This window comes from Patescibacteria group bacterium (assembly GCA_028710985.1).
Lineage (GTDB): Bacteria > Patescibacteriota > Patescibacteriia > JAHJFT01 > JAHJFT01 > JAQTTB01.
Genome location: JAQTTB010000002.1, coordinates 1 through 57,207 on the forward strand (window position 1 = coordinate 1; position 57,207 = coordinate 57,207).

61 protein-coding genes (1 of these 61 only partly in view) are annotated in these 57,207 nt (G+C 45.7%); 27 read left to right on the forward strand and 34 right to left on the reverse strand.

Going from position 1 to position 57,207, the window contains the following annotated elements; genetic code table 11:
* From PHW53_03690 to PHW53_03710, 5 genes are all read right to left on the reverse strand, one after another.
* A partial coding sequence (locus PHW53_03690) for a hypothetical protein (protein ID MDD4995537.1) occupies positions 1-1,624 on the reverse strand: 1,624 nt, incomplete at its 3' end.
* Between the two features lie 10 nt (positions 1,625-1,634).
* A complete protein-coding gene (gene raiA, locus PHW53_03695; GenBank protein ID MDD4995538.1) occupies positions 1,635-1,997 on the reverse strand; it encodes a ribosome-associated translation inhibitor RaiA in 363 nt (120 codons plus the stop codon).
* A gap of 33 nt (positions 1,998-2,030) precedes the next feature.
* Complete coding sequence (gene murB / locus PHW53_03700) at positions 2,031-2,984, reverse strand: UDP-N-acetylmuramate dehydrogenase (protein ID MDD4995539.1); 954 nt, start codon at positions 2,982-2,984, stop codon at positions 2,031-2,033.
* 5 nt (positions 2,985-2,989) lie between these two features.
* Entirely contained in the window at positions 2,990-4,375 is a 1,386-nt protein-coding gene (murC, locus tag PHW53_03705) for a UDP-N-acetylmuramate--L-alanine ligase (GenBank protein MDD4995540.1), read from the reverse strand.
* Positions 4,376-4,459: 84 nt separating this feature from the next.
* Entirely contained in the window at positions 4,460-5,167 is a 708-nt protein-coding gene (locus tag PHW53_03710; GenBank protein ID MDD4995541.1) for a class I SAM-dependent methyltransferase, read from the reverse strand.
* A 175-nt stretch (positions 5,168-5,342) separates the two neighbouring features.
* Here PHW53_03710 and PHW53_03715 point away from each other — a divergent pair, with 175 nt between their 5' ends.
* The 3 genes from PHW53_03715 (at position 5,343) to PHW53_03725 (ending at position 8,744) form a co-directional block, all read left to right on the forward strand.
* The gene (locus PHW53_03715) at positions 5,343-5,639 is read left to right on the forward strand and encodes a GIY-YIG nuclease family protein (protein MDD4995542.1); all 297 of its coding nucleotides are present in this window, start codon (positions 5,343-5,345) and stop codon (positions 5,637-5,639) included.
* A gap of 75 nt (positions 5,640-5,714) precedes the next feature.
* On the forward strand, positions 5,715-7,322 hold the full coding sequence (locus tag PHW53_03720) for a tRNA uridine(34) 5-carboxymethylaminomethyl modification radical SAM/GNAT enzyme Elp3 (protein ID MDD4995543.1): 1,608 nt from the start codon (positions 5,715-5,717) through the stop codon (positions 7,320-7,322).
* A gap of 192 nt (positions 7,323-7,514) precedes the next feature.
* A complete protein-coding gene (locus PHW53_03725; protein MDD4995544.1) occupies positions 7,515-8,744 on the forward strand; it encodes a serine hydroxymethyltransferase in 1,230 nt (409 codons plus the stop codon).
* A 58-nt stretch (positions 8,745-8,802) separates the two neighbouring features.
* Here PHW53_03725 and PHW53_03730 read toward each other — a convergent pair whose 3' ends face one another.
* Together PHW53_03730 and PHW53_03735 are read right to left on the reverse strand one after the other, a co-directional pair.
* Positions 8,803-9,186, reverse strand: coding sequence for a hypothetical protein (locus PHW53_03730; protein ID MDD4995545.1), 384 nt, complete (start codon positions 9,184-9,186; stop codon positions 8,803-8,805).
* A 68-nt stretch (positions 9,187-9,254) separates the two neighbouring features.
* Positions 9,255-10,067, reverse strand: a complete 813-nt coding sequence (locus PHW53_03735) for a tyrosine-type recombinase/integrase (GenBank protein ID MDD4995546.1) — start codon at positions 10,065-10,067, stop codon at positions 9,255-9,257.
* Between the two features lie 293 nt (positions 10,068-10,360).
* On the opposite strand from PHW53_03735, the gene PHW53_03740 reads away from it, so the two are divergent.
* From PHW53_03740 to PHW53_03750, 3 genes are read left to right on the forward strand one after another with little or no spacing between them, the layout of a single operon-like run.
* Positions 10,361-11,419, forward strand: a complete 1,059-nt coding sequence (locus PHW53_03740; protein MDD4995547.1) for a DNA adenine methylase — start codon at positions 10,361-10,363, stop codon at positions 11,417-11,419.
* 6 nt (positions 11,420-11,425) lie between these two features.
* Positions 11,426-12,517, forward strand: a complete 1,092-nt coding sequence (locus PHW53_03745) for a hypothetical protein (protein ID MDD4995548.1) — start codon at positions 11,426-11,428, stop codon at positions 12,515-12,517.
* Between the two features lie 5 nt (positions 12,518-12,522).
* Positions 12,523-13,338 (forward strand): hypothetical protein, encoded by an 816-nt coding sequence (locus PHW53_03750; protein ID MDD4995549.1) that lies wholly within the window; start codon positions 12,523-12,525, stop codon positions 13,336-13,338.
* Between the two features lie 21 nt (positions 13,339-13,359).
* Here PHW53_03750 and PHW53_03755 read toward each other — a convergent pair whose 3' ends face one another.
* Entirely contained in the window at positions 13,360-13,515 is a 156-nt protein-coding gene (locus PHW53_03755) for a hypothetical protein (GenBank protein ID MDD4995550.1), read from the reverse strand.
* 254 nt (positions 13,516-13,769) lie between these two features.
* The gene (locus PHW53_03760; protein MDD4995551.1) at positions 13,770-14,051 is read right to left on the reverse strand and encodes a hypothetical protein; all 282 of its coding nucleotides are present in this window, start codon (positions 14,049-14,051) and stop codon (positions 13,770-13,772) included.
* A gap of 342 nt (positions 14,052-14,393) precedes the next feature.
* On the opposite strand from PHW53_03760, the gene PHW53_03765 reads away from it, so the two are divergent.
* From PHW53_03765 to PHW53_03815, 11 genes are all read left to right on the forward strand, one after another.
* Complete coding sequence (locus tag PHW53_03765) at positions 14,394-15,230, forward strand: MBL fold metallo-hydrolase (GenBank protein ID MDD4995552.1); 837 nt, start codon at positions 14,394-14,396, stop codon at positions 15,228-15,230.
* 221 nt (positions 15,231-15,451) lie between these two features.
* Positions 15,452-15,841 (forward strand): hypothetical protein, encoded by a 390-nt coding sequence (locus PHW53_03770; protein ID MDD4995553.1) that lies wholly within the window; start codon positions 15,452-15,454, stop codon positions 15,839-15,841.
* 82 nt (positions 15,842-15,923) lie between these two features.
* Entirely contained in the window at positions 15,924-16,265 is a 342-nt protein-coding gene (locus PHW53_03775; GenBank protein ID MDD4995554.1) for a hypothetical protein, read from the forward strand.
* Positions 16,266-16,386: 121 nt separating this feature from the next.
* The gene (locus PHW53_03780; GenBank protein MDD4995555.1) at positions 16,387-16,608 is read left to right on the forward strand and encodes a hypothetical protein; all 222 of its coding nucleotides are present in this window, start codon (positions 16,387-16,389) and stop codon (positions 16,606-16,608) included.
* A gap of 134 nt (positions 16,609-16,742) precedes the next feature.
* On the forward strand, positions 16,743-17,132 hold the full coding sequence (locus PHW53_03785; GenBank protein MDD4995556.1) for a hypothetical protein: 390 nt from the start codon (positions 16,743-16,745) through the stop codon (positions 17,130-17,132).
* Between the two features lie 11 nt (positions 17,133-17,143).
* Positions 17,144-17,623, forward strand: a complete 480-nt coding sequence (locus PHW53_03790) for a DUF333 domain-containing protein (GenBank protein MDD4995557.1) — start codon at positions 17,144-17,146, stop codon at positions 17,621-17,623.
* A gap of 10 nt (positions 17,624-17,633) precedes the next feature.
* Positions 17,634-18,089, forward strand: a complete 456-nt coding sequence (locus tag PHW53_03795) for a hypothetical protein (GenBank protein MDD4995558.1) — start codon at positions 17,634-17,636, stop codon at positions 18,087-18,089.
* A 4-nt stretch (positions 18,090-18,093) separates the two neighbouring features.
* A complete protein-coding gene (locus PHW53_03800) occupies positions 18,094-18,579 on the forward strand; it encodes an NUDIX domain-containing protein (protein ID MDD4995559.1) in 486 nt (161 codons plus the stop codon).
* On the forward strand, positions 18,576-19,244 hold the full coding sequence (locus PHW53_03805; GenBank protein ID MDD4995560.1) for a hypothetical protein: 669 nt from the start codon (positions 18,576-18,578) through the stop codon (positions 19,242-19,244). The genes PHW53_03800 and PHW53_03805 overlap by 4 nt, the downstream gene beginning before the upstream one ends.
* Positions 19,245-19,247: 3 nt before the next feature.
* Complete coding sequence (locus PHW53_03810) at positions 19,248-20,183, forward strand: NAD-dependent epimerase/dehydratase family protein (GenBank protein MDD4995561.1); 936 nt, start codon at positions 19,248-19,250, stop codon at positions 20,181-20,183.
* 2 nt (positions 20,184-20,185) lie between these two features.
* Positions 20,186-21,010, forward strand: coding sequence for a bifunctional 5,10-methylenetetrahydrofolate dehydrogenase/5,10-methenyltetrahydrofolate cyclohydrolase (locus tag PHW53_03815; protein ID MDD4995562.1), 825 nt, complete (start codon positions 20,186-20,188; stop codon positions 21,008-21,010).
* On the opposite strand, the gene PHW53_03820 is transcribed toward PHW53_03815, so the two are convergent.
* Positions 20,996-22,132: an aromatic amino acid transport family protein gene (locus PHW53_03820; GenBank protein ID MDD4995563.1), complete on the reverse strand. Its 1,137-nt coding sequence runs from the start codon at positions 22,130-22,132 to the stop codon at positions 20,996-20,998. The two genes, PHW53_03815 and PHW53_03820, sit on opposite strands and share 15 nt — an antisense overlap.
* Before the next feature lie 106 nt (positions 22,133-22,238).
* Here PHW53_03820 and dnaB point away from each other — a divergent pair, with 106 nt between their 5' ends.
* A complete protein-coding gene (gene dnaB, locus PHW53_03825; protein MDD4995564.1) occupies positions 22,239-23,705 on the forward strand; it encodes a replicative DNA helicase in 1,467 nt (488 codons plus the stop codon).
* Between the two features lie 3 nt (positions 23,706-23,708).
* The gene (gene recR, locus PHW53_03830; protein ID MDD4995565.1) at positions 23,709-24,311 is read left to right on the forward strand and encodes a recombination mediator RecR; all 603 of its coding nucleotides are present in this window, start codon (positions 23,709-23,711) and stop codon (positions 24,309-24,311) included.
* A gap of 33 nt (positions 24,312-24,344) precedes the next feature.
* Here recR and rplU read toward each other — a convergent pair whose 3' ends face one another.
* From rplU to PHW53_03850, 4 genes are read right to left on the reverse strand one after another with little or no spacing between them, the layout of a single operon-like run.
* The gene (rplU, locus tag PHW53_03835; GenBank protein ID MDD4995566.1) at positions 24,345-24,659 is read right to left on the reverse strand and encodes a 50S ribosomal protein L21; all 315 of its coding nucleotides are present in this window, start codon (positions 24,657-24,659) and stop codon (positions 24,345-24,347) included.
* Positions 24,660-24,712: 53 nt separating this feature from the next.
* Positions 24,713-25,774 (reverse strand): MraY family glycosyltransferase, encoded by a 1,062-nt coding sequence (locus PHW53_03840; GenBank protein MDD4995567.1) that lies wholly within the window; start codon positions 25,772-25,774, stop codon positions 24,713-24,715.
* The gene (locus PHW53_03845) at positions 25,771-28,512 is read right to left on the reverse strand and encodes an ATP-dependent Clp protease ATP-binding subunit (GenBank protein ID MDD4995568.1); all 2,742 of its coding nucleotides are present in this window, start codon (positions 28,510-28,512) and stop codon (positions 25,771-25,773) included. The genes PHW53_03840 and PHW53_03845 overlap by 4 nt, the downstream gene beginning before the upstream one ends.
* 1 nt (position 28,513) lies before the next feature.
* The gene (locus tag PHW53_03850; GenBank protein ID MDD4995569.1) at positions 28,514-29,002 is read right to left on the reverse strand and encodes a hypothetical protein; all 489 of its coding nucleotides are present in this window, start codon (positions 29,000-29,002) and stop codon (positions 28,514-28,516) included.
* On the opposite strand from PHW53_03850, the gene PHW53_03855 reads away from it, so the two are divergent.
* On the forward strand, positions 29,001-29,828 hold the full coding sequence (locus PHW53_03855) for an alpha/beta hydrolase (protein MDD4995570.1): 828 nt from the start codon (positions 29,001-29,003) through the stop codon (positions 29,826-29,828). The genes PHW53_03850 and PHW53_03855 overlap by 2 nt on opposite strands.
* A 338-nt stretch (positions 29,829-30,166) precedes the next feature.
* Here PHW53_03855 and tgt read toward each other — a convergent pair whose 3' ends face one another.
* From tgt to PHW53_03895, 8 genes are all read right to left on the reverse strand, one after another.
* The gene (gene tgt, locus PHW53_03860; GenBank protein ID MDD4995571.1) at positions 30,167-31,270 is read right to left on the reverse strand and encodes a tRNA guanosine(34) transglycosylase Tgt; all 1,104 of its coding nucleotides are present in this window, start codon (positions 31,268-31,270) and stop codon (positions 30,167-30,169) included.
* 61 nt (positions 31,271-31,331) lie between these two features.
* A complete protein-coding gene (locus PHW53_03865; protein MDD4995572.1) occupies positions 31,332-31,682 on the reverse strand; it encodes a hypothetical protein in 351 nt (116 codons plus the stop codon).
* Between the two features lie 3 nt (positions 31,683-31,685).
* On the reverse strand, positions 31,686-32,585 hold the full coding sequence (gene rsmH, locus PHW53_03870; GenBank protein MDD4995573.1) for a 16S rRNA (cytosine(1402)-N(4))-methyltransferase RsmH: 900 nt from the start codon (positions 32,583-32,585) through the stop codon (positions 31,686-31,688).
* A gap of 43 nt (positions 32,586-32,628) precedes the next feature.
* A complete protein-coding gene (locus PHW53_03875; protein ID MDD4995574.1) occupies positions 32,629-32,817 on the reverse strand; it encodes a hypothetical protein in 189 nt (62 codons plus the stop codon).
* A 165-nt stretch (positions 32,818-32,982) separates the two neighbouring features.
* Positions 32,983-33,414 (reverse strand): division/cell wall cluster transcriptional repressor MraZ, encoded by a 432-nt coding sequence (gene mraZ / locus PHW53_03880; protein ID MDD4995575.1) that lies wholly within the window; start codon positions 33,412-33,414, stop codon positions 32,983-32,985.
* A 247-nt stretch (positions 33,415-33,661) separates the two neighbouring features.
* Positions 33,662-34,771, reverse strand: a complete 1,110-nt coding sequence (locus PHW53_03885) for a hypothetical protein (GenBank protein ID MDD4995576.1) — start codon at positions 34,769-34,771, stop codon at positions 33,662-33,664.
* Positions 34,772-34,866: 95 nt separating this feature from the next.
* On the reverse strand, positions 34,867-35,163 hold the full coding sequence (locus tag PHW53_03890) for a GIY-YIG nuclease family protein (GenBank protein ID MDD4995577.1): 297 nt from the start codon (positions 35,161-35,163) through the stop codon (positions 34,867-34,869).
* A gap of 147 nt (positions 35,164-35,310) precedes the next feature.
* Positions 35,311-36,558 carry an excinuclease ABC subunit UvrC gene (locus PHW53_03895; protein MDD4995578.1) on the reverse strand — a complete coding sequence of 416 codons (1,248 nt, stop codon included), beginning with the start codon at positions 36,556-36,558 and terminating at the stop codon, positions 35,311-35,313.
* A 52-nt stretch (positions 36,559-36,610) separates the two neighbouring features.
* Between PHW53_03895 and PHW53_03900 the strand changes: the two genes are divergently transcribed.
* A complete protein-coding gene (locus PHW53_03900) occupies positions 36,611-37,039 on the forward strand; it encodes a hypothetical protein (protein MDD4995579.1) in 429 nt (142 codons plus the stop codon).
* A 35-nt stretch (positions 37,040-37,074) separates the two neighbouring features.
* On the opposite strand, the gene uvrA is transcribed toward PHW53_03900, so the two are convergent.
* The 7 genes from uvrA to PHW53_03935 form a co-directional block, all read right to left on the reverse strand.
* On the reverse strand, positions 37,075-39,636 hold the full coding sequence (gene uvrA, locus PHW53_03905; GenBank protein MDD4995580.1) for an excinuclease ABC subunit UvrA: 2,562 nt from the start codon (positions 39,634-39,636) through the stop codon (positions 37,075-37,077).
* A 128-nt stretch (positions 39,637-39,764) separates the two neighbouring features.
* Positions 39,765-40,376: an ElyC/SanA/YdcF family protein gene (locus PHW53_03910; GenBank protein ID MDD4995581.1), complete on the reverse strand. Its 612-nt coding sequence runs from the start codon at positions 40,374-40,376 to the stop codon at positions 39,765-39,767.
* On the reverse strand, positions 40,373-42,358 hold the full coding sequence (gene uvrB, locus PHW53_03915; GenBank protein MDD4995582.1) for an excinuclease ABC subunit UvrB: 1,986 nt from the start codon (positions 42,356-42,358) through the stop codon (positions 40,373-40,375). Before uvrB ends, PHW53_03910 begins: the two co-directional genes overlap by 4 nt.
* A gap of 141 nt (positions 42,359-42,499) precedes the next feature.
* Positions 42,500-43,849: an MBL fold metallo-hydrolase gene (locus PHW53_03920; protein MDD4995583.1), complete on the reverse strand. Its 1,350-nt coding sequence runs from the start codon at positions 43,847-43,849 to the stop codon at positions 42,500-42,502.
* Between the two features lie 6 nt (positions 43,850-43,855).
* A complete protein-coding gene (locus PHW53_03925; GenBank protein MDD4995584.1) occupies positions 43,856-44,581 on the reverse strand; it encodes an SH3 domain-containing protein in 726 nt (241 codons plus the stop codon).
* Between the two features lie 68 nt (positions 44,582-44,649).
* The gene (gene typA, locus PHW53_03930) at positions 44,650-46,452 is read right to left on the reverse strand and encodes a translational GTPase TypA (protein MDD4995585.1); all 1,803 of its coding nucleotides are present in this window, start codon (positions 46,450-46,452) and stop codon (positions 44,650-44,652) included.
* A 233-nt stretch (positions 46,453-46,685) separates the two neighbouring features.
* Positions 46,686-46,883, reverse strand: coding sequence for a cold shock domain-containing protein (locus PHW53_03935; GenBank protein ID MDD4995586.1), 198 nt, complete (start codon positions 46,881-46,883; stop codon positions 46,686-46,688).
* 136 nt (positions 46,884-47,019) lie between these two features.
* On the opposite strand from PHW53_03935, the gene PHW53_03940 reads away from it, so the two are divergent.
* On the forward strand, positions 47,020-47,151 hold the full coding sequence (locus PHW53_03940) for a hypothetical protein (GenBank protein MDD4995587.1): 132 nt from the start codon (positions 47,020-47,022) through the stop codon (positions 47,149-47,151).
* On the opposite strand, the gene PHW53_03945 is transcribed toward PHW53_03940, so the two are convergent.
* The 5 genes from PHW53_03945 to PHW53_03965 form a co-directional block, all read right to left on the reverse strand.
* Entirely contained in the window at positions 47,148-50,423 is a 3,276-nt protein-coding gene (locus tag PHW53_03945) for a P-loop NTPase fold protein (GenBank protein ID MDD4995588.1), read from the reverse strand. The genes PHW53_03940 and PHW53_03945 overlap by 4 nt on opposite strands.
* Before the next feature lie 67 nt (positions 50,424-50,490).
* Positions 50,491-51,660, reverse strand: a complete 1,170-nt coding sequence (locus PHW53_03950; protein MDD4995589.1) for a DUF262 domain-containing protein — start codon at positions 51,658-51,660, stop codon at positions 50,491-50,493.
* Positions 51,657-52,853 (reverse strand): adenine-specific methyltransferase EcoRI family protein, encoded by a 1,197-nt coding sequence (locus PHW53_03955; GenBank protein ID MDD4995590.1) that lies wholly within the window; start codon positions 52,851-52,853, stop codon positions 51,657-51,659. The genes PHW53_03950 and PHW53_03955 overlap by 4 nt, the downstream gene beginning before the upstream one ends.
* Before the next feature lie 4 nt (positions 52,854-52,857).
* On the reverse strand, positions 52,858-53,562 hold the full coding sequence (locus PHW53_03960) for a nucleotidyl transferase AbiEii/AbiGii toxin family protein (protein ID MDD4995591.1): 705 nt from the start codon (positions 53,560-53,562) through the stop codon (positions 52,858-52,860).
* Positions 53,563-53,567: 5 nt separating this feature from the next.
* The gene (locus PHW53_03965; GenBank protein ID MDD4995592.1) at positions 53,568-54,155 is read right to left on the reverse strand and encodes a hypothetical protein; all 588 of its coding nucleotides are present in this window, start codon (positions 54,153-54,155) and stop codon (positions 53,568-53,570) included.
* Between the two features lie 185 nt (positions 54,156-54,340).
* On the opposite strand from PHW53_03965, the gene PHW53_03970 reads away from it, so the two are divergent.
* The 5 genes from PHW53_03970 to PHW53_03990 all read left to right on the forward strand — a co-directional run.
* Positions 54,341-55,285, forward strand: a complete 945-nt coding sequence (locus PHW53_03970; protein ID MDD4995593.1) for a hypothetical protein — start codon at positions 54,341-54,343, stop codon at positions 55,283-55,285.
* Between the two features lie 323 nt (positions 55,286-55,608).
* Entirely contained in the window at positions 55,609-55,809 is a 201-nt protein-coding gene (locus PHW53_03975) for a hypothetical protein (GenBank protein MDD4995594.1), read from the forward strand.
* Positions 55,784-56,095, forward strand: a complete 312-nt coding sequence (locus PHW53_03980; GenBank protein MDD4995595.1) for a hypothetical protein — start codon at positions 55,784-55,786, stop codon at positions 56,093-56,095. Before PHW53_03975 ends, PHW53_03980 begins: the two co-directional genes overlap by 26 nt.
* On the forward strand, positions 56,061-56,495 hold the full coding sequence (locus tag PHW53_03985) for a hypothetical protein (GenBank protein MDD4995596.1): 435 nt from the start codon (positions 56,061-56,063) through the stop codon (positions 56,493-56,495). The genes PHW53_03980 and PHW53_03985 overlap by 35 nt, the downstream gene beginning before the upstream one ends.
* A gap of 523 nt (positions 56,496-57,018) precedes the next feature.
* On the forward strand, positions 57,019-57,207 hold the beginning of the coding sequence (locus PHW53_03990) for a hypothetical protein (GenBank protein MDD4995597.1). 675 nt of this gene lie beyond the right edge of the window; only the first 189 of its 864 coding nucleotides appear in the window; it begins with the start codon at positions 57,019-57,021; its stop codon lies beyond the right edge, outside the window.

Below are 57,207 nucleotides of genomic sequence, written 5' to 3' on the forward strand. Positions count from 1 at the left end.
CACGAAGATCAAGGCTACCACTCACGGTTTCCGGCAGTTTGAGGCCTTCAGCTGATATAAGACCACCAAGCCCAATGGTGTCGCCCACGGTTTCCGGCAGTTTGAGGCCTTCAGCGGATATAAGACCACCAAGCCAAATGTTGCCGCCCACAGTTTCCGGCAGTTTGAGGCTTTCAGCGGATATAAGACCACCAAGGTCAAGATTACCACTCACGGTTTCGGGCAGTTTGAGGCCTTCAGCGGATTTAAGACCACCAAGGTCAAGATTACCACTCACGGTTTCGGGCAGTTTGAGGCCTTCAGCGGATTCGAAGTCGAAAAGGAAAATATCACCATAATGAAATTTGAAACCACCCCGCAACCCCTCCTCATTATTCACGCTAATTTGCTCCTTGACATAACCGGTTAACAAGGAAATATCGGCTTTTTTGTCCCTGTTTTCTAAAATCTCATCAATCCGCGGATCCCTCTCGTAGCCAAATCCTTCAATATTTGATTTAAATTCATATAAAAAGCCGAGGTCGTCTTTCCCAAGCTCTTTACCGTCTTTGTGCCGCTTTTCTATTTCGGTCAGGCGCTTCATGTCTGATGTCTTTTTCTTGTATTCCTCGCCGTCCGGAAATTCTTTCAGCTTTTTGTCCACCACCTCGCCGATATAGGGATCAAGATTTTGATCCGGGGCCACGCCGCGGACTTCGGCAATATTATTTTCTTGCATGCGAATGGCGACGCGCGGAATAGTTGGTTTGCCGGATTTGTCGTAGGAATAATAGACATAAAAATCGCCGCCCTGAAGCTGGTCCTGGGCGGTTGATTCACCGGCCGTGCACCAGCCGGTGCCGTGGCCCTGAAGTGACTGCACAAGCGGCATGTGATCCGAACCTTGTTCGTATCTTACCCATTCGCCCACGGTTTTTAAAAATTCATTTTTATCATCAGGCGTGACTTTCTCGATTGCATAAGCATACAACTTGCCGAAATTCTCACCTTTGAGCAAGGCTTGAAGCTCGGGATTATCGGCCGCGCCCGAAATATCCTGCTTTTGAATCTTTTTATCAATCGCGTCAACTACATAGGCCAGGGCTTCGCGGTTCAGGTCCGGAAACGGCGCGACCGTGTCCTTGCGGCGCTTGGCAAAGGCTTTCTTTTCTTTGTCATAGCTTGAAAGCCTGAGCATACTGCGGAACGCCCAATATCGCACCCACATCGGGTAGGCATCGGCGTCGGGTGAAGAAAGATAATCCACCCAGTTGTCCAGGGTTGATTCCTGGTCCGCGATAATCACCTCGGTGAGTTGTTCTTTCATCTCGTCGGTTATTTCAATATCGCCATGGCCCTGTTCGCGCGCCAGGCGTTTTTGCAGCTCAAAATAGCTTTCCGGAACATCCTCGGGCGCGATAACATATTCTTTGTGGTAACCTTTTTTAATGCGCTCTAGCACCCGCGGGTCTTCATGATGGCCGTGGGTTTTTTTGATAACTTCAAGAAAATCGGCGATTTTCTCGGCCGGTTTGACCGATACTTCTTCGCCTTTTCGTTTTTTTCTTTCCTGCTCGCGCTCCACCGGTTCGGTGGTGTGCAATTCAGAAAATTTTTGATGTAAAAATTGTTCGCCGCGTTCCATATTATTAAAATTACAATTCAGTCTCCTCGTTCATCATTTCTTTCGCCTGTATTGAGCCCTTGCGCTTGAGCGTCGCTCTCCGGCCCTGCTTTTCCTCAATCATCTCGCGAAGATGATCCTTTACCTTGTCAATTGCTTTATAAAGATCCTTTTCGGTTTTCTCAACGCGTAAAACATCGCCCGGCACGCGCATATTCACCTCGCACCGGTAAATCTCGCCGCTTTGATGGTGCATGCTGTCCAGGCCGACTTCAACATCCGCATCGATTATTTTATCCCAAAACTTTTCCAAGCCGCCGATTTTATCAATTATATAATCCTTAATATTGTCCGTGAGCTCCATGTTGGTGCCCTTGATGCGCGTAATATTCATAATTTTATTTTAATATTTAGATTATTAATATTATTAAAATCCGGCGAAAATAATCTCTTCCTGAATTTGTATGCCCAGTTCGTCGCGCACCAGCATCTTGAGTTTACTCGTAAGCATCATAAACTGATCCGCGGTTCCCTTTCCGTTATTGACAATGAAGTTCGCGTGCTTATCCGATACCGCGAGCCCGCCCATCTCCATGCCGCGCGCGCCGACCTGATCCAGAAGCCAGCCGGCCGGAATCAGCTTTTTTGAAAGAAAATCGGCCGGAATATCCTTAACCTTGCTCTTGAGAATCGCGATGTCCGCTTCATTATTATATCTGAAATTTTTGAACGTGCAGCCCGCCGATGACCCGGCCGGCTGTGTTTCCGCGCGCTTCTTGATATACTCGTCAATTTTTTTAAGGCTCTCGGCTTTGTTTCCCGGTTTGAGTATAAGTTCGGCCGACAATATCAGGGGGTTTGTTTTTTTAAAAATACTGTCGCGGTACATGAACTGGCAGTCCTTTTTGAGGAGGCGCGTCTTTTCGCCGTGGCTGTAAACATCAACTTTGCTGATTAAATCTTTCATTGAGCCGCCAAAGCAGCCGGCATTTCCGTAAATCGCGCCGCCGATTGTGCCCGGAATCGTGGCGAGCCATTCCAGCCCGGTCAGCCCGGCGTTCACGGTTTCGCGCACCACCTGGGCGTTCATGGCCCCAGATTCAACATATAATTTTTCCGCCTGGGTGCGCAAATTTTTATTCATGGCATGGATCACCAGCCCGTCAAAACCCGCGTCCGAAAACAGGATATTGCTGCCGCCGCCCAGAACAAAATATTTCGCCCCGACTTCATAAGCCGCTTCCACGGCGTGAATCAGATCCTCGGAAGAATTTGCTTCATAAAAATATTTCGCCGGCCCTCCGATACGCAGGGTCGTGTGCTGTGACAATGGTTCATCCGTCAGAACCCGGACCAATCGGTCGGTTAGCGCTGAATGCATAAAAATTATTTATTGATTAATTCTCTTGCCGCGTCATCTATATTGCCGGCGCCCTGAAAAACCACCACGTCGCCCGGTTTGATAATATCCTGCGCCATCTTTTGGGTGTTTTGTAAATCTCCGGAGTAATGGACTTCCACGTTCGGACTGACCCCGCTGATTTGTCCGGCCAAGATTTTGGAATTAATATCCTGGTCTTCGACTTGTTCGCGGCCCGCCACGTCAAAAATGTCGGCCACGAGCAGTATATCGGTTCCGTCGAATGATTTTACGAACTGATTAAAAAGTTTCTTGGTCCGGCTGTGCTGATGCGGCTGAAAAACCCAGACCAGCCGCCGCCCGGGATAAAAGTCGCGCATTGCCTGAATGGTTGCCGCGATTTCGGTCGGATGATGGCCGTAATCGGAGATAATAATCGCGCCGTTGTTTTCGCCAACTACCTCCTGCCGGCGCCAAAGCCCGGGAAATTCAGAGAGCGACCCGGCAATTTTTTCAATATCCGCGCCGACCGAGTCTGACGCGGCGATTGCGGCCAGAGCATTTGAGATATTAAATTTTCCCGGCACGCGAAGGCTAAATTCCGAATTCAACGGTTCGCCGTCTTCTAGCGCTTTGAATATCTGCTCTCCGGGGCGCGATTCAATGTCAATCGCCTGAAACGTTGCCGTATCGCCGAACCCGAAGCTCGCGCTCGCGACGCGCGGTTCAATCAGCTCCACACTCGCCCGGTCCTCGCCGTTGTAAATCAATAATCCGTCTTCAGGCAGTTTATCAACCAGGCGCTGGAAAGCCGCGGCCACATCTTCCAGATCCCGATAATAATCAAGGTGATCTTCTTCAATATTGGTAATCACCAGAATATTGGGATTAAGATGCAGAAAATTTGCCAGATGCTCGCACGCCTCAACTACCAGATACTTGCTTTTGCCCGGCCGGAAGTTTCCGTACTCAAATGTTTTGAGTTTTGAGCCAACGATAACGGTCGGATCAAAGCCCGCGTCGGCCAAAATCTTTCCGAGCATTGCCGTAACCGTGCTCTTGCCGTGCGTGCCGCTTATTGCGATTGTAAATTTTTCGCGGCTGTATTCGCCCAAAAATTCAAAATAACTCATCTCAACCGCGCCGATTTCTCGCGCGCGCACGCGCTCGGAATTATCTTCCGCAACCGCGGAACTATAAACAACTAGTTGAACATCCGGCCCAACGTTGTCGGCACTATGCCTGATATATAATTTGATCCCCAGGGCTTCAAGCTCCCGGGTTGTCTCGGTTGGCGCGAGATCCGAACCGCTCACTTGCTTTCCGAGGAGTTTCGCCATCTTCGCGACGGCTGAAACCCCGATTCCGCCAACTCCAATAAAATGGATTTTACTGATTTTTGATAAATCCATAATTACTAATATTTTAGCTTAAAACCAATAATTTGGCAAGCAAAAAGGGGCCGTCTCGCCCCGGATTTTCGCTTAATTACGCGGTTATTTTTTCCAGATGCTGAAAATATTGTCGCTTTTGAGCCAATTTCCCGGCTCTGCCGAACGGAGGGTGTAAAAATTGCTTATTTCGCTGAATCCGGCGTCCCTTCCCGCGGATTTAAGCTCATTAAGCGTGAATGCGTGAAAATAACGAGAATGTCCGGATCCGCTCCATTCGCGCAAAATATCGCCGGGATCCAGATCCTGTTTACCGGCCAGCCGCCGCAATGTATACTTAATGTGATATTTCCAGAACATTGGCTGCCAAAGATTCCAGTTCGCCATCAAAAGCCGGCCTCCGGGCCTAAGAACCGACCAGATATTTTTTAGAACTTTCCGCCGCAGCTCATTGGACGGTATGTGGTGCAGAACCGCGGACAGTATTACCGCATCAAAATCTTTTTCTCCGATCGCGAGATCCAGCGCGTCGGCCACGCTAAAGCGCCGCTCCGGCAAATTATGGCGCGCGATTTTGACAAGATTCTCGCTCGAGTCCACGCCCAGATAGTCAATTCTCTTATCGCCGAAAATCCGCACGATCCGGCCGTTGCCGCAGCCCACATCCAGAACGCGGTCCCCTTCCTTGATATAATCGTTTAATTTATATAATGCCGGATAAACAAATTCACGCGTATTAGAAAACTCGGACGCCACGTTGTCATACGTCTCGGCATTCATCTTCAATAAATCTTGCGCAGTTTCATCTCGCATAAGATTCATTAGTATTGTCATTCCCGCCACCGCCTTCGCGAGGGTAAACTCCGGCGGGAATCCATGCCCATGGTAATTTATTTAGTTGCAACGGATAAAAATAAACCGCACATCCGTCATTCCCGCGAAGGCGGGAATCCACAACCAATTAATCTCGGGATTGCTTATTTATATTATGCCCGACTATCGACAATTCTATATCTATATTCTCGCGAGCGACAGAAATGGCACCCTCTATACCGGTGTAACGAATAATCTTAAGCGCCGAGTTCTTGAGCATAAGCAAGGAGAAGATAGCATATTCACGGCTCAATACGGCGTACATAAGCTTGTCTATTATGAAATATTCGATAATATTGAGGAGGCCATATTACGGGAAAAACAATTAAAAAAGTGGAATCGTAATTGGAAAATTAGAACAATTGAAGATTTTAATCCTCTCTGGAGCGATTTGTACGATAATATCCAATAGGATTCCCCCGGTACATTGAACCTGGATTCCCGCCTTCGCGGGAATGACATGAGTACGGCCGAATAACTAATAACTATGAAAAAAGATTTAGAATCACTTATCATCCAGAAAGCCATCAAGGAACGGATATATTCTGCAAAAGATTTTGACCGTCTCAAGCGCCGCGTTGCGTCCGGTTTAAAGTTGCCCAAACCGTCGACTGCGTCGTTGAACATAGCATATCATAAATTGATAAAATCCCGAAAAATCAAGCCGTCTCCGGAATTGGAGCGGATCATGGTCCGCCGGGCCGTGCGCACGCTCTCCGGAATCGCGCCGATCACGGTTCTCACCAAACCCTTCCCCTGTCCGGGCCGGTGCGTCTACTGCCCGACCGAGGCAACCATGCCCAAAAGCTATTTATCTAACGAGCCGGCCGCCATGCGCGCCCTGTATCTTAATTTCAATCCCTTCGCCCAGGTGGCCAAGCGCCTTCAGGCAATGCGCGACAATGGCCATCCGGTTGATAAACTGGAACTCATTGTAAAAGGCGGCACCTGGTCGGCTTACCCTGAAAAGTACAAACACTGGTTTATTAAGCGCTGCTTTGACGCGGCCAACAGCTTTGGCCGGAAAAACCGCAGCGCGAAAAATCTTCAAGCCGCGCAGAAAATAAATCAGACCGCCGCGAGCCGCGTCATCGGCCTCACGCTCGAAACCCGTCCCGACTGGGTGACGCCCAAAGAAATCGCCGGCATGCGCGCACTCGGCGCGACGCGCGTTGAACTCGGCGTGCAGTCGCTTGACGATGATATCCTGGAAATCGTAAAACGCGGCCACTTAACCGACTGGACAATCTATGCCACGCATCTCCTCAAGGACGCTGGGTTCAAAGTTGATTACCACATGATGCCCGGCTTGCCGGGATCAACGCCCGCTAAAGACGTGGCAATCTTTAAAAAACTTTTTGACGATCCCCGATTCCGGCCGGACATGATAAAAATTTATCCATGCGTGCTTTTGCCCAACTCCGAATTATTCAACTGGTGGAAGCGCGGCAAATTCGTTCCGGTCTCGGAGAAAAATCTTGTCACCGCGCTTGTAAAAATAAAATCATTTGTGCCGCGCTATGTACGCATCTCCCGGCTGGTGCGCGACTTCCCCGCTCCCGCGGTCTCCGCCGGCGCCATGGCCACCAACCTGCGCCAGGTTATCCAGGAGCGCATGAAAACGCTCGGCATCAAATGCCAGTGCCTGCGCTGCCGCGAGATCGGCCACAACCCCGGGATTGATGCCGCGAAAATTAAACCAAAATTATTTACTGATAAATATTCCGCCTCCGGCGGAACCGAATATTTTTTAAGTTTTGAAGACGCCCGGCGCCGCGTTGTCTTGGGATTTCTGCGCCTGCGCCTGCCTTCAAGCTCGAATCAGGCGGTTCTCTCGACCCTGCCCGAACTCGAGGGTGCGGCCCTGATCCGCGAGCTTCATGTCTACGGCCAGCAGATTGAACTGGGCAAATCAGCCAAAACCGCGTCCCAGCACAAAGGTCTCGGCCGGATTCTCATGAATCAGGCTGAATCAATCGCCAAAAAGAACGGTTTTTCCAAAATCGCGGTTATTGCCGGCATCGGCGTGCGTGAGTATTACAAATGCCTCGGATACGCGCAAACCGGCTCATTTATGATTAAAAAACCGCGTTAATCAACATCTTTTCCACAGTCAATCAACATCTTTACGCACTTTTAGGGGTTGACGCGATGTTTTAGCCACTGTACACTGGCTAAGCTGGCTTCATTGCCAACAAATTGAAGAACCGACTAGTTAATAATTGGTAAACCCCCTCGGGTCACTGATTTTGACCAGCCGGTTTTTTCTATATATAATAGTAGGACTATGAAACACGACATTGATGACAATCAGGTGGATACAATAATTGAACACGAACTCCGGCGCCAGCAGGATGTTCTGGAAATGATTCCGTCGGAAAACTATGTTTCTCCGGCCGTGCTCAATGCCCTTGGATCCGTCCTGACCAACAAGTACGCCGAAGGCTATCCCGGCAGACGCTACTACGGCGGCTGCGAAAATATTGATGAGATTGAAACACTGGCAATTGAACGCGCAAAAAAATTGTTCAGCGCCAACTTTGTTAATGTTCAGCCCCACTCCGGCGCGCCGGCCAACATGGCGGTTTATTTCGGCCTGCTTGAACCCGGGGACATCATTCTGGGCATGGACTTATCGCACGGCGGCCACCTGACCCACGGCCATCCGGTGACATACACGTCAAAAATTTTCAACTTCATCAGATACAAGACCGCGAGCGACGGCCTGCTTGATTATGAAAACATTCATGAACTTGCCGTCAAACATCATCCAAAAATGATTCTTGTGGGCTACAGCGCGTATTCGCGGGACATTAATTTCCAAAAAATCCACGAGATCGCCGAGGAGATTGAAGCCTACACCATGGCCGACATTGCCCACATCGCCGGCATCATCGCGGCCGGAGAAATGGCCAATCCGGTTCCCCTCTTCGATGTTGTCACCACCACGACGCACAAGACTCTCCGCGGTCCGCGCGGCGGCATGATTATGTCCAAGGACGCTGACGTGGCCAAACGCATTGATAAAGCCGTGTTCCCGGGCCTGCAGGGCGGTCCGCACGAAAACAATATCGCCGCCAAAGCCGTGGCTTTTCACGAAGCCCTTCAGCCGGAATTTAAAACCTATATCAAGCAAGTGCTTGCCAATGCCAAAGTTCTTGAACAGGAATTCAAAAAAAGCGGCATCAAAATCTGCTTTGGCCAGACCGACAATCATCTGCTCCTCCTGGATGTCACACCGCTCGGCCTCACCGGCAAGCAGGCTGAAACCGCTTTGGACGCCGCCGGCATTACGGTCAACAAAAACATGATTCCCGATGATCCCCGCTCGCCCATGGATCCCTCTGGCATCCGGCTCGGAACGCCGGCCATCACCACCCGCGGCATGAAAGAGCCGGAAATGAAACAAATCGCCGAGTGGATTATCCAAGCTCTGAAAAACCATACAAACGAATCGGAGCTTGCCAAGATTAAATCTCAAGTCAAAAAATTAACTTCAAAATTCCCCATATATTAAAAAAATATCAATAACAAAAACCGTCCCTACTTTATCCAGGGGCGGTTTTATGATTATATTAATTTAGCCGCGGAAAGGCGCTCATATCCAATATCTCCTTCTCTTCGTCACGCGAAATCACATCTTTATCTGCCAGATTAACAACCAGGGCGGAATCCTTTGTATCCACTTTTTTAATAATCGGAATCCATTCAGCCCTAAAGTCAGCCAGCTTATCGTCAAGATAATCCTTGGTTACCATTAATGCCTCTATTCGATTAAAGCGTTTATCAACTTGCTCAAACCTCTCGTCAATCTTATTAAATCGCTGTTCAATGCTCATGAATCGCTGGTCAACGCCATTGAATCTTTGATCAACTTTATTAAAGCGATCGTCAACACTATCGGCAAAAATATGCAGGGCATCCAATATTTCGTCAATTTTTGTCTCTAATTTATTCATATATATCGTTTATTAATTATAACAACTACAGTGCGCTCAATCAACGATCTGTCAAGCCCGGACAAACGTTAAAGCGGGCTTCGGATATTTTTAAGCCCGGGATTGGTCACGTGCGTGTATAATTGCGTAGTCCGGATATTCTGATGGCCAAGCAGGGCTTGCACATAGCGCACGTCAGTGCCATTTTCCAGCAAATGCGTGGCAAAACTGTGCCGAAGCGCGTGGAATCCGGCGGGCTTGTTAATCCCAGCGCGCTTCACGCAGTCAGAAAATACTCTTTGCGCCGTCCGGGTCGTAAGCCGGCCGCCGCGTTCGCTCAAAAACAGGTATTCATCCCCTGTTTTTCCGGCCGCTAAATTCAGCAGTTCGGCCTTAATTCGCTCCGGTATAACCGAAACCCGATCCTTACCGCCTTTTGCCTCGCGAATATTCAGCATAAGCTCATCAAAATCCACATCGCGTACGCGCAGTCCGACAACCTCACTCACCCTCAACCCCGCGCCATACGCCAGGGCAATGAGAAGCCGGTGCTTAGCATTACGGCAGACATTCAGAATCCGCCCAATCTCATCGCGCGTCAGAACCACCGGCAATTTTTGCGACCTCTTCACCGCCCTCACTTCAAGCAACCCGTGGCTTTTTACCACTTGCCGGTAAAAAAATTTAATCGCATTCAGCCATAAATTAATGGTTTGCGGCGATAATCCCCTATCCCGCGCGTACAATATAAAATCCCGCACATTTTCCGAATCGGCAACCGCAAAATTATGCTTTTTGAATAAAAAATACTCCTTAATCGCCCGCCGATAACTATCAATTGTCTTGGGACTATAATTACGCACTTTAAGCTCTTTTTCCGTCTGTTCTAAATATTCTTGCATATATCAATGAATTATTGCTAAAATACCCTTATGCCCTTATATTCATTATCCCCCAACCACCACCCAACACACAACTTTTGGGTGTTGTCATCTTTTTTCAACATATAAGAACGAGTTAGCTGAAATATTCCTTTTCTTTTTTGGGCTATCGCCCAATTGTTTTAAGAAATTTTCAAATTTCTTTTTCATTAATTATAGAGGGGAATATGGAGTTTTCTTCGCTCCGCTACGAAAACGATTTATTTATAAGGGGAAAACTAGTACAATACATTTGCATTACTTGAATATAAATTATGATGTCTCAAACAACGCTGTTCGGCGAAAAGTACAAAATACACCAATTTCCAAGAACTCAATATTTGGGAAGCAAGGAGAAGCTTATCAAGTGGATTCTTGAAATTGCCCCAAAAGATATTGGAACTGTTTTTGATGCTTTTAGTGGCACATCTGTTGTTGGTTATTATTTTAAAGATGGAGGCTATAAGGTTTATAGTAATGACTTTTTAAAATGTAACTCTTTAATTTCTAAAGCTTTAATTGAAAATCAAAATATCACTCTTGATAAAAATGATATAGATATTTTGTTAGACGAAACTACAAAAGCTGATAATCTAATCGAAAAGATTTTTACTGGAGTTTTTTTTGAAAAAGACCAAGCAAAATTTTTAGATATATTTAGAGCCAATGTTGAAAAACTAGACAACGAGTATAAAAAAGCATTGGCTTTAGCTTTAATGAATAGATCTCTGACAAGAAAAATTACATTAGGTCATTTTGCTCACTTAAAAGCAATTGAATACAGTAAAAATCCAGATAGAATTAAAAGAAATGCAAGTTTAGCAAAACACCTAAAAGATATTTTTCAAAGTCTTGTTCATTCATATAATCATGCAATTTTTGATAATAAAAAAAGGAACAAAGTTTTTTGCGAAGATACAATTTCTTTGCTTCCAAAACTTCAAGATGTCGATTTGGCTTATTTTGATCCACCTTATGTTGGCTGTCACCCAGACTACCAAGCATTTTATCATTTTTTAGAAACTTTTGTTCAGTACTGGAAAAATAAAGAATTTGTAAATGGCACAAAGTCATATTTTCCCAAAAAAGAAAGTGGATTTGTTCAAAAAACGGATATTGAAAAATCTTTTGAAAAACTTTTTGAAAACAGCAAACATATTCCTTATTGGTTAGTTTCTTACAATAGCAAGAGTTATCCAGAGAAAGAAAGAATGATCGAACTTATCAAAAAGCACAAAAAGGTAAAAGTGTACGAAAACGAATACTCAAATCATTATGGCGGGAAAGGAAGCCGTAAAGGAACAGTTGAATATTTATTTTATTGCTATAACTAAAACATTATGAATCATAAAATCTACCAACAACTCAAAAAACTATACGACGCAAACGACTTTGAAAAATTACTCAAAGATTCAAATAGTTTGCTTTTTCTGAAAATTCGTTCAATCACAAGAAAAGCCTTGCTTGTTGAATTTGCAGAAAAAATTGACATCGATCCCAATCAGGGTACCAACGATTTAATTGAACAAATCGTAAATAACCCAAAAACTGAAAAAGCTATTGATAAATTTATCAATGACAAATTCCAAAATGAAAGAAAGGAAAGAAAAATCTATGAAGATAAACTCATTTCGGAATTATATAAACTGAAAATTTTCGATTGGGGTGGTCTGTATCAAAACAATCTTGAACGAACGATAGTTGATAACTACATCAAAAAAATTAAAAACTTTGATGTTTTAATGGACAAAATTGATAACGAAATACACGAAAGTTTAAAGGGATATGTTTTGTGTTCTTGGTTTAATCACTGGACTTCAATTTTGATCGAAGATATTTTTAAGGAACACAAGAGAGTGTTACCAACGATTGGGTTAATCAAAAAAGTTGATTTTTTTGTCGATCAAATACCTTTCGACCTTAAAGTAACTTATTTTCCGGACGGATTCATGGCTTTAAAACGAAAAGAAAAAGGACTAAAACCGGAACTTACTGAACTCAAACAAATCGCCAAAGCAAATAAAATCAAATTTGACTCAACACAAAAAAATAAATCTCTCCTTTCTGAACTGTTAATCAGACTATCCGAGAGTCATCTTGAACCAGCTAAAAAAGCGATAACAGAATTTCACAAAACGAGATGGAAAATAATTGAAGAAGCAATGGAAAATAAAAAAGGGCTCATTAAATGGCTTTATGAGGAACAAGGCGAAAGGCGTTTTGATTCTGCTAATCGTTTATTTTTAGTATTGATAGAAAAAAATAATCTTGAGGAAAGCTGGAAACTCAAACGCAATATTGATTTTCTAAAAGAAAGTGTCGGGTCTTATCTTGATAAGTTTAAAATCAACGATAATTTAGAGATCAATTTTGACTGGAAAGATGAAAAATACACATCTGTTTCAGATGCCTTGTTTATAGTGAAAGAATAAAGATTATGGAAGAATTTATAACTAAATGGCAAACATTGATTGGCTCCGCACTTGGTCCTTTTCTTGCGGTTATTCTTTCAGCTATAGGTTTTTGGATAAAATCAATCATAGAAGGTAAGAAAGAGCGAAAAGAATTTTTGCGACGAATAGAAATTGGAATTACTCGAAGTCTTGATGATACATTCAAAACTCGAATAAAACTCCAATATTTTGTATCAAGATTGAGAACACTAATTACAGACATCAGAAAAATAACAGACATTAAACATTTTTCTCTTGAAACCATAAACTACCCAACCATACGCGATATTTATAAAGACGTCGATTTAGCAAATTTCAAGGTTAAAAGCTACTATCTACACAACATGCTTTTATGGGCTGACGCAGGAATCAAAGAAACAAATGAAACAGTAATCAGTCTAAAAAATGACTTTGCTGAATTGCAGAGAAAAAACGAACTACATATTATCTTAATGAGACAAAACCAAACACCAAATCCCGCCCAACAAAGAGCAGAATACGCCGACAATCTTGAATCATTTGCAAACGCCATAGATGAATTTATAACAAAATTCATGAAACAGGGCGTCGAGATATTGACTCAAATTAAAATTTATAACGAACATTTACGGAAAAAACATGGTTATTGGTTTTTATGGAAATGTGAAGGAACTAAATTTAAGTATTTTCGCAATAAAACCGAACAGAAAAATTTCTCAAGAAATCTTGACTCAATGGAAAGAATTGACAAAATTATCCAGAAAGAAGTTGGTGATGCTATCAAAGACGCAGAAGCCAGAGCCTCGAAACTACAACAATAAGATGTTTTCGGTCGGGGCAATTCACCCCTTTAATTCCCCTCTTGCCACTCCCTCAAACGAAAAAGAAATATTGTGTTTTGGATTTTGGGCATTCACCCCTAACCCCTCTGCCCAAAATCCAAAACGGAAAAAGAAATTTGAAAATTTTTTAAAACAAGTTTTCTTATCAGAAAACAAAAGAAAAGGAATACATCAGCTAACAGCGTATATCTGGTTCGCGCTTGCCTAACGGCAAATGCTCACCCATATTGCTCCCTGCGGTCGCAACATCAGATATACGCGAACGTTGTGCGGCATTGGCTTTCCATTTTTACTTCTTGAACATTCAATTATTTGGGCAGTTTTTTGAAAAATAAAATGACCCGTCAGCAGTTTGCCAAACGGGTCGTACAGATGAGGGGCGGCGGGGCGCGTTATTGCTCAGCAAGACTTCATCCTTCCAGTCTCGAAGTCACCTCCCTGAAGTGTTTACCGAGTTCCGGAAATGCAGAACCGCCGCGGATCTCATGAACTCGTCTGCAGATGGTCTTACGTTGCCGTTCTGGAAAAACAGATTCCTTGAGAACTTCCAGCAACGTAATAGCCTTCTGTCTCCGCGCGTTGTCTTCTGCGTCCATGGTAGCGTCGCGATATCCGGAAGGATTGTACCTTGGCTTCACGGCTTCCTCAATCTTGTCGAGGAGTACTTGTGCCACTGATCTTTTTTCGCTCATGTCGCACCTCCTTTTATTACGCTAGCGACTCTTTCTTTTACCACAACCGCGCCCCGCCTGTCAAGAGATGGCAACTGCCCAAATAATTGAATAAAATGGAAAGTCAACATCGTATAACAAAGTATATTTGGCTCTGCTCCTCTCCCGCCGTTGGCGGGTTCGTCGCTCCGCCCAAATTGGCTTCCGTTCCGGCGGTGTGCTTTCGCACAATTAAACCGCCTCCACTCCAGCCAACTTCATATATACTTAAACGTTAAATCCAATAGCGATTGTAATTGATAATCCCATCCCAAAGGCAGTGCTTAACGATAACTTAATAAATGTCTAAAATTTTATAAAATTATGAAGATAAAAATTTTAGGTTCGGGTGCATGGGAAGGAATTCCAGTTCCATTCTGTAAATGTAAAATTTGCGAATCAGCAAAGAAACCTAATTCAAAAGATAACAGAACAAGACCGCAAATTTCAATTGAATCGGATGAAGGGCAATTTTTGATAGAAATAAGTCCTGACATTCGCATTCAATCCACAAAATTTAATTTACCAAATATTAGCAATTTCCTAATAAGTCACTGGCATTTTGACCACATGTATGGCTTATTAGAACTTCATGCATGGATAGAATTTGTTTTAGGACAAAAATCAAAATTATTTTGCTCTCAAAAGACAAAAGAATGGCTCGACCAGAGTTTTGGACATATACCAAAAGAAATAATTGTAGTCAAGCCATTTGAAAAATTTGATTTATTTGGCACAAAAATTACTCCGATACCTCTTTATCACATGAGTGGGCGAGATAATAATACAAAAGAAAACGAATTAGATAATGCGTATGGTTTTCTTTTAGAAAAAAATGGTAAAAAGGCAATTTATCTCGCCGATTACTATAAATTGCCAAATAAATCTTTAGAACTTGTAAAAGATTCCGATATTATTATTGCTGATGGAACTTATCTTTTTGAAGAATCTTTTCCAGACAAACCAGAGCAAAATAATTTAAAAACTGACCCAGACCATTTGCATGGAAAACAAATTCTTGATTTTGTTAGCGGATTGAATGCTAAGAAAGTGATTTTTCATAGTATTTCACATTTAACAGAAAAATCACATGAGGAACTTCAAAAATTGCTCCCAAAAAATATGTTTATTTCTTATGATGGAATGGAACTGGAATTATAAACGCACTGCCTTTTCCCACCCTTAAAATAGCAATCGCTACTCCTTCGCTCCATTTCATTCCGCTCGGGCACGTTGCACTCTCCTCACTTCGTTCGTCGGCGGATTTAACAGGGCTTAAAGGGTTCGCTCGTTACACTTCGCTCTCCCAAATTTTTTGTGTGCGACAAAAAACTTCCCTTAAGCCCGATGTTATGTGAAATTTTTGTCCTATTTTTATCTATATGAACATAAAAAAAACTATTTTTAAAACCATTCTTATAAATATTCTACTAGTTACAATTACAGCTATTATCTTAAGTTCGGTGTATTTACTTTCAGCACAAAAGACCGATCCAAAAAATTACTTACATATGGAATATTTAGATGACGAATTGCAGAATGGTCATTACATATGTCCGCATTTATGGGACAGATACTCCTATGCATGTGGCACAGGGGACTTAATTTATACTTTTGTTGTAGGTACTGTTGGTATAATTTTCCTTGCGTACATTCCACTTGGTCCAACTGCAGAATATGCGATTTTGAATTATGCAATTCTTTTGATAATTTTTATCACTGTTTATATTGTGTCCAAAAATAGTACAAAAACATCACATAACAGCGTATAGCAGACTACGCTTCGCTCCGTCCAAATTGCTATGCAACTTCTGCTATACGTAAACGTTAGGCGAAATAACAAAAATTACCAATATGATATATATAATCTGGTTAGTCTTACTTAGCCTCTTTGTTTTTTCTTTCCTTGTTCCCAAATTTCCTATCTGGATTCCTGTTTTAGCCTATTTATTGGTAGTTGGCGTGAGAGTTAAAGAAAAATATGGGAATTACTTAGATTGGATTGAAAAAAACCACCGCGATGAAGAGCGAGCGATTGATGCAAATTTGCATGATTTCGAAATTAAAGGGTTGGCCACAAGCGGAATGCGACTAAAGCAGGAAAATCATATTAAAAAAGACTTCGAGTATGAACGAAAAAAACAAAAAAGACAAAGAGACACAGAGCTAATCGATTGCTTATTCATAAAAAAGTAATTTTTGTTACATCGCCTAACACGGCATATCTGACTTCGCTTAAAAAACAGATAATTTTATTTACTAATATGCTACAATTATGTACGTACCCGCATGGATTTTCTTCGTCATTATGATAGCTATGGCAGCTGCAACTATAGTAATTGATGATCACATAAAAAAGCAGAATAACAAACTAGAAGATCGAATTGATGATATCGAAAAAAGAATTAATGGTATTGAGGATTTTGTTGGTTTAGACGAAACGGCCCTAAAAGTACATAAGGAGTTGAAGATGGAGCAAGAGATGGATGAAATAACAAGGAATTCTTTTAATAAACAAGCTGGAAGGAATGTAAAATGAACATAGGATTATCTATTTTTTTAGCTCCGCCCATATTCCGCGCACACATTTTAATTAATAAATTGGGAGTGCGCGAAACATCGGATATGCCGAAACGTTATGTGAAGTAATAATAATTCACTATTGCCCTTAAAATGGAAAAAAAGATTAACAAATTCATCTATTGGACGCCGAGAATATTATCAATAATGTTCATTTTATTCTTGATGCTGTTTTCTTTGGACATCTTTGACATGGATTTGAATTTTTGTGAAACTCTCGTTGGTCTGTTTATGCATAATATCCCCGCATTATTCCTGTTGATCATTTTAATAATTTCCTGGAAATATGAAATTGTCGGAGGAATCGCCTTTATTCTCGCGGGGCTACTCTATATCCTGTTGCTGGCAATGAATCCCGTATTTGGATGGTATATGCTGTCATGGCCGGTAACAATTTCCGGTCCGGCATTTTTAATAGGAACATTATTTTTGGTTGGCTGGTTTTTAAAAAGAAAATCCAATAAAAATATTACTAAAATTTAACTAAAAAAATTATGAAAAAAACATTTTTTATGTTTGCCGCATGCCTGGGATTTATCATAATTTTATCCGGCTGCCAAACTTATTCTCCGGATATATCAACCGAATCACCCGGCATAGAAGACGCCCTTCAGCCGGTCGGCCTGGCAAATCCGGCATCGGAAAATTGCGTACAAAAAGGCGGCACCTTGGAAATGCGAACGAACAAAAACGGCGAATACGGAGTTTGCCTTTTTGAAGACAACCGCCAATGCGAAGAATGGGCGCTTTTCCGCGGCAATTGTCCGGTTGGCGGTTTAAAAATCACGGGCTATGACAACGACGCCGAGATATATTGCGCCATCACCGGCGGACAGGTTGAAGGCGTGGGAACCGAAACTCCGATGTGCAAAAGAATCGACGGTACATATTGCAACGCCCAATCCAACCTGGATGGCGAATGCCCGGACCCGAATGATCCGAATCCCAACGCCGGAAATGTGGAAGCGCCGTAAAAAGATATAAATGAAAAAACCAAAACTGATAAGAATTGATCTGGACAAGCCGATTACCCGGCTTGTGGGCAAGAGTGATCACAAAACACTGGGAATCTGGGCGGCTGACTGCGCCGAGCGGGTATTGCACTATTTTGAAGAAAAATATCCAAAAGATAATCGTCCCCAAAAAGCAATCAAGGCGCTCCGAACGTGGGTTAAGACCGGGGTGTTTAAAATGGCGGATATACGCGGATATTCGCTTGCGGCTCACGCGGCCGCCCGCGAAGTGAAGGAAGATGACGACGCGGCCCGGTCCGCCGCCCGCGCCGCCGGCCAGGCGGTGGCGACCGCGCATGTTCAGACTCACGCGATCGGCGCCGCAATCTATGCCGCCACCGCGGTCCGCGACGCGACCGGCTCAATTGATGCCGCGGCCAAGGAACGCGACTGGCAATACCGCCGCCTGCTCAAAATGATAAAATAAATTTATGGAATTTCTTGACATCGTTGACCAAAACGACAATGTCATCGGCACGGCTTCCCGGAACGAAGTCTACGAAAAATCGCTGTGCCACCGCATCGCGCATGTTTTAATATTCAACGAAGAAGGAAAAATTGTTTTACAAAAAAGAAGCGATAAAGTATGCTTTTGCCCGGGCCACTGGTCAACCGCGGTCGGCGGTCATGTGCAAACCGGCGAAACCTATGAGCAAGCCGCTCTGCGCGAATATCAGGAAGAACTAGGGGCGAAAAGCATACTGGAGTTTGTCGGGAAAGACTTATATAATGTTCCCCATACTCCCAATAAATTTCTAACCACCTTCAGAACACAGTTCAATGGTCCATTCGATCCGGACGCTGAAGAGGTTTCCGAAGTCGGAATGTTCGATATCCAGGAAATACAAACAATGCTCGAGCGCGGAGAAAAATTTCACCCTGAATTAATATTTATTCTAAAAAAGTATTATCTATGAAAATACCAAAAAAGGCAGTAACTATTTCATTAATAATCATCGCGACTATTTTCGCGGTCTTCTTCGTGAGATTTTTCCTCGGCGGGCCGGAAGACAGCTGGATTTGCGTTAACGGCGAATGGGTTCAGCATGGAGCGCCGAGCATGCCCATGCCGGACGAACCGTGCACTCCTGTCAAAAATACCGCCACTGTAACAATCTCGGACGTCACGCTCTATCGCGGAACATGGTTTGATATTGAATATCCCAACGGCTTTACTCCAAGCCCGACAACTCCGACCGAAATCCGCGAAGGCGCAACGTACGTACAGACCGACGAAGCGCGCTTTGTTTCTCCGGACGGAACGATTGAATTTTTTGTCTTTTCACCGCTGTGGGGCGGAGATCCGGCCGATTATCTGACCATCGGCCCGGCGGAAGAATTGGTTGATGAAGAAACCCAGGAAAGCGGAGCCGGCGTTGACAGTAAAATCACGCGATGGGTCACCGTAAGGGCAACCGACGGCTCATACTACCGTTCATTCGTATCAATCAAAAGCCAGGTGGGAACCGGGAGCGATTTGCATCATGTATTCGGCATAAAATACCGCGACAATGAAACATACGAATTGTACCGGGATGCTTATGTTGATTTCAAAAATTCTTTAAATCAGTACTCTGATTAAAATATGAAAAATATTATTGTCACCGGCGCCACCGGACAAATCGGTTCCGAGCTGGTCATTGAATTAAGAAAAAAGTACGGCGAGCGGCAGGTCGTGGCCGTCGGCCATTCCAAGCCCATGTCCGGAGAATTAGCCAACGGTCCTTTTGAAACCGTTGATGTCACCGATAAAGCCGCGCTGGAAGAACTGGTGAACAAATACCAGCCGGACGCGATTTTCCACCTGGTCGGAATATTATCCGCCACCGGCGAAAAAAATCCCGAACTGGCCTGGAATATCAACATGGGCGGCCTAAAAAATGTTCTGGACATCGCGCGCGACCGCCATATAGAAAAAGTTTTCTGGCCGAGCTCAATCGCGGCGTTCGGACCGACCACGCCCCGCGACAACACGCCGCAGCATACGGTTCTGGAACCCACTACCATGTACGGCGTGACCAAGGTCGCCGGAGAGCTTTTATGCCAGTATTATTGGAAAAAGTACGGACTGGACGTCCGGAGCTTGCGCTATCCGGGTTTAATCAGCTATAAAACACCCCCTGGGGGCGGCACGACCGATTACGCCGTGGCGATCTATTTTGAAGCCATAAAAAACAAGAAATATGAATGCTTTGTCGGGCCGGATACCGTTCTGCCCATGATGTATATGCCCGACGCGGTCCGCGCCACTATTGAGCTCATGGAAGCGCCGGCCGAAAATATTAAAGTCCGAACCAGCTATAATTTGACGGCCATGAGTTTTTCCGCCGAAGAACTTGCCCGGTCGGTTAGCGATTCAATAAAAGACTTCACCTGCACTTATCATCCCGACGAGCGGCAGAAAATCGCGGATTCGTGGCCGCGGTCAATTGACGACCGCGCGGCCCGGGCGGACTGGGGCTGGAATCATATCTTTGATCTGAAAAAAATGAGCGAAGATATGTTAAAAAATATTCAATAATCATGCAGCTAATTGACGGCAAATCATTGGCCAAACAAATTCGCGGGCAGGTTCGCGCGCGGATTTCGGAAAGCGGTATTGCGCCCGGGCTCGCCATAATTCTGATCGGCGATAATCCGGCCAGCGCGCTTTATGTTTCTCTCAAAGAAAAAGCCTGCCTTGAAGTCGGCGTCCGTTTCGAAAAATTTATTTACTCGGGGACTGAATCATCCGAAGAAATCATCGCCAAAATCCGTGAACTTAATGCCCGGCCCGATATCCACGGCATTCTTGTCCAGCTTCCCCTGCCCCCGGCCTACACGAGCGATGACATCGTGCAGTCCATCGATCCGGCAAAAGACATCGACGGCTTTCATACGGAAAATATTGACGCCCTGGTCCAGGGCAAGCCGCGCATTATTCCGCCCATTCACCAGGGCATCGTGCGCCTGATTGAATCGACCGGCATTGAGACAACCGGAAAAAAAGCCGCGATTTTTGCGAACAGCGCGGTCTTTGCCCTCCCGCTCCGCAAACTCCTGGAAGATAAAAAAATCAGCGTCACCGTCGCCCTTCCTCCACTTGAAAACACCGAAATAATTGCCAACGAATCGGATATAATTATCGTCGCCGTCGGACGGCCGAAATTTATCAGCTGCGCCGATATCAAAGATAACGCCGTTATTATTGACTGCGGCACCAACAAAATTGACGAAAAATTGTTCGGCGACGTTGATTCCGAAACCTGCGCGCAAAAAAACGGGTTTATCACACCCGTTCCCGGCGGCGTCGGTCCCATGACCATCGCCATGCTCCTCAATAACCTTTACGAATTAGCGCGGAAGTAATTCATACACAATACCAAGCGCGTACAATATTATAACCGCGACCGGAATCACCATCGGCCACTTCATCACCGCGTGAAGCGGCTTTTTGTTTTTTCTCAGCCTTAGATACATGAGCACAATTAGAATACCGTTGATACCGCCGAAAATCGCGCCCGTAAATCCGATGATGCTGATAAAATTATTCGCGCCGGCTAAAAAAACTATCAGTGGCACGATACTGACCGTAAACCAAGCCAGATATTTATTCATCTTTAAATCAAATGTCAGTGATTCCTTGAAGTTAACCATCACCACCATCACGCTGGTCGCGATGGCTAAAAACCCGAATATAGCGCCCACGTATTTGATCCAATCGCCCCATTGTCCGGCCAATCCGAGTATGGCATCCGGCGAGGTTGCGTCGCCGGTAACGCCAACGACCACCATGGTAAACGCCATAACAAGAATCAACGGAATCAGAGTTGAGATAACAATAACTAGTCTTAAATTCCCAACATGGCCCTTGAGCACGTCACGAATTTCTGGAATCGCGTCCAGCCCGCTCAGGGCAAAAAGAATCACACCATATGGCAGAAAAAAATAAATCGGATTAAACGTCGATAAATTAATTAGATCAATATGCGGCGCGCCGTATCCCAAAATAATGGCCATAACCGCGACGAGCAGGGCGGTCATAAAAATTTCAACCGCTGAAACCAGCCTTAGCCCGTAAAATGTCGCCAGAGCGATCAGCGCGAAAAAAACTATTTGATACTGAAAGACCGTTCCGCCGAATAATCCGCCAAAAATCGCGTGCATAAACGAGCCGCCGATGATAATATAAGCAACCAACGAACCGACCATGCCGAGAATCACGGAAAAATATGCCGCCCGCTTGCCCCAACGGCCCAAATATACAGAAGCCGCACCAATAAGACGATGTTTCTCGCGTAAATTTACCACCACGTCCGCGTAGAACAGGTGCGTAGCCAAAAGACCGGCGCCAATCACGGTAAGATAAGCAATTCCGATGCCAAACCCGACCCTTGACACCACATAGGGCACACCAAAAATACCGGCGCCGATAATCAGACCGAACATGGTTGAAATCGCTTTGATAATTGATTTTTGCCCCTCTTTCATAGTCGTAATTATACCACTTGAACCTGTATATAAAAAGTTAATAATTAACATCAAAATCCCCTTGCCAAATATGTCCGGCTTAAGGTAATATGAGTAGACAAAACATATGACAGAGAAAAATATTTTAGACAAGATTCCGCCTCAAAACCTCGAAGCTGAAATCTCGCTTCTCGGGGCACTTCTTTTGGATAAAGACGCCATGATCCGCATTGCCGATCTTATCCGATCCGATGATTTTTATAAAGACGCCCACGCGAAAATATTTGACGCAATGTTACATCTCTATTCCAAGCGCGATCCAATTGATATTTTGAGTCTGGTAAACCGGCTTTCCGAGACCAATTTGCTTGAATCTATCGGCGGACGGACCTACCTCATGGAACTTGCCAACGCCGTCCCCAGCTCTTCCCATGTCCTGCATTACGCCCAAATAATTCAGAAAAAGGCCACCCTGCGGCGCCTGATTACTGCGGCCTCGGACATTGTTTCCCTTGGCTTTGAAGAAGCCGAGGATGTCGAGATGCTTCTCGACCGGGCCGAACAAAAGCTGTTCGGTGTTTCTCAAAAATATCTCCGACAGGCATTCGTTCCAATCAAGGATGTGCTCACCGAAGCGTTTGAACGCATTGACGAACTGCACCGGGAAAAAGGAAAACTCCGCGGTATCCCTACCGGCTTTCATGAATTGGATGATTTGCTCGCCGGCCTGCAGAAATCTGACCTGGTTGTGCTGGCCGCCCGCCCGAGCGTTGGCAAAACCAGCTTGGCTCTTGATATCGCGCGCCATGTTGCCTGCAGATCAAAAATCCCGACCGGCATCTTCAGCCTTGAAATGTCAAAAGAACAATTAGTTGATCGGCTCATCTGTGCCGAAGCCGGCGTGGACCTCTGGAAAATGCGCACCGGCCGCCTCTCCGACCGCGACGGCCAGGATGATTTTCCGCGCATCGGACATGCCCTGGGCGTGCTCTCCGAAGCCCCGATCTTTATTGATGACACCGCCATGGCCAACATCATGGAAATCCGCACCAAGGCCCGCCGCCTGCAAATTGAACACAATCTCGGCCTGATCATCATTGATTATCTCCAGCTCATGGAATCAAGGCTGACCAACGAAAACCGCGTGCAGGAAGTCGCAGAAATCACCCGCGCGCTAAAAGGCATTGCACGCGAACTCAATGTTCCGGTCATCGCGATCTCCCAACTGTCTCGCGCCGTGGAAATGAGCAAACCCGCAATCCCCAAACTCTCTCACTTGCGCGAATCCGGTTCAATTGAACAGGATGCTGACGTAGTCATGTTTATTTACCGCAAGGCCGCGGATAAAAACTACCGTCTTGAAGATATCGCCCCCGAAGAGCGCCATCTCGCCGAAATCCACATTGCCAAGCACCGCAACGGCCCGACTGGTCTGATTCGGCTTTTCTTTGACGAAACGCGCGCCAGCTTCCGCACTCTTGAGCGCCGTCCGGCAATTGCCCAGCCGCCAGTTCAACCAGTAACCGCGCCGGCCGCACCGCTCCAACCGGCTCAAGCGGTTCAACCGCCTTCAGCTCCGGAAATTCCATTTTAAAATATGAACAACCTACCCGATCCCATGCATAATCTGATTGCCTGGTTCAATCGTTTGCCCGGCGTGGGCCCAAAAACCTCTCTACGGTTTGTCTACTCCCTGCTCAAACGTCCAAAATCAGATCTGGAGCAGTTTGCCCGCGCACTGACCGACCTGCAGTCGCACATCAAGGTCTGTTCACGCTGCCAGACGTACACGCTCAAGGATCCGTGCGCTATCTGCGCCAATCCGAACCGCGACACCTCCCTGCTCTGCATTGTTTCCGAACCGCGCGACGTCCAGGCGATTGAAAATACCGGCGAATACCGCGGCCATTACTTTGTCCTTGGCGGATTGATTAATCCGATTGAGGGCATCACGCCACAGGAGCTGCGTTTTAACGAACTGGAGCAGCGTCTCGCTAATTCCCCGGCGGTCAAAGAAATTATCCTTGCCTTCAACCCCGACATCCAGGGCGAAACCACCACTCTCCATATTTCAAGAATACTAAAAAAATACCCTGCTCGGGTTACGCGTCTGGCGCGCGGATTACCGGTCGGCTCAGAGCTTGAATACGCCGACGAAATCACCTTGACTGACGCAATCAAAGGCCGGCGAGAAATATAAAAACACCCCGGTACGATCGGGGTGTTTTTTAATTTATTTGATTGACACGATTTCCAGCTTGGTGTACGGCTGGCGATGACCGAATTCTTTTCGGTATCGTATTTTAGGCTTGTATTTGATAACCCGAATTTTGTCCGCCCTTCCCTGCTCCAGAACCTTGGCTTCAACCGACGCGCCCTTAACCAGCGGATCACCGATTTTTATATCCGCGCCGTTTTCATCGGCAATCAGCAAGACTTCCTTAATTTCAATTGTTTTTCCGGCCTCAACGTCCAATTTTTCAACCTTGAGTACGCTTCCGGGCTTGATTTTATATTGTTTTCCACCGGTTTTAATAATCGCAATCATATTCTTGATAATAATTTTTAATGAAAATATTTTATCATAGTCGGCCCATCGCGTCAAGACGCCGTCCGGCCCTTATAATTTTTCACTAAAATTAAACCCATTATTACCATCACGCCTGCCAAAACAACCAATGCCACCATTTTATATTTACTCTGTAAAAAAAGCGTGGTTAAGCCAAAAATCGTCGCCAAAAGATAGAGTATAAGCACCGCCTGCCGCTGATTCAGTCCGATATCCAGCAGCCTGAAATGCAAATGCTTACGGTCGCCGCGGAACGGCGATCTTTTTTCAATAAAAATACGTCGAATAACCACCCATATTACATCCAGCACCGGGATTCCCATCACGAGCAGGGCGGTCGCGATCTTGCCGCCGGAGATAATCGCCAGAGTGCCAAGCAGGAATCCGCAAAGCGTACTGCCGGATTCGCCCAGAAAAATTTTAGCCGGATAAAAATTAAAAATCAGGAAGCCCGCCAGCGCGCCGGCAACAATCATGGCGAGCAGGGCAACGTCCGGCTGATAATAAACCGTAAACAATGCAAGAAATGCTATCATCAGCGCCCCAATTCCGGTGATACCGGCCGCGAGTCCGTCCAGGCCGTCCAAAACCTTTGTCGTGTATATCATAAGAAGTATCCAGACGAATGTCAGCAAATCCGACGGCAGCGTCAAGAACCACCATTCCCACTGATTGAGCTTTATTACTCCGCCGAACGGGTTAGTTATCTGATCGATGCCCACGCCGGCCGCCACCAGGCTCCCTGCCGCAAGAATCGGCCAGACGAGCTGATATTTTGGACGAAGATTAAATTTATCGTCAAGAATTCCGCCGATCATCAGAAATATCGCGCCCGCAAGAACCCCGGCCAAATGCTTTGCCTTGATTGGACTATCAAAAACCACATCAAACCCAAACCAGCACACCGCAACTACTGCGACAACCGCCGCTAATATCGCCAAGCCGCCCATAAGTGGAGTCGGATTCTTGTGTATCTTTCTCTCCTCCGTGCCCGGGCGATCAATAATATTTAATTTTAAAGCAAGCCACTTTACAAGTGGCGTTAATATCAGTGTCAACGCGAACGCTGACAAAAAAACTATAAAATAGCTCATAGTTCCGCGGCCTTTTCAATGCGTAATTGACCTCCTTTTTCCAAATAAACAATATCGCGCCGTCCAATTTTTCCGGTCAATAAATAATTTGCCAGCGCGTCATTCACCCTCTCGTGAATCACTCTTTTTAATGGACGTGCGCCAAACAGCGGATCGAAACCCGCAGTGGCCAATTCCTCAGCCGCCTCTTCAGTGACCCGAAGATGAATTCCCTTCTCTTCCATTACGCCCTGAAGCTTTGAAAGCTGCAGCCAGGCAATCTGCAGAACCTCTTCGCGCGTGAGCGGCGCGAAAACAATAACTCCGTCAAAACGGTTCAAAAACTCAGGACGGAAATATTGCTTCAGCTTCTCCTGGACCAGCGTGGTCTGGATCTGCGCAACCGGCGTATTTTTTTTAATCTCTTCCTGAATAAAATCCGTACCCGCATTAGATGTCATGATGATAATCGCATTTGTAAAATCGACGGTCCGGCCGAGATTATCAGTTAACCGGCCGTCATCCATGACTTGTAAAAACGCGTTTAGTATATCAGGATGGGCTTTTTCGATTTCGTCCAGGAGTATCAGGGCAAAAGGCTTTTTGCGCACCATCTCGGTCAAAATTCCGCCTTCCTTATCGCCCGGCGCGCCAATCAGGCGGTAGATGCTGGTTTTTTCCTGATATTCGGACATGTCCAGACGAATCATATTATTCTCGTCGCCGAAATACACTTCGGCTACGGTTTTTGAAAGTTCGGTCTTGCCCACACCGGTCGGTCCGAGAAACAAGAAATTGGCAATCGGGCGCTTCTTTTCCCGAAGTTCGGCGCGAGCGCGGCGCAGAGCCGCGGAAACCGCTTTCACGGCCTCATGCTGACCAATCACGCGCTTATGAATCTCATCTTCGAGTTTCAATAGTTTCTCGCTCTCTTCTCCGGTTATCGCGGTAACCGGCACTTTTGTTTTTTCAGTAATAATTTTCGCCGCGTCTTCGCCCGTGACTAAGGCTTTTTCTCCCCTGGTCTTCCTGACCTCCAACGCCGCTTCTTTAATTATTTCAATTGCTTTATCCGGCAGATATCTTTCATGCATCAGCTTGGCGGTCAGCCGCACCGCTTTATCAATTGCATCGTAAGTGAAAAATACCTTGTTTTCATATTCAATGGAGCCGGCCTTGGCTTCAAGCACGCGAATTGCCGTATCCTCGTCCAGCTCACCGACGTCAATCTTTTGCATGCGATTGCCGAGCGTACGGCTTTCAATCGCGCGGGTATAATCACCGGGCCTTGAAGTCGCAATGGAAATAAAATATCCGCGGCCGAGTTCATTGGCAAAAACCTCAGCCAGGTCGATGCTCTGTTCACTGCCCGAAGTAATACCCACCATTTTATCAATATGCGGAACGACGAGAATTATATTGCCCGAAACACCGACCTCATTCAGAACCTTCAAGAGCCTCTCTTCGGCCTCCGAGGCCGTGGCGCCGGAAACAAGCTGCGCCGTGCTTAAACTCACCAGTCTTTTATCCTGCAAAATCTTGGGCACGTCTTCCTGCGCCATGCGCTGGGCCAGGCCTTCGATGATTGCCTGCTTACCCACGCCGGACTCGCCGATAAGAATCGCACTCTGGCGGCCGCCCTCAATAATGCGCATCAGCTGATTGATTTCCGACGAACGGTTGACGCACGGACTCAAATATCCGTAAGTCGCCATCATAGTTAAGTCCGTGCTGAACCGGTCAAGCATTGGCGTGGCGATTGCCGTCATGGCACGGTTCATTGCGCCGCGCGGCTTAAGTCGCGCTGCGGCGCGAAATTCACGCCACTGCTCGGACAATATCTCCTGGATCCTGATCCAGGAAACCACATTGTTAAGTTTTACGGTATCCACATCCAGGCCAAAGAGCAGTTCCTGCAGGTTTTGGTTTGCCGCAACAGCCTGCACGAACAATTCAATCGGTCCGATCAAGCGGTGCCGATGGTTATAGGCGTCAACATATGCCCCGAGCACCGCGGCCCTGAGCGCGTCTGACCAGACCAGTCGGCCGCCGGCCGCCGGCGGTAGTTTGATGAGCATACCACCCAGGCTTTCCTGCAATTTCTTCATATCCACGCCAAGCCGTCCAAAAACCAATCCAATTTGCGGAGTAGAAAGCAGACTGGCAAACAAATGCGCTGGTTCAACCACGCCGTGCTTGAAATTTTGGGCCAACTCATAAGCCCGCTCCAGGCTGCGCCAAGCCGAAATATTAATTGAACGCGTCACGTCAACACGCTGTTTGGCTACGGCCGCCTGTTCCCAGGGCGCGGCGGCCAAGGCATCTAGGTTGATTTCTTCTTCTTCGTAGCCGCGGCGCGGAATTTTAATTAAAGCTTCTCCCTCAAGAGCAAGCCGGTAAAAAACAAACGTTAATATCGCCAAACCGATCCAAAAAATCAAGATTCTGACGTTAGGATTCAGCCAGGTCGCGACTTCGGCCATGGGCAGCCAGCCAAAATTATAAAAATAAATTCCCGTTTGCACGATCGCCAATACAGCCAGAATCAATATTGCAAAATTCACAAAATTATTTGCCGCACGGCGCCAGCGATTGAATATAATCTCAAACGGATCAATGTTCTTCCCCCAATATAGAAATATAAGTGGCAGGCTTAACCCAAATCCGATGCCACGGCAGACCGAACACACGATATTGCCGTCGATTCCCGAACCAGCGCATTTTGGGCATTTACTAATTTTTTGCTCAAGATTTTCCATTTTATGTAAATTCGATAAATTGCAAAACGATCATAATCGCTAAAAATACCGGCCAGGCAATATAAACGGCAAAAACAATCAGTGCAGCTATCGCGCAACCGATCAAGCCGATTGAGCGAATAATAATCATAAAAATTCTCATCAAAAAACTGATGATGCGTCCGGGGATATCCGACACGGCGTACATTGGCCGGAAAATATTGACAATCCAGACGCGCACGGCAAGCCGCATCTCCATACCGCCCACGAACTTAAATAAAAAAACGGCCACGCGTATCAATCCGCGCGTGTACCACCAAACCGGAAAATAAATCACATTGCCGGCAATATCCCACACAAGGGATTTTATCAAAATAAGTGTATTTGATTGAATCATGGCGCCATTATACCAAAATTTTGGTTCAAAATAAACATCCCCATCCACCATGGACATTATTTTAACGATATGCTTAAATGATCTGAAGGGCTCTTTCAAAAGGGAGGTTATCATGGCCAATACTACCCCTGAACCCATTCTCTTGGTACTAAATCCCATTGCTCCATTTGAACTGATATTTTTCGGCTTACTGAGGCAGCTCCTGAGGAATCTGGGCTACAATGCGCACATCCTCAAGGTCGGGATCCCGCGCGATATCACGGGCCACAATTTGTTCACCTATTACACGACCAGGTGCAAATCCGAAACCCTCCGCATCGGCCGATACCTCGACCGGCCCATCACCCTAGTCGGATTATCAGCAGGCGGTGAAATTTGCCTCGAAACCGCGTCTTTCAACCCCGAATTCGTGAACAAAATAATCCTGCTGGACTCCTACCTTTTTACCGAAGCTCAGAATCGCGTCGACATGATCTCGTACCGGCTCATCATCGCCTATCTCAAAGCATTGGCCGGCCTAAAAAATAACCGGCTGGATAATCTGGGCATGCGCTTCCTTTTCTGGACGCAGGCCAAGGCCGGCGCGACCTTCCGGCAGAATGTTGCGGCCATTGAGATGGCCAACGCGGGATTTGATTCCCTTGAGCCGTCCCGACACTTTGACGAGCTGCGCCAGGCGACCGTTGAGCTTGATCCCGCCTACCTTGCCAAGGCAATGGAAGACTGGCTTATCACCATCGCTAACTACGACTACGAGAGCCGGATCAACTACCTGCAGGATCGCATCTACTGTTTCCCGGCCACGGCTAACGCCAAACAGCTGAAAGGGAAAATCAAGCGCGTCAGCAAAATCCGGGACTGCCAACACATCGTTCCTTTGGACCGCCCGATCACCTGCCGCGACATCATCGCCGATGTCCTGAACGGCAAGTACGACTAACGCAAAAATCGCCTCCCTTGGGGCGATTCTTTTTTATAAATTCTATTTATTCCTTACCCATCCCCTGCCCCTTCCCGCCGCGAACCCGCGTGGCTATTGTTCGTTCATCGGGGCGGGAAGGGGTTGGATTAAGAAGGGGCTTCGCCCCTTCTCGTATCCCCTCTTTACGAACGTCTAAAACAGAACATGGGGTTCGGGGTGGCTGCTAAGCGTCGTATAGAAACACAAAGAGTTGCCTAATGAAATAGAGAGCGCATCAGCCACCCCGAAACTTTTTGGTTACTTTTTGGTTACAAAAAGTAACGCGCCGAAGGCAAGAGAAAAGAGGTAAAGAGGTGCTAGAAAGAGTTGAGAGGCCCAGACGATTGTAGGAGTTTCATCAAATCCAGATAAAATTTCAAATTATGCAGGGTCGCCAATCTTTGCCCCAGCGGCTCCTGAATCATAAAAAGATGGCGCAGATAGGCGCGGGTGTAATTTTGGCAGGTTTCGCATTCGCATCCGGCGTCAAGCGGAGAAAAATCAGATTTATGCGACTCGTTGGTGATATCAACCTGCTCGTAAAAATTACCTTCCAAAGAATCATTGAGCCGCACATACAGCGTGCCATGGCGCGCGTTGCGCGTCGGCAGGACGCAGTCAAACATGTCGAACCCGAGATTGACGTACTGAACGATTTCTTCCGGCTGGCCGGCGCCCATAAAATAACGCGGCTTGTCCTCGGGCATAAGCTTCATCAGCTCGGCTAAAATTTCATAAGTTTTTTCACGCGGCTCGCCCACGGAAAATCCGCCGACCGCGTAACCGTCAAATCCGATTTCAATAATTTGCTCAAGGGACTTTTTCCGAAGATCCGGATAAGTCGAACCCTGGACAATGCCGAACAGCTTGGCGTCCGGATTGATTGCCGCGGTTTTATTGTCATCGAAATACTTCTTGCAGCGCTTTGCCCAGGCAATGGTCAGTTCCAAAGACCGTTCGGCGTATTCTTTTTCGCACGGATACGGCGTGCATTCGTCCAGCGCCATGACAATATCCGAGCCCAGATCCAACTGTATCTGTATGGAGCGTTCCGGAGTCAGAAAATGTTTGTCGCCGTCAATCGGAGACTGAAACTCAACCCCGTCATCAGTTAATTTTCTCATCTTCGCCAGGCTGAACACCTGGTAACCGCCGCTGTCCGTAAGAATCGGTTTATTCCAGTTCATAAATCCGTGCAAGCCCCCGGCCTGCTTAATCAGGGCTTCGCCCGGCCGCAGCATCATGTGAAATGTATTGGACAGCAAAATCTCGGCGCCCAGGGCGTCCAAATCGCGCGTAGACACGGTCTTAACCGCGCCCTTGGTGGCGATGGGCATAAAAAACGGCGTATGCACAACACCATGCGCCGTCTCAATCTCGCCGACCCGTGCCAGACCGGTTTGTTTGATTAGTCTAAACATAACTGGATTCTAAAACAAAAACGCGCGATTGTCGAGTCGCGCGCCATCTAAAATTATATAATTAACGATTGACCGCAACGGCGCCCGGTTTTTTTACATAGCGGACATTTTCCACCGGCACCATGCCCAGAGTCTTCACCCGCTCTTCCACGCTGTCCAAAGACTGCAATTCCGCGATTTCCAGCTCCACCTTGCGGCTGCTGTCTTCAATGGCCTGGATCTTTTTTTCCAAATCCCGAATTTTATATCCCTTGGTCGTCACCTTATTAACTTGCACAAGATAAAATCCTCCCATAATCATAACCAATATCATGGCCACGATATTGAGGTTTGTGATTTTAAAGAGCTTCAAGAATGTATCTTGGCGCTTAATTTCGTGCCGGATGTTTGTCAGCTTTTGGAAAGGTGACATATTTTATTTTTGTTTTTTAATTTTTTCGCAGACGCGCAATTTCGCGCTGCGTGATCTGGGATTTATGTTAATCTCCCGCTCCGATGGTTTTATGGGTTTTTTTGTAATTAATTTTACCGTTGCCGCCCGGGCCTGACGCCGCATGAACTGTTTGACGATCCTGTCCTCCAGGGAATGAAATGTGATGACCGCCAGGCGTCCGTGATTTCCAAGCGCTGATAAAGCGTCGGGCAATGCCTGTTCCAGCCCCTCAAGCTCGCCATTGGTTTCAATGCGCAGCGCCTGAAATGTCCGCGTGGCGAAATGCAATTTTGAATGAAGATATTTCCACGGAACCGACTTTTCAATCACTCCGACCAGCTCCAGGGTTGTCTCAATCAGCTTTTTCTTTCTCTGCCGGATTATCTGGCGCGCGATCGGCCGCGCGTAGCGCTCCTCGCCGTAGAGCAAAAATATTCTGGCCAAATCGGCCTCGGAATATGTATTCACGATTTCCGCGGCGGTTATTCCCTGCTCCGTATCGAACCGCATGTCCAGCGGTCCCTGCTCGTGAAAGCTGAAGCCTCGCTCCGGAGATTTAATCTGAACAAGCGAGTAGCCAAGATCTAATAAAATTCCGCGCGCATCAAAATCCGGGGCAGCATACTGACGTATGTTTTTATAATTATCGTTGACTAATTTGATTCTTTTACCAAACTTCGAAAGGTAATGTTGCGCGCGGCGCAATGCGCCTTCATCGCGGTCGAAACCAAGCAGCCGTCCGTCCGGCGCCGTAAGTTCCAAAATCGCCGAGGCGTGGCCTCCGTCTCCAACTGTCCCATCAACGAAGTTCTGGTTCGGCCGCGGATCCAGAAACTTAATTGTTTCTTCCAGCAAAACTGGTTCGTGTTTTAATTCATTCATGGGAGAGTGGGAGAGAGGAACCAAGGGGTTCCTCTCAGGAGATTTAAGCTGCGGAGGATATGAAGCAGTACACGGTGGTCGATGCCGCGCGCGACCTTCTCTCGGCCGCATGATGCTGCTCGACAATCTCGCCGGCAAGCCGGAAGGCTTCCTCGTGGTCGTCGGAAAAGATGACCCTGTTGCGCGGAAACTCATCGCGCACCTCATCAAGCTGCTCTGCACTGCAGAGCAAGAGGTATATATCTTTTCCCAACGAGTGAGACCGGAGTACCATCGGATCGTACACATTCGACACCCAGATGATTACGAATGCCTGGGTCGAAATTCTGACTTGTGTCAAGATGCACCTCCCTTTGCTTAGCCCCGGGTTTTGAATAGTAAAACTCAAGACCCGCGGTTAAACACCGAGTTCAGCCAACTTCTCCGAAATATCGGATGAAGACTGCTCGGTGTTTTTTGAATACTGTTCCCACGAGGCAGAATCCCAGATCTCCAAACGATTGTATAACCCAGCAATTACCGCCTCTTTGGAGAGGCCGGCATACTGGCGGAGATATTCGGGTAAATTAATTCTGCCCTGCTTGTCTGGGATTACATCCATTGCTCCGGCCAGCATAAGCCGAGCAAACGCCCGCGCTTTGGCCTGGGAAATGGGTAAATTCGCTAATTTATTGGCCAAGATCCTCCATTCGTCCATGGTATAAACAAAAAGACATTTATCAATGCCTCTTGTTATCACCGCTCCCTTGGCTAAATCGGACCGGAATTTTACCGGCACGGCCAGGCGGCCCTTTTCGTCTAAATTGTGTTTAAACTCGCCGATGAACATAAAATAGCTAAAAATCCCTTAGAGTTATCCACAACTAAACCAAGTTATCCCCACATCTCACCATCATTAACCCCTACATGCATATTATACCCCATTTTTCCCCACCCGTCCACCATTCAAATGCCGCACTTATCCACAATCTTCCACAAATAAAAAAGACCGGCCATGCTGCCATGGACCGGTCAGAACAAGAAACCATCCCCTAGCTGGGTACCGAAGCGTCCGGGCTCAACCGCTTGTCGACCCCCTACCCAAGATTCGCATCAATTTCTGCCGCTTCGAACACTGCCAGACGCATCGCCAGATCGTCACGAATCTTTTTCGCCTGCTTGGACCTGATGAATCGCTTGGTCGCGTCCAATTGGCCGATAGTCTCCTCCAGAAGTTCGCGTTCGTGCCGCTTGGCGGCCAACAGCGCCTCCATCACCTCTTCACGCTCGGCACGAATTTCGGCAATTTCTCGCCGACGTTCGCGCACTTCTCGGAGTAGGTTTGGCACTTCATGCCGCCACTCCTGAATACCGCCATGTATCTGATGCGCGAATCGGAGTGTCTCACCCACGGTAAGTGCGATTGCGTCGCCTTTCCCGTCGATTAGCTCGACATACTGTCCGGCTATCGGATCAGTAATCGGTTTGGGCGCACGAACGCGCCAAGCCATTGTCAGCAGAAGATAATCGCTGGAGTCGCAATAGAACAGCTGACCCTGCCTGCGTCTGAACCAGCCGCCAAGCGGTACACGGAGGAAGTTATTGTGTTTTCCCCTTGCAGCTAACGCGGAAGATGATTCAAGCGATCTATTTTTGAGCGACATATTTCCGCGCGAGACAATAATAACGCCGACGTCCGGGTCCACTCCCTGATTATCGAGAATCCAGAACCACGCGTCGTAGCCCACGACGTTGCGGCGCCAGCAGGGAGTTATCTTTTCTATCTCTAAAAGTACCAACCCTACGCCGAAAAGTCCGCCCAGGACGAACCCTGCAGCCGTAACAAATAAAATAATAACGTCCATTCCCGATACTTGGTTTGGCATATGTGTGAGTATCCACAGATGCCAAACAAGGGACGGGATGGCTAACGACAACAGGAGCATACCGATTAGTGCGATCTTCATCTTTCCCAGCTCCACCAGCCCCAATTCCATGGGAACCGCATCCTCGAGCCCCTCAGGCATCTTGTTCTCGTTCCTTTTCTCGTTCTCGCTCATCTTGGTTTCCTTTCCAACTTCCGCCTCGGGCGGAAAAGTGGGTGGCGCGGTGGAAGAGCCTTTCCTGATCCCGATAGCCCCAATGGCAATCAGGGGGGACAATCTCTTCAGCCCGCCGGGGAATTTTGTTTTTAAGGATCTCGACACTAAACATTAGCACTCTTTTTTCAAAATGTCAATACTGTCATGTTTTCGTCATTCCCGCGAAGGCGGGAATCCAAGCGCAATATACCGGGGGTATCTCAGTCAATATTATCGTACAAATCACTCCAGAGAGGATTAAAATCCTCTATCAATCTAATCTTCCAACTGCGGTTCCATTTCTTTAATTGCTTTTCCCGCATAATTGCTTCTTCAATGCTCTCGTACATTTCGTAATATACTAACTTATTAATATAATGCTGCGCCGTGAAAGCGCTGTCTTCGCCTTGCTTATGCTCAAATACCCTGCGCTTTAAATTATTCGTTACGCCAATATACAAAGTCCCGTTTCTATTGCTTGCGAGAATGTACGTATAAAATTGATAATAATCGAGCATCTGTACTATTTATTGTTTTCTGGTAGCTTATAGTATCTGGATTCCCGCCTTCGCGGGAATGACGGAAGAGTGATTTGCGTTAAAAAGCGATGCATGCCAGAATTTGACTTTATGCAAATGGAGTAGGAGATAAAAAACGCGATTTGTCTATAAAATCCGTCCTCTGATCTCGCGATGATACTTCACCGCAAACCGATGCGCCTCATCGCGGACACGGACTAAAATTGCTTTGTATTGCTCGCTGACGCGTTTAAGCTCGGGATCGAGCCGGTCGTAAATCAATTCATCTTTTTTGCGCGTAATGCCCTTGGCAATGCCGACCGCCGGAATGCGCAGCCTAAACAGACTTAAAATTTCCAGAGCGGCATTCACCTGTCCCCTACCGCCGTCAATCAGAATCAAGTCCGGATGCGGCCAGCGGTTCCGGAAACGCCGCGCCAGAACTTCTTTAAGCATGCCGGTGTCATTGGTGCCGCGGATTGTTTTAATTTTAAATTTGCGGTACTCGCCTTTCGCCGGTTCGCCTTGATCAAAAACAACCATGCTTCCGACCGCGTGCTGTCCGCTGATCATTGATATATCGTAACCCTCGACCCTTCCAAAAATATTTATGAACTTCTCGCCGGCCAGGCCGATCTCCGGAGTCGGCTCATCACGCTTTAATAAAGCGATATCCTGAATATGCTCCAATGCGCGGATTTGATTACGGACCGTTGCTGCTTTCTCGAATTTTGAATTCTCCGACAATCGCTTCATTTCTTTTTTCAGATTCGCAAGAACCCGCGTCTTCCGGCCCTGAAAAAACAAAATCAGGTTGCGGATAATTTTTGCGTAATCCGCGCGGCTGATCTTTCCCGCGCACACTCCCGGACATTTGCCAATCTGAAAATTAAAACACGCCCGCTTCTGATTCGGTTCACAGGTGGAATACGGGATCATCTTGCGGATAAGATCCAGAGCGGCGCGCAGAGAACGCGCCGAAAGATAGGGTCCGAACACGGCTTTGAATCTATTCCTATTCATGCGCCTGAGCTCAAGTCCACGAATCAGCATGGGCCGCGGAAAATCATCTTTGGTAATCGCGAGATATAAAAAACTTTTATCATCCTTTTCGCGGATATTGTATTTGGGCAAATACTTTTTAATCAGATTGGCCTCAAGGATAAGGGCTTCGAGCACCGACAGCGTGATCTGATAATCAATGCGCCGGATGTCCCGGACAAGGCGCGCGGTCTTGTCGTCATGGGATTTTAGAAAATACGAAGAAACCCGGCTCTTGAGCGAAGCCGCTTTGCCCACATAAATAATCTCGCCGCCCGCGTCGCGCATCAGATAAACGCCCGGTTCGGCCGGCAATAGATTATTTTTAATTTTTACGTTTTTCGGAATTGCCATGACTTGACATTTTTAAGTTTATATTGTAAGTTTCGCGTATAAGGAGGCTCCCATGGACCAGCACCAAGCCAATAAACTGGAAGCTCTGGGCGGTGCGGTGGTGGAGATGGTTCTTTCCAATAACAGATACGCGATCGGCGTTATGGACAATATCGGCAGCGGCACTCTGGCAATCTACTATAAGCGTAGTGTCACTCCCGCGACATTCCAACTCGGACAAATCCAGCACCTGTTCAAACTCGGACCGGACAAAAGATTCAATCCCGACAAGCCAGATTATCACCCCAGAGACCGCTTGATGATTGAAGCAACCGACGGATCGACCGTCTACGGCTACTTGATACGAGAGCATGAAAATCTCTTGGCCGTGGCCGGGGTAGTCATCATGCCGAACAAGTATCACCGACCCACCTTCTTCAAGCCACACGCCGAAATCGAACGCATCACCCGCCTCATCGTCATAGAAGAAATCACCCTATAGCCCCTTAGTCTCTGCGCCTCGCAGAGCTATTTTTTTTATCTCAAAACTTTTTTTAAATATTGTCCGGTGTAGGATTTCGGATTCGCGGCAATATCTTCGGGCGTTCCCTGCGCCACCAAGCTGCCGCCGCGGTCCCCTCCCTCGGGTCCCAGATCAATCACCCAGTCCGCGGTTTTTATGACATCCAGATTATGTTCAATCACCACCACCGAATTGCCGCGGTCAACCAAGCGATGCAGAACTTCAAGCAGTTTTTTTATATCTTCAAAATGCAAACCCGTGGTCGGTTCGTCCAAAAGATAAAAAGTCCGGCCGGTCGGCCGCTTGGCCAGTTCGTTCGCCAGTTTGACGCGCTGGGCTTCGCCGCCGGAAAGCGTGGTCGCCGGCTGGCCGAGTTCCATATATCCGAGACCGACCTCGTTCATCACCTTGAGCCGGTCGGCAATCAGCGGAATGTCTTTGAAAAATTCGTAAGCATCCCCGGCCTCCATATCCAAAACCTGTGAAATGTTTTTTTCTTTCCATTTCACTTCCAGTGTCTCGCGGTCAAAACGCTTTCCCTTGCACACTTCGCAGGTCACGTAAACCGTGGGCAGAAAATGCATTTCAATCGCGATGTATCCGTGGCCTTCGCAATGTTCGCAGCGGCCCCCGCCTGCCATCCGGCTTGAGCCGTCAGGCGATTGGCGGGCAGGGCCCGGCACGTTGAAACTGAACCGGCCCGGACGGTATCCGCGGAACTTTGCCTCCGGCGTCTGCGTGAACAGATCCCGGATGTGCGAGAACGTGCCGGTGTAGGTCGCCGGATTTGAACGCGGCGTCCGGCCGATTGCCGACTGGTCAATCAGAATCGCCTTGTCCAGATATTCAAGCCCGAGGATCTGTTTTGCCGCGCCGAGCCGGTATCCGGTGCCGTTCAGCCGGTTGGCCAGATACTTGTAGACCACGTCATACATCAGCGAACTCTTGCCCGAACCGGAAACGCCGGTAACGCAGATGAAACGCCGGAGCGGAATCTCCAGATTCAGGCCCTTGAGATTGTGCTCCTTGGCGCCGATAATCTTAATCGCGTCGCGGCCGACCGCGCGCCGTTTCGCGGGCAGAGGAATTTCTTTGTCCCGGCGCAGATAAGCGCAGGTTGACGATTCCGTGTTTTTAAAAATCTCCGGAATTTCACCGCAACACACGACCTCGCCGCCGCGCTTTCCCGCGCCCGGCCCGAAATCAACCAGATAATCCGCCGCGCGGATTGTTTCCTCGTCGTGTTCAACCACGATAATCGTGTTGCCGATGTCGCGGAGGTTGGCCAGAGTCTCAATTAATTTCGTATTGTCTTTTTGATGAAGGCCGATGGTCGGTTCGTCCAGCACGTACAGCGCGCCGACCAGGCGCGATCCGACCTGCGAAGCGAGGCGGATCCGCTGGGCTTCTCCGCCCGAAAGAGTGCCGGCCGTGCGGTCAAGCGTCAGATATTCCACGCCAACGTCAATCATAAACTGCAGGCGGTCAAGGATTTCTTTCATGGCCGCACCGGCGATTTCTTTTTCGCGCGCGGTCAGATTCAAGCTAAGAATGAATCTGGTCGCCAAATCTATATCCATGGAAACCAGCTCGTTGATATTTTTGCCGTTTATCAGCACATTCAGCGCCTCGCGCCGCAGGCGCTTGCCATTGCAGTCCGGGCATATTTCATCCGAATAAATAAATTCCGTGCCAATGCCGTGGCAGGTCGGACAGGCGCCGTAGGGGCTATTGAAAGAAAAAAGGCGCGGCTCGATTTCCGGAAAACTGAAACCGTCGTCCGGACAGCTGAATTTGGCGGAAAGCGAACGCTCTTCCCTGCCCCCGAAAATTACGGTAACCAGATTGTTACCGTATTCAAGCGCCACTTCAAGCGATTCCGCCAGGCGCTGGCGGTTCTCTTTGCCCAGCGCGAGCACATCGCTCGCCGGAATAATATCCGTGACCAGTTCAATGGTGTGCTTCTTGTTTTTGTCTAGTAAAATCCGTCCGCTTAATTTTCTCATCTTACCGTCGACGCGCACGAACAAAAATCCGCTGTTATACCAGTCGTACAGCATCTGATAATATTCGCCCTTGCGCCCGCGCACCGCCGGCGCCAAAATATGAATCTCCTCCGCCTTGCCCGTACCGAGCAGCTTTTTCGCGGCCTTGCCGACCGAATCCACCATCTCCTCAACCGTCATTTTTCTGATTATCTTTCCGCAGACCGGGCAATACGGCACGCCGATGCGCGCGTAAAGCACGCGCAGATAATCATAGACTTCGGTGATTGTCGCGACCGTGCTGCGCGGATTGGCGCTGTGCGCTTTCTGGTCAATGGAAATCGCCGGCGACAATCCCTCAATCTCATCAACGTCCGGCTTCTGCATCTGCCCGAGAAACTGCCGGGCGTAAGCCGAAAGCGATTCAACATAGCGCCTTTGCCCTTCGGCGAAAATCGTATCAAAAGCCAGGCTCGATTTGCCCGAACCCGAAACGCCGGTGAAGACAACCATTTTATTGCGCGGGATCTCAAGAGAGATATTTTTTAAGTTATGTTCCCTAGCTCCCTTGATAATAATCTTATCTTGCATGATTAAGTCTAAAATTAAAAGTTAAAAGTCTAAAGTCAAGTTAAAAGTCTAAAAGTTTATAATTCAATGACTTTTAACTCAACTTTTAACTTTAGACTTTTGACTAAACTTTTTCAGAGAATATTATTCTATTGTAAATATGTCGGTGCTTTTCTCATATAAATATCCCAAAATGCGAGAAGACTCGCCATCCAGTCCCTCATGGTGAACCAGGCGATTTTTTGATAAGACCGGATGTCGACGCTGATTCCCCACGCATCCAATCCGATTTTATTGCACAAATAAAGGGCGCGCGGCAGATGGAAATTCTGCGTTACCAGAACAACCTTATTCTGGCCCAGTTCGTTCTTCAGGCGGTAGCAGCTGTCAAACGTCCGCGCGTTATTGCCGTCAACCAGCAGCATTTCATCCGGCACGCCGTTATCATACATATAAAGGACCATGGCCTGGATCTCGGGCTGCGCCCAACGGCCGTCATCGCCGCTCAAAATGATTTTTTCGGTCTTTTGCGCCCGCCACGCCCGCACCGCGGTCTCAAGCCTGTCTTCCAGCGCATCGCTCGGCGTTTTGTCGCGTTTTACACTCGCACCAAGGACCACCATTACCGAATTCTCGGGCAGTGATTCAATGCTGTCGTAAATCTTATACGAATATTCAGTCCGCACGCTGTAGGCCAGACCTCCGGCCGCGAGCATCGCCACCACGGTCAGTAAAATTACGATTTTAAGAAATGTTTTCATTGCTTCTTTTTGAGCACTTTAATTTCATCGCGTAAAACCGCCGCGAGTTCAAACTGCAGCTCAGCCGCCGCTTCTTTCATCTGCCGCTCCTTGTCAGCGATAATTTCCGAAATACTGCGGATCTCGGCCGCGATTTCCATACCTAAAATATCCTTCACGTCCCTTTCTTCAAGGCCCAGTATCTTTGTGATATCTTTGATTTTCTTCTTAATAGTACGCGGCGTGATGCCGTATTTTTTATTGTAGGCGGCCTGTTTTTTGCGGCGCCGGTTGGTTTCCCCCAGCGCCTGGCGCATGGAACCGGTTATCTCATCGGCGTATAGAATGACCTCTCCGCGCACATTGCGGGCCGCTCGGCCGATTGTCTGGACAAGTGAAGTCGCGGAGCGCAGAAATCCTTCCTTATCCGCGTCCATAATTGCGACCAAGGTCACCTCGGGCAAATCCAATCCTTCACGCAGAAGATTAACGCCAACCAGACAGTCAAACTGGCCCTTGCGGAAACTCGTCAAAATACGGATGCGCTCCAGGGTGTCAATGCCGCTGTGCAGATACTTTGCTTTAATTCCCTGCTCGAGCAGGTAGTCGGATAAATCCTCGGCCATTTTTTTAGTGAGAGTTGTCACCAATGAACGCTCCTTGAGACGCGTTCTCTCTTTTACCTCATTGATCAGATCTTCAACCTGGCTTTTGTTCTTACCCTTGGCGGTCACCGGCCGCACCGTCACCTCGGGATCAACGAGCCCAGTCGGACGGATAATTTGTTCAACAATCTTGCCGCTCACCTTCATCTCGTACGGACCGGGAGTTGCGGAGGTAAAAATACAATTCAGAATTTTTTTCTCAAATTCAGAGAATGTCAGCGGCCGATTGTCGTACGCGCTCGGCAGGCGGAATCCGTGATCAATCAAAGCTTTTTTGCGCGAACGGTCGCCGTTATACATGCCGCCGACCTGCGGCACCGTGACGTGCGATTCGTCGATTACCATCAGGAAATCTTCGGGAAAATAGGAAATCAAAGTATCCGGCGGTTCTCCGGCCTTGCGTCCGGCGAGATGCCGAGAATAATTTTCAATGCCCGAGCAGTAACCGATCTCGTTCATCATCTCCAGATCGTATCTGGTACGGCGCTCCAGCCGCTCGGCCTCGAGCAACAAACCGTTTTTATTAAAATATTTCAGACGCTCTTCCATTTCGGCGCGAATCTCCTTCAGTGCCCGCGCTTTATCCGGCCCCAGGGTAATAAAATGCTTGGCCGGAAAAATCCACGCCTCTTTGAGCGATTCGCGCCTTTTGCGCGACACCGGATCAATAGCCTGGATATCCGCAACCTCGTCCGTCCCCAGTTCAACGCGGAAGATTATCTCCTGATTGACCGGCATTATTTCAAAAATATTGCCGCGCGCCCGGAACTGTCCGCGCTTTACGTCAGCGTTGGTCCGATTAAATTGCAATTTGATTAACTCACGCATCAATTTAGTCCGTTCCATGGCCCGGCCGGTTTCAATTTTCAAAACAACCTTTTCGTAAGTTTCCGGCGCGCCCAGGCCGTAAATGCATGATACCGAAGCCACGATAATCACATCCCTGCGCGTCAGCAGGGCCTGGGTGGCCGCGTGGCGCAGGCGATCGATCTCATCGTTAATATCCGCTTCCTTCTCAATATATGTATCGGTATGAGGCAGATATGCTTCCGGCTGGTAATAATCATAATAGGAAACAAAATACTCCACCGCGTTTTCCGGAAAAAATTCGCGGTATTCGTTGCAGAGCTGGGCGGCCAGGGTCTTATTGTGCGCGATCACGAGCGTCGGCTTCTTGACGCGCGCGATCACGTTCGCCACGGTAAAAGTCTTGCCCGAGCCGGTCACTCCGAGCAGGGTTTGATAGCGCATTCCCCGCGCCACGCCGGCGGCCAATTTTTCAATGGCCTGAGGCTGGTCGCCCGAAGGCTTGTATTTTGATTTCAGCTTAAAATTCATAAAAAGCTGGGCCATTAATACAAATCACCCCCCTCCTCGGCCCATGCAGGGGGGTATGAAAGATCCTTCACTTCGTTTCCGCCTTAGGCGGATTGAATAAATCAACGGTCTCAATTTAATCCGATTTTAGCACCTTATCGTCTAAAATTCAATTGTCTGCCCAAATGCCGGCACCGCGGCATCGAGCCCGAGCTCGTCGCGCAGTCTGGCCGCCAAGGCCCGGCTCGCCGCTTCATCTCCATGTACGCAAAAAATCTGCTTTGGCATTGTATCCGCGTTTTTTACCCAATTTATCAGCTTGTTCTGATCGCCATGCGCGGAATAGGAATCCAGGGCCACGACCTCGGCCTTCACGCTGATTGCCCGACCGTGAATCTCCACGTGCCGGGCACCCTCGCTGATTCTCCGGCCGAGCGTGCCGCTCGCCTGATATGACACAATGAGCAGGGTGCTATTCGGATCCTGGAGATGGCGCTCCAGATGGAACTGGATGCGGCCACCGGTCATCATGCCGCTACCCGCAATGATCACCATCGGCGGCTTAATGTCATTAATTTTTTTGGATTCATCCACGCTCAGCGTTTCGTGCAAATTCTTAAAATCAAAGATATCATCTCCGGTTTTTTGCAGTCCAAGCGCGTCATTGTCATAATATCTGATGTAGTCGCGATAAACCTCGAGCGAACGAATCGCGAGCGGACTGTCCACAAAAATCGGCACGCTTGGAATTTTATTATTTTCCACCATGCCATTGAGCTCATATAAAATCTCCTGCGTGCGCTCAATGGAAAAGGCCGGTATCAAAAGCGCGCCTCCGCGCTTCACAGTTCGGAGTATCACCTCTTGCAATTTCTCTTCACGTCCCGGCGCCGGCTCATGCAAACGGTCGCCGTAGGTTGATTCCAAAAGCAAAAAATCGCAGCCCGGCCGCGGCATGGTATCTTTAATAATCGGCACCCCGTCGTTTCCGATGTCCCCGGAAAAAATCACGGTTTTCCCTTCGGTCTTGACCAAAACAAACGCCGAACCAAAAATGTGTCCGGCGTCATAAAACTCAAAAAATATTCCCGGTTCGGGCTCAATGATCCGCCGGTAATCCGCACAATCAAAAAGATTAACCGCACGCTTTACATCCGCTTCATGATACAGCGGCTCCTGGCCGTAATACTTCCTACCCATTTCCATGACATTGACGCTATCCATCCACATCAGTTCATTGAGCCGACAGGTCGGCGCGGTTGAAAAAATCGGCCCGCGAAATCCCTCGCGAACCAACCGGGGAATACGCCCGGTATGATCGATGTGCGAATGAGTGATAATTACCCAATCAATTTTCGTGGGATCAAACGGAAACGGTTCGTGATTACGCAAATCCGAATACCGCTCGCCCTGAAACATGCCGCACTCGACCAAAAACTTTTTACCGGCCGCCTCCACGAGATAACACGAGCCCGTCACCTCGCCGGCCGCGCCCAAGAAAGTGAGTTTCATTAAATGTTATTGAATACTGGCAGTTGAAATCTTGCCGAGATTTTCAGACGTGATGCCCAACCCAAGCGTTCTCATGATATTATATGCATCTTCCGGCCGTCCGAGATAATATTTTTTCTTATCCTTAGGATAAATATAATAAGCTTCGCCGTGGGATTGCACATCCAATAAGATTCGACCGACTACGTAATCAGGAAAATAAGTGGTGTTCGAGATAAAACTGTGCGTGGCGCCGAGTCCGAGCTTGCGCATGATATCAAAAGCATCCGCCGCCCGTCCGAGATAATACCGCCTCAGATTAACCGGATAGTAATAATATGCCTCGCCATGGCTCTGCACATCAAGAAAAATATAACCCTTATACCGCGCCAGACTCGCGGCGGTTTCTGTCGATGCCCCGGACGAACCGGTTGAACCGGTCGTGGTAAGCGCCTTTGAGGTTGACTGCATCAGCGCCGCGCCGACCCAGCCCTCGGTTCCGTTTGACAATCGGACATTATTCCAACCGTCGGTATAACCAATGACACTAATCACGCTGCCCTTTACCACCGTGGTAAGTATCTTTGAATCGGTAGTGCATGGAAAATCGCGCACATACGCAGAGATAATCACTTCTCCGTTTTCATTTCTGTCGTAAATCGGATCGCATCCGCAACACTCGCCTGCCCGGACCGGATTGGCCACAACCGCCATAGCGGCGAATAAAATCGCACAAATCACAAATATTCTCATATTATTAATTTAATCATTATCCATGTTTCATTATAACAAAATAGCTTCATCTTTGACAGATGAAGCTATCATCGCGATCCTCCTGCCCTCCGCCGCGACGCCCGGATCCTGTCCGTGTCCGTCAGCAGCTGCTTGCGCAAACGAACGCTCTGCGGCGTTATCTCCATATACTCGTCTTCGGCCATGATTTCCAGGCCGCGTTCCAGGGTCAATTCCACCGGCGGATCGAGCTGAATCGCGATATCCGAACTCGATGAACGCATATTGGTCAGATGCTTGCCCTTGATTGGATTAACCGTCATATCATCGCCCTTGGCCGTATTGCCGATAACCTGGCCCTCGTACACCTCCACGTTCGGCTTTACGAACAGGGCCCCGCGGTTTTCCAGATTGGCGAGCGAATAGGCCAGTACCTTACCGGTTTCTCCAGAGATCATTGAACCCACATCGCGCTTCTCGATTTCTCCGACATGCGGTTTAAAGCCGATAAATTCACTGCACAGAATCCCCTCGCCGCGCGTATCCACGATGAATTCACTGCGGTAGCCCAGCATGCCCCGCGTCGGTATTTCAAAAATCAAACGTGTATGATTTTGCTCGGGCCGCATTTCCAGCATCTTGCCTTTCCGCTTTGACATTTTTTCAATCACCGTACCGACCGCATCTGAATTAATATCAATTGTCACCTCCTCGAACGGTTCTAGGCGGACGTCATTTTCTTCTTTAACAATAACCTGCGGCTGTGAAACCTGAAGTTCAAAACCCTCGCGGCGCATATTTTCCAAAAGTATGGCGATGTGCAATTCGCCCCGTCCGTAAACCTTGTACGACTCAACCGGCGAAAAATCGATTTTCAAACCCACGTTCACTTCAAGTTCTTTTTCCAGACGCTCCTTGATTTGCCGGCTGGTAACGAATCGACCCTCGCGTCCGGCAAACGGCGAATTATTAACCAAAAAATTCAAAGAAATTGTCGGGTCATCGATTTTTATGGCGGCGAGCAATTTCTGGTCCGGATCACGGCAGACCGTGTCGCCAATATATATCTGCGGCAATCCGGCGATCATAACGATGTCTCCGGCCGTAACCTCGGATACCTCTTTTCTGACCACGCCCTCAAAAGTAAAAAGCTTGGTGATCTCTCCAGGTACTATTTCGCCGGTGTGCTTTTTGACAAAAACATTGTCACCGACATGCGCCGCGCCCTGATATACCCTGCCGATACCCATGCGGCCGAGATAATTATCGTACGCCAAATTAAACGGCTGAAAAGCAAGAGGCAGATCAACCTCCGCCTCGGCCGGCATCACCTTTTCCAAAATCGTATCCAGAAGCGGAGTCAAATCGCTTGACTCATCCGCGAGATTCATCTTAGCGATCCCCTGCTTAGCGATGGCATAGACCGTGGTGAAATCAAGCTGCTCATCGGTCGCACCCAAATCCATAAATAATTCCAGAATTTTTTCATGCGTCCAGTCAGGCCGCGCCGCCAGTTTGTCAATTTTGTTAATTACCACAATCGGCTTCAGGCCAAGGGCCAAAGATTTTTTTAAAACAAACTTTGTCTGGGGCATCGGACCCTCCTGCGCGTCCACGAGTAAAAGCACGGAATCAATGGAGCGCAGAACGCGCTCCACCTCGGAACCGAAATCCGCATGTCCCGGAGTATCCACGATATTAATTTTTGTACCCCTGTAAAAAACCGACGTATTTTTTGAATAGATAGTAATACCGCGCTCTTTCTCAAGAGCGTTTGAATCCATGCTGGTTTCATCATCGCTCACCATGCCGGTCTGACGCATCAGCGCGTCGGTCAGGCGCGTCTTGCCATGGTCAACATGGGCGATGATCGCGATATTGCGTATTTCCATATTGATTAATCATATGAGTATAGTCCAAAATTATTAGTCTGTCAAACGTCTAGCCGAATGTAATCGATATTCAAGCATTGGGAATCAGGAATCAAGAATCATGAATCAGGAATAAAGCCCATCGCAACGCCCCTAATTCCTGATTCCTAATTCTTGATTCTCTCCGTAGCAATTACTCCTCTTGATAAATAAAACCGCTCGACTAAAAGCCAGAGCGGATTTATTAAACGTGATTAGGCGCGCGATACCTTGGTCGCGGCCGGGCCTTTTTCGGTGTCAATGAGTTCAAAGGTGACGACATCGCCGACCTTCAATTCATCAAACGTAACACCGATTAATTCCTTTGAGTGGAAAAACAGATCCTTTTCCTCGCCTTCGCGGGCGATGAATCCGAATCCCTTGCCTGTAAGAGTCTTAATCGTGCCTTGCATAGTTTTTATTGAATTTTGGTTTATTATATAGAAACTCGATGAGAAACTCGACGACTTTTCATATCTTATTTCACCCACACAGTATAGCACATATAGGATAATTAATCAAGAGCCAACTAAAAAGCGCCATTTCACAATGGTGCCTCTTAGTTGGCTCCGAGCGGCGCGTGAACTTAGAACCGTTATTCTGAACGGCTGGCACTCCTACGAAATGGACGCGGCCGTCAAAATGCTCCGCCATGAATCACCGTTCGATATGATAGATTAAGTATTTGTAGGTTCTTTCTCGGCCGTTAAAGATTCTACTTCCTTCCAAAAATCCTTTTCTTCTTTTTTTGGATTAGACACTTTAAGTCCTTTAATTCGCTCTACAACAAAAGCTTTATTCTCACCCTCAGGCCAGTCCTTAAGGCGGGCTAACAAATCTTTAAAATCTTTTTCATAAGCTGGATAGGTTGGTTTCACTTCATCTAAAATTCCAAGAGAAGTCTGCAAGGAGTTCTTATCACGATCCGGTCTCAACATATCAAACAAAACATAAACGAAATCTTTAACGGGAGTCTCCTGCATAATTCCTGTTAGGCTAGATACAGTTTTTAAGGCAAAATGATGAGCTGAAGTTAATATTTTTCCTGGTTGTCTGAGCCAATCCAGAATTTCTTTACCAATCTCTCGTTTTTTCTCTTCTCCCAAAAAGTCAGACTTGATTAAAAAGTTGAAGCCGGCTTCTTGAGACGCAAGTGCATCAGATTTTATAAGATTTTTAATTTGAGTTACTGCCTGATCTTTCAAATCTACTGGATCATTTTTGCTTAATTGAATCGGCAGATAATCATAAACTGCAATTTGTTCTCCAAAAGGGATAGACGTTACTTTAGCCAATAAAGATTTTACAACCATTTGTCGATCCGGCAGATTATCGCCCAAACTCTTTATAAAATTCAAACTATTTGCACCCTTCTGGTTAATAATATTTTTAAGCAACTCAATCTTTTTATCCTTATCTGCTTTTTTGTATACAATTTCTAATAACACATCATCACTCATACTACGAGATAGCAATGGTTTGAAGTAGGTAGATAGAAATTTTTCGGCAGTTTCTTTTTTCCAATAATCAAATACTAAACCAATCTTAGCGGCTCCAGCGTTTTGGAAGTAACCATTAATCTGAGCTACGAGTTCATTCTGTTGTGCTTCTGGCACATAGAAGCTAATCCAACGTAAATTATTAACTAAGCCCGTGCGATTATCCCAAGCCCCAATACTATTAAACGCCTGGATAAAATTCTTTGTAAGCTGAATTTTAGTGCCGTCATCAACAATCTTAAACTGATCCTGAAATTCACTAAATATATCCCCGCAAGTAGCGAATAAAGTTTCTTTTTCTGCGCGGTAGTCTGGACTCTCGGTAGTCTCTTTATTTATTACTTCAGTAATTTTTTGCAGAATTATATTAAACTTGTTCTTCTCTGAAATGTATTCCTTAAACTGCTTAATTATTGTAATCTGTCCCGATAGACTATCTCGGTTGAAATTAGCGATAAATTTGTCAAACGCCTGGGGAGAAATAAAGGTCGTCTGTTCTTCAAGTGTGCCAAATAGCGATATAATATCGAAATTTGTTGAAAAATTCTCATCAATAAACTTAACGATCTGAATTTTATCTTCATCTGCTATTAATGAAGCGTTTTGTTTTAAGTTCGTAAGAATATCTTTTAATATTGACCCCATATTTGGCTTACGAACCTCTTCTGTTCCCACGGCCAAAACATAGCGCTTAATTAAGGGTGCGCGGAACTGGACATCTAGTTCCTGCTTCGTAATAAGGTCAGAAAAAACTAAGTTAGTTTGGAGCTGAGTGAAAAATTGCCATAGATCAGCATCTAAAACACGAGCAAGGGATTCGTAATATACTTTAGTCGAAGACGAAATCCCCAATTCGTGGAAAGCCTCTAAGTGAGTAGTAAATATTTTAAGCAATATATCTCTCTGGCTCCTATACTCACGCAAGAGATGACGGATAAAATCAACTAATGATCCTTTATTGGTTTCCGCCGAGGCAAGTTCCTTAAATTTATCTTTGTTGCCCTCGGCCAAACTCAGTATCATTTCCTCTGAATTGTTGAGAGATTGATAAATGGTCGGTTCTTTGAAATAGATAAACGGGCGGGCGTTAGAAACGGTAATACGGCTCGTATTTAACATGAAGTTACGTAAATCAGCAGAATCTTTATCTTTTAGAATGTTTTCTGGTTCAAACCATTTATCCTTTAATCGATGATAAGCGGGTGTAAATTTTTGTCTAAGCACCAATACTTTTGCTAAATAAGCGATATTGTCTTTAATCCTTTGCCATACCTCCGTTTTAGAAGCTAAGACTAATGCTGCTATTAAATTATTTATAAACTGTTTAATCTCACGAGGATTGTTAGAAAAAGCATTGCTAATCACATAAACAATATCCTCTGAATCTTGACCTTGGAGTAAACTTTTTATTTCGCCGGTATCATTAATCAGTTTTTTAATATATGCGTGAAGATCGGCTTCAATAAATTCGGGCGTCCAAATTACAACATTAAATAGCTTTCTAAGATATTCTGAAGGGTCAAAATCTTCATCATCCTGACCACCATAAAAACTTTTGATTTGGCTAATAATGGCTTCTGAATCGCAGGGAACTATAAAAACAAGTCCAGCAACACCGGCCGGATCAAGGAACGTTTTGATAGCAGAAAGAATTTTTATTGCCGCATCACCCTGAACACGATCAATGTTATCAAAAACTATTACAACTTTTTTATTAACTTTTTGAAGTATCAGTCTAAACAGAGCTTCAAATTGCTCCGGGGAGTTTAACCGTTCCTCTTTTTCAACCCTTGTTTTAATAGAGGCAAGTGGATTTAACGAAGATAAAAACTTTTCGACCGAGCGTTCCCAAACTTTCTCCAGTAAAGGCTTAAAAAAGAGAGCTAGAACAGAGAATGAAGCTACAACGGCCGCAAAATCTTTAATTGTTTGAATAATCAGATTATTATTTTTGAAAATCAAATTTAAAATTACCCATCCGATTACTAAAATCAGAGATAAGACTAAAAGCCAGTTTGTTTTTAACAACAACCAAACTTTTTTAAGCCATCCGGCAGAGCTTACTTGCATTTCGGCCGTCGTTATTTCGCAACTTTCCTCTGTTGATTTATAAAGAGGGTCAAGTATTTTTTTATCCTCGGGCGAAAGTTGTTTTTGACTAATCAGAAAGTTTACTAATTCGATCAAAAAAATTCTGCGTAACGAATCTTCCTGATATTTCCATGCATCAAAAACAAACATCGGGCTTTGTAGATCGTGACGTATCATTTCAATGATTGTACTTTTGCCCGTACCCCACCTACTAAAAAGTCCGATGGTATGAACACAAGAATCGTTTTCTAGTATCTCTTTCATAGCTGGAGCAACGTTCTCATGATAAAAGCCAAAAATACCATCTTGACCATTACCAAGCGGGACATCTTTCAAAAATTTAAATTTTAGTTCTTCGGGCATATTTTTACTTTTTCACTACTTCTTCTACTAAAGATTTTATTTTCCAGATTTGGTCTAGTTACTTTGTTTACCGATTACCTTTTGCTCGATTGTGTGTCTTGCAAAGCATCTGGCAGTTTTTTGCTGAAGTTGCACCTCCCTTGCTCCAGGCTGCTACATGGTCTGCGTCCATTTCGCTAAAACTCCAAATCTTACTCTTGTTAGCATCATGCCCAATGGCACAATGCGGGCAGTTTGATTCGTCTTTTTTCTCTGCCTTGACGGTTTGTGTTGTATAAACCGTCTTTTTGGTTGCTTCATCAAAAACTCGGACTTCAAGTAATTTTGTGTCAATGGAACCACCAAGAATATACTCAAAAATACCTTTGCGATTTTTAACATACGGATCAGCATAGAGCTTCTGTACCTCGGCTGATACTTTGGCTGGATTGTACGATTTTTTATGGTGTTCCTCATAAAGTCGCCCCCACTCAAGACCGCGCATCTCGCTTTCAACATTAGTAAACACACTAGAAACCCAATCGATCACGCTGTTGAAATATTTTTTTAATTCATTAATATTTTTTTCAAAACGATGACGACTCATATAATCGCCGATATTACCTTTGCTTACCCAATCCAGCGCACATTCTAAAAATTCCTGCCGGTTAGCGCTACCGGATACATACGCGCTCCATTTTTGAATGTTGGCGTTTTGGCTATTACTAAATTCCTCCTTGCCGAGCGTTACAAACGGCCCGGAATACACCGCATTAAGTAATTCCTGACCATTAAGTGGAACACCGGCAATATTAATTGTTTTGAACCACTCTTTTATCTCGCTTTCTTTCCCTTCGCATTCGTAAATAAGTAAAGTAGTTTTTAAAATTTTACCCTGTTTGTCTTTTGCCATACCGCTAAAATATTGCTCCATGCCGTTTTCGTCTTTGATAGCAAATTTGTCAGTTATAAACCGCCCAAGACTAGTGATGCGTTGCTGGCCGTCTAAAACCTCTAAATTGTTGTCGCTTACTTTGTTAAAATAGATCAATCCTATCGGGTACTCTTTGAGGACTGATTCAATGACGGCCATTTCTTTTTTACCACCATCAGAAGCATAAATATAATTGCGTTGATACTCCGGTTGAATGGTCAATTTACCAGACAAACCGAACAAACCCTTACCTTCAAGTTCGTTATAGACAAACCCATCGCAAATATCTTTAACAGTAATATTAATTTTTAAAGTTGTTTTCATATTATTTTTTTCTTATGTTTAATAAGCACTCTTTGATAAACTTTTTCCAATAAACCATCTCGAATAATTACTCCACTTGCGTTCAAGTCATAGGTTCCTGTTTTCCCGAATTTATCTAAATACGCCTGTTTACATTCTGCGGATGTATACACTTTTGTTTTTTGTTTATATAAATCTTCATTCTCACACATTCCAACAATCTTAAACTGCTCGGGGCTATATTTATCAAGAATACTGACCGGTACTCCCATTACGCCGCTGTAATCGCTCGGGATATTTTTTACTAACGACACTTCTATCGCGTTATAATTTTCATATTTCTCAAACGGTTTTTTCATTACGAACTTTATCACCTCTGCCTTGGTCATGAGTGGGAGTGGCTGATGACGACGCCCATGGTCAAGATTGGTAAACCAGCGAACACCCTGCACTCTAGTGACATATACTTTTTTTCCGCTTTCATTTGTTTTTATTTCACGAACCTGCTCTAAATTGGCAATGTTTTCGGGTATCTCAAAAAACATTGCACCGGCATTAACTTTGTAATTATTACCTAACCAAACTTTATTCTCTTTAAGTAATGGGAATATTTCTTTGTAGGTAATCGCGTTCAGGTTGCCGATGATCAAAAACTTTTTATCATACTTAACAAGTTGTTTTATGTACTCGCGAAATAGACTGAACGGCGGATTAGTTACCACAATGTCAGATTGTTTCAATAGATTAATGGACTCATCGCTGCGAAAGTCGCCGTCGTCCTTTAGCGGCATCCATTCGTTATGTTTGTTTGCCTTTAACTGCTTAGCAATGTCTTTCAAGTTGAACTCGCCATCGCCGTCTATATCGCGCACTTCGTTAATAATGAACTTGTTGGCATTTATCTTTGGACGGCCTTTTGATTTAGTAAGAGTTTTGTCATCGCCAAATAATTCCAGTTGCGTATTGGCAACGGGCGAGGGTTTGTAACTAGTGGTGATAAGCTGCTTCAATCCAAGCTTGTTGAAATTAAGCACGAAATAGCGGAAAAAATTGCTCTCAAACGGGTCGTCGCAGTTACAATACACCACCTTGCCTCGAAATACGTTAGGATCGTATTCCAAATACGCCTCAATCTCTTTCTGAATATCGCTGTACTGAGTATAAAACTCGTCATTCTTTACTTTTTTTGCGTTTGCAAGATTTTTGTTTGCCATAAAATTATTTTTCGTTATCTAGGGCAAGCTTCAGTAAAAATATCGTCTCGGCTCTGAGTTTCGACTTCACCCAAGCTTTCTGCTTCTCGTCTAGAAGTTCGCCCATACCGGAAAGAATATTGCGGTCACTGACTTTCTCCAAAGAGTTAATGCATTTTTGTAAAAAATCTTTATAAGACGTTCCTGTTCGGCCCTCTATAATTTCTTTATTCACCGGCCAGTTATTATGCAAAAAATAATACACGTCAAAAATATCACGATTAGTCTTACCGATGCGTTCATACATCGCACAAAGTTTATGAGCCAACATATCTTCCTTCACCATGACTTTCATAGAGATGCCAAGGTATGCCTTTACTTCATACCTCGATCCAAAATTCCGGCGATTTATTTCCACCTTAATATTTTGAGCACCGATTTCCTTATCATCGTAAGAAAGTAAAAATAAAAGATTGAACCTTTTCGTTTGAGCTTCTTTAATGGTGCCGTAGGCACTTAAAATCTTTTGAATTTGTTCAAAGACATAATCTTCCTTACTCTCTTCCAACAGATCAAAATCCAAGTCTACTGAAAAACGATTGAGATCATAAAAAAGAAAGGCGGCTGTACCTCCTTTGAATCCCAAAAGCGGTCCAATAGTTGAATCAGTGTAAATGTCTTTTAAAATTCTGACGAGAATATTTTTGTGTTTTACTGTATCAAGTGACATAGAATTTATTTGGGATTATTTATTAAAGACTCGTGATATTTTTTGACCATTCTCTCCATTCGTTTATTACCTCCGTAGATAGGCAAGATTAAGTTAACTTTGTCCCAATCCAAAACTGACAAATTATCAAAATGATAATCCGTGTTTAAATAAACAACATCTAAAAATGCTCTTTCAGTCGAAGCAATACTGTAATTATCTTTTATTTCGATGCCGGCATTGTTAGTGAGAATTTCGTCTTTAATCCTTTTGAAAGCAACTACTTGCCCATCGCATTCAATTTCTTTATTTTGGTACGAAGCAACAAAAATTTTAGAGTAGTGTTGAAAGGTTACACCGGCCGATCCGAGGACGGTTTCAAAACTGACGTAAGAAGGCGTAAATATTTTGGTAGCTAACTCATATTTGTCGTAATTTTTGTCCTTGGCATAAAGACCGCGACGTATATGGTAAAGATTATTGTGTTTAGTATAGTAATTAACCCTTGAACCAGCGGTAAGCTTGTCAATTCCTCCCCAAAGCAAAATAAGGTCTTTGAAAGAAAAAACCGTTTTGCTTGATCTCAATATTTCGTTTAAAAAGCCTTTTTCCATATGTTTGAAGTTAAATATAAGACCCTGCCTTATGTTCAACTCCAATTATATGATATAATCAATAAGAGTGCAAGAGCTAAGGGGATAAACAAAACAACTGATTAATCACTGTCTTATAATATAATAAGACATGTAATTTTTTAGAAATAAAGAAGCCTTATTATATTATAAGGCTTGAATAACTTATGAGAAAACAGCTTAAAGCAATAATTAATAAGCTAAACAAACGGCCAATATCTTCTTTGACCGGCGATGAATTTGATGTGTATTTTGAACACCGAATGGATAACTTGATATGTGATAAAAAGGTCCTCACTAAAAATGAGCTTGTCTATCTCCTTTCCGAAACCGGTCCCGGTAATCGACGCATTGATCCGCGATTAGTATTAAAGCTTGTCGATCAAAACATTCTAGTTTCTTCCATACTTGGGGCTTTACCTGAAATGACAAAATTAAAAGGCCAAAAAGAAAAAGTGGATAAATATATACTCGACCATAAAAGCTCTAAGGAAACTAAACAATCAATTATTAAATTGATTGGGAGTTATCTAAAAAATGTAAAAATGATTTCAGATGATCCCTTTATAATCGAAGCCACATTTAAGAATATGCCAATCTCCTGCCTGATAAAAAACGGTGGCTGGATATTTCCGGATTCAGAATTATTTTCTTTTCTAAGCGCAGTTCAAAAACAAAAAAGGTTTCCAATAGTAATTGCTAAAAAGATATCGGGTATTCTTTTTCCGGTATTTAAGGGATTGTCGATTTTAGGTTTAAATCTATACAAAACCCTTTTGCCAGAGGAGGGAGAAAAGTTAATAACTAGCTCTATTTATAAACCAAAAGAGAGTTTTCTATCAGAGCTGAAGTATAACGGTCAGTTTCAATTTTTAACAAGAGAATACGTTGAAAATATCCAAGACGAATATTGGAATGGCGATCCGCTAAAAAACTTCTTTGAGAATGTCTTGCTCGGAAATATATCTACTTATTACGAGAATTTCTCAAATTTGAAAATAAATATTACCGATAATTTTGCCGATACTGTATCTCAGTTCAGAAAAAACAAAACGACAAAAAATTTACTTGAAATGTATAAAACGCAAGAAAAGATTATTAGCGCTAAATAATTTCCGTCAACTTCTTGTCAGCTTTTGTCAGAATAATTTATCCACAGATGGACCTATTGACCGCGGCCTTTCCGGTCCGCTATTATAAAAGCATAAGAGATAGGAGTTTGCCTGACGGCGTTCCGATTTATCGGAACTAAGTGTGACGGGGCTACGACTTCTGTCATCAAGCACTACGTGTTTTTTTGCTTGATGATGTGAAGTGGTAGCCCTTTTTTGTTTTTCAATTAAAAGTTAATTCCCTCTGAGGTTAAGTGCCTCGATAAGAAAGCTTAGTATTTGAATAGAAAGATAAAGGCTAGTCCCAGCGGGGCCAGCCTTTTATGTTGCCCCAAGAAGCTATACAAGAATTTAAAGAATTATACGAGAAACGCTACGGCGTAAAACTCTCCGATGAGGAGGCTTCTTTGCGCGCCAACAATCTTTTTAAACTCTACAAAATAACTTATATGGGTGAGCCATCTATTGATGACTTCCAAGAAAAAGTAGTGAAAAGCCATGACTTACAACCAAACCACAATTAGCGAAATCCAATTCTATCCGGTTAAACCCAAGGACGGTCTCCTCGGGTTTGTTTCGTTTGTCCTGGACGGCAAATTCTGGATGGGATCGGTGGCCGTGTTCAGCCGGCCGGCCGGCCGATACCGGCTGGTTTATCCCACACGCAAAGTGGGAGGCCAGAACATAAACATTTTTCATCCGATTACCCATGAAGCCGGCCAGGAGGTCGAAATGGCCATTAATGAAAAAGTAGCTGAATTACTTAGTGAAAATTATGAATCAGACGAACCAACCCAAAACACGTGGTAAAAGCTTTAATTTCTTTCCGGCTCCTCACGCTCTCTTTGACGATGAAAAACTGCGTCGTACTTTGACTCACGCCGAACGCGACTTTTTAATGGCTTTATGCCATCTCACCAACCGCCACGGCAATAAGGACGGCTGGTTTTGGCACATCGACGAAACATTTATAACGCGAGAGAACAAAGAACACGGTTTCGCTTCATTGGGTTTTAGCCGGTCCACTTGCCGGCGCGTCAGAAAAAAATTGATCAACATGGGACTCATAGAAATAAAACCGGGCACGATGGAACGTGGCCGCTGGGTCGGAACGATGTACCGTCTCAACCCGCGATTGCTGAAAACGACGGGGGTTCAAAATGAAGCACGGTCAGGCACCATAGAGAACCCCGGCCCGGGACCACCATGAAGCACTAAGTAATAAAGATTGAGTAAGAAAAAATAATTAATAAAAAGCTTAAATAAAGCAAGCAAGCTTGCTGAAAAATTAAAAAATAGGGGTTGGGCAAAGCTTGGGTGAAACTTGGGTAGATTTCGATCCATTGAATGGCGACCAAAGGCGACTAAAAGGCGACCAGAAAATGAGGGTAAGGTGTGGGTGAAATGAGGGTGGAATTTGGGAATTATGGTTGCACTAAAATGCACTAAACCTGCACCAAAATTGGAGAAATCAGACTGGGGCAAAACTGGGGTGAAATTGGGGCAGCTTTTGGGAGAATCGTCTGCGACAAGGCATCGGGGAAACATCGGGTATTTTGGCGGACACGGCCGGATGAAATCGGTACAAAATCGGTATAAGATTTGACCCTCCTCTTATTAAAAAATCAATAAAACGGTAAAATAGAAATATACGTTTGACTTACTTCGACCTTAGGCCCATGTTGTGTGTAGAAAGGTCGAAACAAACAATTAAATAATTAATGAACAAAACTATGACTAAAAACGCCAAAATTTACGCCGTAATCGCCATTGTAGCGGTTCTTGGGGCAGGTTACGGAGTTTATCACCTCTTAGGCAACAATGCACCGCGTGGGGCCGAAACAACAGACATGGCCTCCATTACGAACTTTGACCAGTGCGTCGAAGCGGGATTCGCCATAATGAAGTCCTATCCCGAGCAA

Excerpts from the sequence above, each read along its gene's own strand:
- PHW53_03715 (MDD4995542.1), top strand. The coding sequence starts at position 5,343 with ATGCCCGACTATCGACAATTCTATATCTATATTCTCGCGAGCGACAGA.
- PHW53_03985 (MDD4995596.1), top strand. The coding sequence starts at position 56,061 with ATGAATCAGACGAACCAACCCAAAACACGTGGTAAAAGCTTTAATTTC.
- PHW53_03775 (MDD4995554.1), top strand. The coding sequence starts at position 15,924 with ATGATATATATAATCTGGTTAGTCTTACTTAGCCTCTTTGTTTTTTCT.
- PHW53_03805 (MDD4995560.1), top strand. The coding sequence starts at position 18,576 with ATGAAAATACCAAAAAAGGCAGTAACTATTTCATTAATAATCATCGCG.
- PHW53_03745 (MDD4995548.1), top strand. The coding sequence starts at position 11,426 with ATGAATCATAAAATCTACCAACAACTCAAAAAACTATACGACGCAAAC.
- PHW53_03795 (MDD4995558.1), top strand. The coding sequence starts at position 17,634 with ATGAAAAAACCAAAACTGATAAGAATTGATCTGGACAAGCCGATTACC.
- PHW53_03770 (MDD4995553.1), top strand. The coding sequence starts at position 15,452 with ATGAACATAAAAAAAACTATTTTTAAAACCATTCTTATAAATATTCTA.
- PHW53_03925 (MDD4995584.1), bottom strand. The coding sequence starts at position 44,581 with ATGAGAATATTTGTGATTTGTGCGATTTTATTCGCCGCTATGGCGGTT.
- PHW53_03815 (MDD4995562.1), top strand. The coding sequence starts at position 20,186 with ATGCAGCTAATTGACGGCAAATCATTGGCCAAACAAATTCGCGGGCAG.
- PHW53_03800 (MDD4995559.1), top strand. The coding sequence starts at position 18,094 with ATGGAATTTCTTGACATCGTTGACCAAAACGACAATGTCATCGGCACG.
- PHW53_03855 (MDD4995570.1), top strand. The coding sequence starts at position 29,001 with ATGGCCAATACTACCCCTGAACCCATTCTCTTGGTACTAAATCCCATT.
- recR (MDD4995565.1), top strand. The coding sequence starts at position 23,709 with ATGAACAACCTACCCGATCCCATGCATAATCTGATTGCCTGGTTCAAT.
- PHW53_03900 (MDD4995579.1), top strand. The coding sequence starts at position 36,611 with ATGGACCAGCACCAAGCCAATAAACTGGAAGCTCTGGGCGGTGCGGTG.
- PHW53_03790 (MDD4995557.1), top strand. The coding sequence starts at position 17,144 with ATGAAAAAAACATTTTTTATGTTTGCCGCATGCCTGGGATTTATCATA.
- PHW53_03710 (MDD4995541.1), bottom strand. The coding sequence starts at position 5,167 with ATGCGAGATGAAACTGCGCAAGATTTATTGAAGATGAATGCCGAGACG.
- rsmH (MDD4995573.1), bottom strand. The coding sequence starts at position 32,585 with ATGAATGAATTAAAACACGAACCAGTTTTGCTGGAAGAAACAATTAAG.
- PHW53_03725 (MDD4995544.1), top strand. The coding sequence starts at position 7,515 with ATGAAACACGACATTGATGACAATCAGGTGGATACAATAATTGAACAC.
- uvrB (MDD4995582.1), bottom strand. The coding sequence starts at position 42,358 with ATGAATTTTAAGCTGAAATCAAAATACAAGCCTTCGGGCGACCAGCCT.
- PHW53_03935 (MDD4995586.1), bottom strand. The coding sequence starts at position 46,883 with ATGCAAGGCACGATTAAGACTCTTACAGGCAAGGGATTCGGATTCATC.
- PHW53_03895 (MDD4995578.1), bottom strand. The coding sequence starts at position 36,558 with ATGGCAATTCCGAAAAACGTAAAAATTAAAAATAATCTATTGCCGGCC.
- PHW53_03940 (MDD4995587.1), top strand. The coding sequence starts at position 47,020 with ATGGTGCCTCTTAGTTGGCTCCGAGCGGCGCGTGAACTTAGAACCGTT.
- PHW53_03780 (MDD4995555.1), top strand. The coding sequence starts at position 16,387 with ATGGCAGCTGCAACTATAGTAATTGATGATCACATAAAAAAGCAGAAT.
- PHW53_03750 (MDD4995549.1), top strand. The coding sequence starts at position 12,523 with ATGGAAGAATTTATAACTAAATGGCAAACATTGATTGGCTCCGCACTT.
- PHW53_03840 (MDD4995567.1), bottom strand. The coding sequence starts at position 25,774 with ATGAGCTATTTTATAGTTTTTTTGTCAGCGTTCGCGTTGACACTGATA.
- dnaB (MDD4995564.1), top strand. The coding sequence starts at position 22,239 with ATGACAGAGAAAAATATTTTAGACAAGATTCCGCCTCAAAACCTCGAA.
- murC (MDD4995540.1), bottom strand. The coding sequence starts at position 4,375 with ATGGATTTATCAAAAATCAGTAAAATCCATTTTATTGGAGTTGGCGGA.
- PHW53_03785 (MDD4995556.1), top strand. The coding sequence starts at position 16,743 with ATGGAAAAAAAGATTAACAAATTCATCTATTGGACGCCGAGAATATTA.
- murB (MDD4995539.1), bottom strand. The coding sequence starts at position 2,984 with ATGCATTCAGCGCTAACCGACCGATTGGTCCGGGTTCTGACGGATGAA.
- mraZ (MDD4995575.1), bottom strand. The coding sequence starts at position 33,414 with ATGTTCATCGGCGAGTTTAAACACAATTTAGACGAAAAGGGCCGCCTG.
- PHW53_03960 (MDD4995591.1), bottom strand. The coding sequence starts at position 53,562 with ATGTCACTTGATACAGTAAAACACAAAAATATTCTCGTCAGAATTTTA.
- uvrA (MDD4995580.1), bottom strand. The coding sequence starts at position 39,636 with ATGCAAGATAAGATTATTATCAAGGGAGCTAGGGAACATAACTTAAAA.
- PHW53_03965 (MDD4995592.1), bottom strand. The coding sequence starts at position 54,155 with ATGGAAAAAGGCTTTTTAAACGAAATATTGAGATCAAGCAAAACGGTT.
- PHW53_03980 (MDD4995595.1), top strand. The coding sequence starts at position 55,784 with ATGACTTACAACCAAACCACAATTAGCGAAATCCAATTCTATCCGGTT.
- PHW53_03945 (MDD4995588.1), bottom strand. The coding sequence starts at position 50,423 with ATGCCCGAAGAACTAAAATTTAAATTTTTGAAAGATGTCCCGCTTGGT.
- PHW53_03920 (MDD4995583.1), bottom strand. The coding sequence starts at position 43,849 with ATGAAACTCACTTTCTTGGGCGCGGCCGGCGAGGTGACGGGCTCGTGT.
- PHW53_03910 (MDD4995581.1), bottom strand. The coding sequence starts at position 40,376 with ATGAAAACATTTCTTAAAATCGTAATTTTACTGACCGTGGTGGCGATG.
- PHW53_03810 (MDD4995561.1), top strand. The coding sequence starts at position 19,248 with ATGAAAAATATTATTGTCACCGGCGCCACCGGACAAATCGGTTCCGAG.
- PHW53_03850 (MDD4995569.1), bottom strand. The coding sequence starts at position 29,002 with ATGATAACCTCCCTTTTGAAAGAGCCCTTCAGATCATTTAAGCATATC.
- raiA (MDD4995538.1), bottom strand. The coding sequence starts at position 1,997 with ATGAATATTACGCGCATCAAGGGCACCAACATGGAGCTCACGGACAAT.
- PHW53_03955 (MDD4995590.1), bottom strand. The coding sequence starts at position 52,853 with ATGGCAAACAAAAATCTTGCAAACGCAAAAAAAGTAAAGAATGACGAG.
- PHW53_03890 (MDD4995577.1), bottom strand. The coding sequence starts at position 35,163 with ATGCTCGATTATTATCAATTTTATACGTACATTCTCGCAAGCAATAGA.
- PHW53_03975 (MDD4995594.1), top strand. The coding sequence starts at position 55,609 with ATGTTGCCCCAAGAAGCTATACAAGAATTTAAAGAATTATACGAGAAA.
- PHW53_03970 (MDD4995593.1), top strand. The coding sequence starts at position 54,341 with ATGAGAAAACAGCTTAAAGCAATAATTAATAAGCTAAACAAACGGCCA.
- typA (MDD4995585.1), bottom strand. The coding sequence starts at position 46,452 with ATGGAAATACGCAATATCGCGATCATCGCCCATGTTGACCATGGCAAG.
- PHW53_03720 (MDD4995543.1), top strand. The coding sequence starts at position 5,715 with ATGAAAAAAGATTTAGAATCACTTATCATCCAGAAAGCCATCAAGGAA.
- PHW53_03765 (MDD4995552.1), top strand. The coding sequence starts at position 14,394 with ATGAAGATAAAAATTTTAGGTTCGGGTGCATGGGAAGGAATTCCAGTT.
- PHW53_03730 (MDD4995545.1), bottom strand. The coding sequence starts at position 9,186 with ATGAATAAATTAGAGACAAAAATTGACGAAATATTGGATGCCCTGCAT.
- PHW53_03735 (MDD4995546.1), bottom strand. The coding sequence starts at position 10,067 with ATGCAAGAATATTTAGAACAGACGGAAAAAGAGCTTAAAGTGCGTAAT.
- tgt (MDD4995571.1), bottom strand. The coding sequence starts at position 31,270 with ATGTTTAGACTAATCAAACAAACCGGTCTGGCACGGGTCGGCGAGATT.
- rplU (MDD4995566.1), bottom strand. The coding sequence starts at position 24,659 with ATGATTGCGATTATTAAAACCGGTGGAAAACAATATAAAATCAAGCCC.
- PHW53_03865 (MDD4995572.1), bottom strand. The coding sequence starts at position 31,682 with ATGTCACCTTTCCAAAAGCTGACAAACATCCGGCACGAAATTAAGCGC.
- PHW53_03740 (MDD4995547.1), top strand. The coding sequence starts at position 10,361 with ATGATGTCTCAAACAACGCTGTTCGGCGAAAAGTACAAAATACACCAA.
- PHW53_03845 (MDD4995568.1), bottom strand. The coding sequence starts at position 28,512 with ATGGAAAATCTTGAGCAAAAAATTAGTAAATGCCCAAAATGCGCTGGT.
- PHW53_03820 (MDD4995563.1), bottom strand. The coding sequence starts at position 22,132 with ATGAAAGAGGGGCAAAAATCAATTATCAAAGCGATTTCAACCATGTTC.
- PHW53_03760 (MDD4995551.1), bottom strand. The coding sequence starts at position 14,051 with ATGAGCGAAAAAAGATCAGTGGCACAAGTACTCCTCGACAAGATTGAG.
- PHW53_03950 (MDD4995589.1), bottom strand. The coding sequence starts at position 51,660 with ATGAAAACAACTTTAAAAATTAATATTACTGTTAAAGATATTTGCGAT.